Annotated in this window: 50 protein-coding genes and 1 pseudogene; 27 read left to right on the forward strand and 24 right to left on the reverse strand. The window is 67.2% G+C overall.

Going from position 1 to position 47,949, the window contains the following annotated elements; all coding sequences use genetic code 11:
- Window positions 1-147: 147 nt before the first annotated feature.
- Window positions 148-1,380 carry an MFS transporter gene (locus QTI68_RS38945; RefSeq protein ID WP_286529667.1) on the reverse strand — a complete coding sequence of 411 codons (1,233 nt, stop codon included), beginning with the start codon at window positions 1,378-1,380 and terminating at the stop codon, window positions 148-150.
- 114 nt (window positions 1,381-1,494) lie between these two features.
- Between QTI68_RS38945 and QTI68_RS38950 the strand changes: the two genes are divergently transcribed.
- Complete coding sequence (locus QTI68_RS38950; protein ID WP_286529668.1) at window positions 1,495-2,280, forward strand: AraC family transcriptional regulator; 786 nt, start codon at window positions 1,495-1,497, stop codon at window positions 2,278-2,280.
- Window positions 2,281-2,293: 13 nt separating this feature from the next.
- Here QTI68_RS38950 and QTI68_RS38955 read toward each other — a convergent pair whose 3' ends face one another.
- The 4 genes from QTI68_RS38955 to QTI68_RS38970 form a co-directional block, all read right to left on the reverse strand.
- Window positions 2,294-3,169 (reverse strand): carbohydrate ABC transporter permease, encoded by an 876-nt coding sequence (locus QTI68_RS38955; RefSeq protein ID WP_503011808.1) that lies wholly within the window; start codon window positions 3,167-3,169, stop codon window positions 2,294-2,296.
- Window positions 3,166-4,062 carry a carbohydrate ABC transporter permease gene (locus tag QTI68_RS38960; RefSeq protein WP_286529669.1) on the reverse strand — a complete coding sequence of 299 codons (897 nt, stop codon included), beginning with the start codon at window positions 4,060-4,062 and terminating at the stop codon, window positions 3,166-3,168. Before QTI68_RS38960 ends, QTI68_RS38955 begins: the two co-directional genes overlap by 4 nt.
- A gap of 16 nt (window positions 4,063-4,078) precedes the next feature.
- Window positions 4,079-5,407 (reverse strand): ABC transporter substrate-binding protein, encoded by a 1,329-nt coding sequence (locus QTI68_RS38965; protein ID WP_286529670.1) that lies wholly within the window; start codon window positions 5,405-5,407, stop codon window positions 4,079-4,081.
- 82 nt (window positions 5,408-5,489) lie between these two features.
- Window positions 5,490-6,563, reverse strand: a complete 1,074-nt coding sequence (locus tag QTI68_RS38970) for an ABC transporter ATP-binding protein (RefSeq protein WP_286529671.1) — start codon at window positions 6,561-6,563, stop codon at window positions 5,490-5,492.
- 172 nt (window positions 6,564-6,735) lie between these two features.
- Here QTI68_RS38970 and QTI68_RS38975 point away from each other — a divergent pair, with 172 nt between their 5' ends.
- The 3 genes from QTI68_RS38975 to QTI68_RS38985 are packed head-to-tail and all read left to right on the forward strand — an operon-like array spanning window position 6,736 to window position 10,393.
- Complete coding sequence (locus QTI68_RS38975; RefSeq protein WP_286529672.1) at window positions 6,736-7,542, forward strand: FadR/GntR family transcriptional regulator; 807 nt, start codon at window positions 6,736-6,738, stop codon at window positions 7,540-7,542.
- Window positions 7,543-7,553: 11 nt separating this feature from the next.
- Window positions 7,554-8,570 (forward strand): D-erythronate dehydrogenase, encoded by a 1,017-nt coding sequence (gene denD / locus QTI68_RS38980; protein ID WP_286529673.1) that lies wholly within the window; start codon window positions 7,554-7,556, stop codon window positions 8,568-8,570.
- A complete protein-coding gene (locus QTI68_RS38985) occupies window positions 8,570-10,393 on the forward strand; it encodes an IlvD/Edd family dehydratase (protein WP_286529674.1) in 1,824 nt (607 codons plus the stop codon). The genes denD and QTI68_RS38985 overlap by 1 nt, the downstream gene beginning before the upstream one ends.
- Before the next feature lie 118 nt (window positions 10,394-10,511).
- On the opposite strand, the gene QTI68_RS38990 is transcribed toward QTI68_RS38985, so the two are convergent.
- From QTI68_RS38990 to xdhC, 7 genes are all read right to left on the reverse strand, one after another.
- Complete coding sequence (locus tag QTI68_RS38990; protein WP_286529675.1) at window positions 10,512-11,045, reverse strand: DUF4136 domain-containing protein; 534 nt, start codon at window positions 11,043-11,045, stop codon at window positions 10,512-10,514.
- A gap of 40 nt (window positions 11,046-11,085) precedes the next feature.
- Window positions 11,086-12,288: a beta-ketoacyl-[acyl-carrier-protein] synthase family protein gene (locus QTI68_RS38995; protein ID WP_286529676.1), complete on the reverse strand. Its 1,203-nt coding sequence runs from the start codon at window positions 12,286-12,288 to the stop codon at window positions 11,086-11,088.
- The gene (locus QTI68_RS39000; protein WP_286529677.1) at window positions 12,285-12,524 is read right to left on the reverse strand and encodes an acyl carrier protein; all 240 of its coding nucleotides are present in this window, start codon (window positions 12,522-12,524) and stop codon (window positions 12,285-12,287) included. Before QTI68_RS39000 ends, QTI68_RS38995 begins: the two co-directional genes overlap by 4 nt.
- A gap of 74 nt (window positions 12,525-12,598) precedes the next feature.
- Window positions 12,599-13,360, reverse strand: a complete 762-nt coding sequence (locus QTI68_RS39005; RefSeq protein ID WP_286529678.1) for a phosphatase PAP2 family protein — start codon at window positions 13,358-13,360, stop codon at window positions 12,599-12,601.
- 83 nt (window positions 13,361-13,443) lie between these two features.
- On the reverse strand, window positions 13,444-14,778 hold the full coding sequence (locus QTI68_RS39010; RefSeq protein WP_286529679.1) for a glycerate kinase type-2 family protein: 1,335 nt from the start codon (window positions 14,776-14,778) through the stop codon (window positions 13,444-13,446).
- Window positions 14,779-14,805: 27 nt separating this feature from the next.
- Window positions 14,806-16,011, reverse strand: a complete 1,206-nt coding sequence (locus tag QTI68_RS39015) for a urate hydroxylase PuuD (protein ID WP_286529680.1) — start codon at window positions 16,009-16,011, stop codon at window positions 14,806-14,808.
- Window positions 16,012-16,222: 211 nt separating this feature from the next.
- On the reverse strand, window positions 16,223-17,035 hold the full coding sequence (xdhC, locus tag QTI68_RS39020) for a xanthine dehydrogenase accessory protein XdhC (protein WP_286529681.1): 813 nt from the start codon (window positions 17,033-17,035) through the stop codon (window positions 16,223-16,225).
- Between the two features lie 53 nt (window positions 17,036-17,088).
- Between xdhC and QTI68_RS39025 the strand changes: the two genes are divergently transcribed.
- The gene (locus tag QTI68_RS39025) at window positions 17,089-17,589 is read left to right on the forward strand and encodes a hypothetical protein (protein ID WP_286529682.1); all 501 of its coding nucleotides are present in this window, start codon (window positions 17,089-17,091) and stop codon (window positions 17,587-17,589) included.
- A 1-nt stretch (window position 17,590) separates the two neighbouring features.
- Here the strand turns inward: QTI68_RS39025 and uraH are convergent, their stop codons facing one another.
- Entirely contained in the window at window positions 17,591-17,953 is a 363-nt protein-coding gene (gene uraH / locus QTI68_RS39030; protein WP_286529683.1) for a hydroxyisourate hydrolase, read from the reverse strand.
- Window positions 17,954-18,036: 83 nt separating this feature from the next.
- Here uraH and QTI68_RS39035 point away from each other — a divergent pair, with 83 nt between their 5' ends.
- From QTI68_RS39035 to QTI68_RS39060, 6 genes are all read left to right on the forward strand, one after another.
- Window positions 18,037-18,702, forward strand: coding sequence for a GntR family transcriptional regulator (locus tag QTI68_RS39035; protein ID WP_286529684.1), 666 nt, complete (start codon window positions 18,037-18,039; stop codon window positions 18,700-18,702).
- 4 nt (window positions 18,703-18,706) lie between these two features.
- Window positions 18,707-19,657, forward strand: coding sequence for an allantoinase PuuE (gene puuE / locus QTI68_RS39040; RefSeq protein WP_286529685.1), 951 nt, complete (start codon window positions 18,707-18,709; stop codon window positions 19,655-19,657).
- A 1-nt stretch (window position 19,658) separates the two neighbouring features.
- A complete protein-coding gene (gene uraD, locus QTI68_RS39045) occupies window positions 19,659-21,437 on the forward strand; it encodes a 2-oxo-4-hydroxy-4-carboxy-5-ureidoimidazoline decarboxylase (RefSeq protein ID WP_286529686.1) in 1,779 nt (592 codons plus the stop codon).
- A gap of 1 nt (window position 21,438) precedes the next feature.
- Window positions 21,439-22,665: a M20 family metallopeptidase gene (locus QTI68_RS39050; RefSeq protein WP_286529687.1), complete on the forward strand. Its 1,227-nt coding sequence runs from the start codon at window positions 21,439-21,441 to the stop codon at window positions 22,663-22,665.
- Between the two features lie 354 nt (window positions 22,666-23,019).
- Window positions 23,020-23,421, forward strand: coding sequence for a GreA/GreB family elongation factor (locus tag QTI68_RS39055; protein ID WP_286529688.1), 402 nt, complete (start codon window positions 23,020-23,022; stop codon window positions 23,419-23,421).
- Between the two features lie 89 nt (window positions 23,422-23,510).
- Window positions 23,511-24,416: a universal stress protein gene (locus tag QTI68_RS39060; RefSeq protein ID WP_286529689.1), complete on the forward strand. Its 906-nt coding sequence runs from the start codon at window positions 23,511-23,513 to the stop codon at window positions 24,414-24,416.
- Window positions 24,417-24,449: 33 nt separating this feature from the next.
- Here the strand turns inward: QTI68_RS39060 and QTI68_RS39065 are convergent, their stop codons facing one another.
- The 4 genes from QTI68_RS39065 to QTI68_RS39080 form a co-directional block, all read right to left on the reverse strand.
- A complete protein-coding gene (locus QTI68_RS39065) occupies window positions 24,450-26,570 on the reverse strand; it encodes an ATP-binding protein (RefSeq protein ID WP_353506476.1) in 2,121 nt (706 codons plus the stop codon).
- Between the two features lie 9 nt (window positions 26,571-26,579).
- Complete coding sequence (locus tag QTI68_RS39070; RefSeq protein ID WP_286529690.1) at window positions 26,580-27,212, reverse strand: response regulator transcription factor; 633 nt, start codon at window positions 27,210-27,212, stop codon at window positions 26,580-26,582.
- 336 nt (window positions 27,213-27,548) lie between these two features.
- Window positions 27,549-27,743: a hypothetical protein gene (locus QTI68_RS39075; RefSeq protein WP_286529691.1), complete on the reverse strand. Its 195-nt coding sequence runs from the start codon at window positions 27,741-27,743 to the stop codon at window positions 27,549-27,551.
- Window positions 27,744-27,777: 34 nt separating this feature from the next.
- Complete coding sequence (locus tag QTI68_RS39080) at window positions 27,778-28,026, reverse strand: hypothetical protein (protein WP_286529692.1); 249 nt, start codon at window positions 28,024-28,026, stop codon at window positions 27,778-27,780.
- Window positions 28,027-28,376: 350 nt separating this feature from the next.
- Between QTI68_RS39080 and QTI68_RS39085 the strand changes: the two genes are divergently transcribed.
- The 4 genes from QTI68_RS39085 (at window position 28,377) to QTI68_RS39100 (ending at window position 33,037) form a co-directional block, all read left to right on the forward strand.
- On the forward strand, window positions 28,377-29,813 hold the full coding sequence (locus QTI68_RS39085) for an NCS1 family nucleobase:cation symporter-1 (RefSeq protein WP_286529715.1): 1,437 nt from the start codon (window positions 28,377-28,379) through the stop codon (window positions 29,811-29,813).
- A gap of 30 nt (window positions 29,814-29,843) precedes the next feature.
- Window positions 29,844-30,608: an aspartate/glutamate racemase family protein gene (locus tag QTI68_RS39090; protein WP_286529693.1), complete on the forward strand. Its 765-nt coding sequence runs from the start codon at window positions 29,844-29,846 to the stop codon at window positions 30,606-30,608.
- 24 nt (window positions 30,609-30,632) lie between these two features.
- A complete protein-coding gene (locus tag QTI68_RS39095) occupies window positions 30,633-31,385 on the forward strand; it encodes a GntR family transcriptional regulator (protein WP_286529694.1) in 753 nt (250 codons plus the stop codon).
- Window positions 31,386-31,552: 167 nt separating this feature from the next.
- Window positions 31,553-33,037, forward strand: coding sequence for a nucleobase:cation symporter-2 family protein (locus tag QTI68_RS39100; protein ID WP_286529695.1), 1,485 nt, complete (start codon window positions 31,553-31,555; stop codon window positions 33,035-33,037).
- A 7-nt stretch (window positions 33,038-33,044) separates the two neighbouring features.
- Here QTI68_RS39100 and QTI68_RS39105 read toward each other — a convergent pair whose 3' ends face one another.
- On the reverse strand, window positions 33,045-33,893 hold the full coding sequence (locus QTI68_RS39105; protein WP_286529696.1) for an aldo/keto reductase: 849 nt from the start codon (window positions 33,891-33,893) through the stop codon (window positions 33,045-33,047).
- A 100-nt stretch (window positions 33,894-33,993) separates the two neighbouring features.
- Here QTI68_RS39105 and QTI68_RS39110 point away from each other — a divergent pair, with 100 nt between their 5' ends.
- The 5 genes from QTI68_RS39110 (at window position 33,994) to amaB (ending at window position 37,707) form a co-directional block, all read left to right on the forward strand.
- Window positions 33,994-34,581: a helix-turn-helix domain-containing protein gene (locus tag QTI68_RS39110; RefSeq protein ID WP_286529697.1), complete on the forward strand. Its 588-nt coding sequence runs from the start codon at window positions 33,994-33,996 to the stop codon at window positions 34,579-34,581.
- Window position 34,582: 1 nt separating this feature from the next.
- On the forward strand, window positions 34,583-35,197 hold the full coding sequence (locus tag QTI68_RS39115) for a GNAT family N-acetyltransferase (RefSeq protein WP_286529698.1): 615 nt from the start codon (window positions 34,583-34,585) through the stop codon (window positions 35,195-35,197).
- Window positions 35,172-35,840: a glutathione S-transferase family protein gene (locus tag QTI68_RS39120; protein ID WP_286529699.1), complete on the forward strand. Its 669-nt coding sequence runs from the start codon at window positions 35,172-35,174 to the stop codon at window positions 35,838-35,840. The genes QTI68_RS39115 and QTI68_RS39120 overlap by 26 nt, the downstream gene beginning before the upstream one ends.
- Window positions 35,837-36,058, forward strand: a complete 222-nt coding sequence (locus QTI68_RS39125; protein WP_286529700.1) for a DUF7661 family protein — start codon at window positions 35,837-35,839, stop codon at window positions 36,056-36,058. Before QTI68_RS39120 ends, QTI68_RS39125 begins: the two co-directional genes overlap by 4 nt.
- A 104-nt stretch (window positions 36,059-36,162) precedes the next feature.
- On the forward strand, window positions 36,163-37,707 hold the full coding sequence (gene amaB, locus QTI68_RS39130) for an L-piperidine-6-carboxylate dehydrogenase (protein WP_286529701.1): 1,545 nt from the start codon (window positions 36,163-36,165) through the stop codon (window positions 37,705-37,707).
- A gap of 24 nt (window positions 37,708-37,731) precedes the next feature.
- Here amaB and QTI68_RS39135 read toward each other — a convergent pair whose 3' ends face one another.
- Window positions 37,732-38,478, reverse strand: a complete 747-nt coding sequence (locus QTI68_RS39135; protein WP_286529716.1) for an SDR family NAD(P)-dependent oxidoreductase — start codon at window positions 38,476-38,478, stop codon at window positions 37,732-37,734.
- A gap of 115 nt (window positions 38,479-38,593) precedes the next feature.
- Here QTI68_RS39135 and QTI68_RS39140 point away from each other — a divergent pair, with 115 nt between their 5' ends.
- A complete protein-coding gene (locus QTI68_RS39140; RefSeq protein ID WP_286529702.1) occupies window positions 38,594-39,499 on the forward strand; it encodes a LysR family transcriptional regulator in 906 nt (301 codons plus the stop codon).
- 155 nt (window positions 39,500-39,654) lie between these two features.
- Window positions 39,655-41,106, forward strand: coding sequence for a DUF1254 domain-containing protein (locus QTI68_RS39145; protein ID WP_286529703.1), 1,452 nt, complete (start codon window positions 39,655-39,657; stop codon window positions 41,104-41,106).
- 111 nt (window positions 41,107-41,217) lie between these two features.
- Here QTI68_RS39145 and QTI68_RS39150 read toward each other — a convergent pair whose 3' ends face one another.
- Window positions 41,218-41,499: a hypothetical protein gene (locus QTI68_RS39150; RefSeq protein WP_286529704.1), complete on the reverse strand. Its 282-nt coding sequence runs from the start codon at window positions 41,497-41,499 to the stop codon at window positions 41,218-41,220.
- A gap of 161 nt (window positions 41,500-41,660) precedes the next feature.
- Entirely contained in the window at window positions 41,661-41,951 is a 291-nt protein-coding gene (locus QTI68_RS39155; RefSeq protein WP_286529719.1) for a hypothetical protein, read from the reverse strand.
- Between QTI68_RS39155 and QTI68_RS39160 the strand changes: the two genes are divergently transcribed.
- From QTI68_RS39160 to QTI68_RS39175, 4 genes are all read left to right on the forward strand, one after another.
- On the forward strand, window positions 41,944-42,711 hold the full coding sequence (locus QTI68_RS39160; RefSeq protein WP_286529705.1) for an AraC family transcriptional regulator: 768 nt from the start codon (window positions 41,944-41,946) through the stop codon (window positions 42,709-42,711). The two genes, QTI68_RS39155 and QTI68_RS39160, sit on opposite strands and share 8 nt — an antisense overlap.
- A gap of 180 nt (window positions 42,712-42,891) precedes the next feature.
- Window positions 42,892-43,842: a Bug family tripartite tricarboxylate transporter substrate binding protein gene (locus QTI68_RS39165; RefSeq protein WP_286529706.1), complete on the forward strand. Its 951-nt coding sequence runs from the start codon at window positions 42,892-42,894 to the stop codon at window positions 43,840-43,842.
- Between the two features lie 22 nt (window positions 43,843-43,864).
- Window positions 43,865-44,758, forward strand: a complete 894-nt coding sequence (locus tag QTI68_RS39170; protein WP_286529707.1) for a PhzF family phenazine biosynthesis protein — start codon at window positions 43,865-43,867, stop codon at window positions 44,756-44,758.
- A complete protein-coding gene (locus QTI68_RS39175; protein ID WP_286529708.1) occupies window positions 44,755-45,237 on the forward strand; it encodes a RidA family protein in 483 nt (160 codons plus the stop codon). The genes QTI68_RS39170 and QTI68_RS39175 overlap by 4 nt, the downstream gene beginning before the upstream one ends.
- A gap of 22 nt (window positions 45,238-45,259) precedes the next feature.
- Here the strand turns inward: QTI68_RS39175 and QTI68_RS39180 are convergent, their stop codons facing one another.
- Both QTI68_RS39180 and QTI68_RS39185 read right to left on the reverse strand, forming a co-directional pair.
- A complete protein-coding gene (locus QTI68_RS39180; RefSeq protein WP_286529709.1) occupies window positions 45,260-46,405 on the reverse strand; it encodes a PKD domain-containing protein in 1,146 nt (381 codons plus the stop codon).
- Between the two features lie 142 nt (window positions 46,406-46,547).
- Window positions 46,548-47,078 carry a methyltransferase family protein gene (locus QTI68_RS39185; RefSeq protein WP_286529710.1) on the reverse strand — a complete coding sequence of 177 codons (531 nt, stop codon included), beginning with the start codon at window positions 47,076-47,078 and terminating at the stop codon, window positions 46,548-46,550.
- Between the two features lie 33 nt (window positions 47,079-47,111).
- Between QTI68_RS39185 and trhA the strand changes: the two genes are divergently transcribed.
- On the forward strand, window positions 47,112-47,765 hold the full coding sequence (gene trhA, locus QTI68_RS39190; RefSeq protein WP_503011809.1) for a PAQR family membrane homeostasis protein TrhA: 654 nt from the start codon (window positions 47,112-47,114) through the stop codon (window positions 47,763-47,765).
- A 55-nt stretch (window positions 47,766-47,820) separates the two neighbouring features.
- On the opposite strand, the pseudogene QTI68_RS39195 reads toward trhA, so the two are convergent.
- Window positions 47,821-47,949: pseudogene (locus QTI68_RS39195) on the reverse strand (phosphate ABC transporter substrate-binding protein PstS); the annotation flags it as partial.

The following is a 47,949-nucleotide window of genomic DNA, read 5'->3' on the forward strand; positions in this document are numbered from 1 at the left end:
TGTTTGAGCGAAGCGAGTTTGCGCGGACCCCGCGTACCGCGAGCAGCGCAGGGCAGCCGCGAAGCGGCCGGTGACGTCGGCCGGTCCAGGGCATACCGCCCGCCATCGCCGCCCCGGCAGCACCGGTATCCAGATCCCGAGCCAGACTCAAACAGCCCCCTTCCCACCCCGTTCGATATTCGGCAGCAGCACCGCCACAACCCCCAGCAGCGGCAGATAGGCAATCACCCGGTACACATAGTCGATGCTCGTGTGGTCCGCCAGCAGCCCGAGCAGCGCCGCGCCCAACCCGCCCATGCCGAAGGCGAAACCGAAGAACAGGCCCGACACCATGCCGACCTTGCCCGGGATCAGTTCCTGCGCATAGACCAGGATCGCCGAGAACGCCGACGAGAGGATCAGCCCGATCAGGATCGTCAGCGTCGTGGTCCAGAACAGGTCGGCATGCGGCAGCAGCAGCGCGAACGGCGCCACGCCGAGGATCGAGGCCCAGATCACCGGCTTGCGCCCGAAGCGGTCGCCGATCGGGCCACCGGCCAGCGTGCCCAGCGCCGAGGCGAAGAGAAAGACGAACAGGTGGTACTGCGAACTCTGCACCGAGAGCCCGAAGCGCTCGATCAGGTAGAAGGTGTAGAAGCTGCTGAGCCCGGCGATGTAGAAGTACTTCGAGAAGATCAGCAGCAACAGCACGCCGATCGCGCCCAGCACCTTGCCGCGCGGCAGCGGCGGGGCCACCGGCCGGCGTGCGGCGCGCGCGCTGGCGGCCGCGTGATGCGCACCGTACCAGCGGCTCACCTGCGTCAGCAGCACGATGCCCAGCAGCGCCGCCAGTCCGAACCAGGCCACGCTGCGCTGGCCGAAGGGAACGATCACCGCCGCCGCCACCAGCGGCCCGAGCGCGCTGCCGGTGTTGCCGCCGACCTGGAACAGCGACTGCGCCAGGCCATGCCGTCCGCCCGAGGCCATGCGCGCCACGCGCGAGGACTCCGGATGGAAGATCGACGAACCGGTGCCCACCAGCGCCGCCGCCAGCAGCAGCACCGCGAAGCTCGGCGCGAAGGCCAGCAGCACCAGTCCGGCCAGCGTGAAGCCCATGCCGACCGGCAGCGAATAGGGCATCGGCTTGCGGTCCGTGTAGAGCCCGACCAGCGGCTGGAACAGCGACGCGGTCAACTGGTAGGTCAGCGTGATCAGGCCGATCTGGCCGAAGCTCAGTTGGAAGTCGCCCTTGAGCACCGGGTACATCGCCAGGATCAGCGACTGCATCATGTCGTTGATCAGGTGCGAGGCGCTGATCGCGCCGAGCACGCCGAAGGCGACCCCGTTCGATGGCGATGGGCCGGAGGCGGCGGAAACGCGGGTGACGGCGGTCGAAGTCATGGGAAGAACGTGCGCGCAGGGCGCGGGGACAGGAACAGGGAACGGATCGTAGCGATACGATGAAGGCCTGTCGCACGCCGTTCGGTCGGCGATCTTCGCGAAAAAGACATCGCCATGCCTGCCCTTCCCCAGTCGCCGAATCCCGAATTCCTGTCCCAGGTCGACCGCAACCCGGCGCCCGTCAGTTGCAAGGCCGCCGACTACCCGGCCGGCCATCTGATCGCGCCGCATGCCCATGCCAAGAGCCAGTTGATCTACGCGGTGCACGGCGTCATGGTGGTGAGTGCCGGCGAGGGCCGCTGGATCGTGCCGCCGACCCGCGGCATCTGGATGCCGGCCGGCTGGCTGCACGCCATCCGCTGCATCGGCGAAGTGCGCATGCGCAGCATCTATGTTCGCCCGGAAGCGGCGCCGCACCTGCCCGACCAATCCCGCGCGGTCGGCATCTCTGCGCTGCTGCGCGAACTGATCCAGGCCGCCGTCGAAGTCCCGCCGGACTACGTCCCGAACTCGCGCGACGGCCGCCTGATGCGCCTGCTGCTCGACGAACTGCACGCGCTGCCGGTGCTGCCGCTGCACCTGCCGCAGCCGGTCGATCCACGTTTGAAGCAAATCTGCTCGCACCTGCTGGCCGCGCCGCACGATGGCGCGACTCTCGGCGACTGGGCCCGCCGCCTGGCGGTAGACGCCAAGACCCTGCAGCGCCTGTTCGCGCGCGAGACCGGCATGACCTTCGGCAAATGGCGCCAGCAGGCGCGGCTGCTGCACGGGCTCGAACGCCTCGCCACCGGCGACAAGGTGCTCGACGTCGCGCTGGCGCTGGGCTACGACAGCCCGAGCGCGTTCGCGACCATGTTCAGGCGCCAGTTCGGACTGCCGCCGAGCGAGTTTTTTCGCTGAGCCGCGAGGGCCCTCACTCCTTGACCGACCCGGTCAACCCCGACACGTAGTACTCGACGAAGAACGAGTAGATGAAGGCCACCGGCAGCGAGCCCAGCAGCGCGCCGGCCATCAAAGGCCCCCACTGGTAGACGTCGCCCTGCACCAGTTCCGTGACGACACCCACCGGCAGCGTCTTGATCTCCGACGACGAGACGAAAGTCAGCGCGTAGATGAACTCGTTCCACGACAGCGTGAAGGCGAAGATGCCGGCCGAGATCAGCCCCGGCACCGCCAGCGGCAGCACGATCTTGACCAGGATCTGCCAACGATTGGCACCGTCGATCAGCGCGCACTCCTCGAGCTCGGCCGGGATCGACCGGAAGTAGCCCATCAGGAGCCAGGTGCAGAACGGGATCAGGAAAGTCGGGTAGGTCAGGACCAGCGCCCAGCGGGTGTCGAACAGCCCGAGATTGAAGACCACGTTGGCCAGCGGAATGAACAGGATCGACGGCGGAACCAGGTAGGCCAGGAAGATCGCCAGCCCGGTCTGGCGCGCGCCCTTGAAGCGCAGCCGCTCGATCGCGTAGGCCGCCAGCACCGACACCACGAGAGAGCCGAAGGTCGACACCACCGACACCAGCACCGTGTTCCACAGCCATTGCGGATAGGCGGTCTCGAACAGCAGCTTGTGGAAGTGCGCGAGCGTCGGCGTGATGACCCAGAACGGATTGCCCTCGCGCGACAGCAATTCGACCTCGGGCTTCACCGCCGTGATCGCCATCCAGTAGAACGGAAACAGCAGCACGATCAGGAACACCACCAGCGGCAGGTACACCGTGACCGCCTTGCGCGGCACGGTATCGAGATAGCTCATCCCGACGACATCGATCTGGCCGGATTTGCTCATTTTTGCCAGGCCCTGCGTTGCAGTCCGAAGTAGCTGAACATGATGCAGCCCAGGAGGAAGGGCACCATCGCGATCGCAATCGCCGCGCCCTCGCCCAGCGCGCCGCCCGAGATCGCGCGCTGGAACGACAGCGTCGCCATCAGGTGCGTGGCGTTCAAGGGGCCGCCGCGCGTGATCACGTAGATCAGCTGGAAATCGGTGAAGGTGAACAGCACCGAGAAGGTCATCACCACCGCGATGATCGGCGTCAGCAGCGGCAGCGTGACGTGGCGGAACTGCTGCCACGGTGTTGCGCCGTCGATCGCCGAGGCTTCGTAGTACGAGGGCGAGATCGTCTGCAGCCCGGCCAGCAGCGTGATCGCCACGAAGGGCACGCCGCGCCACACATTGGCCGCAATCACCGCGAAGCGTGCATTCCACGGATCGCCGAGAAAGTCGATGTAGTGATCGATCAGACCGAGCTTCATGAGCCCCCAGCTGATGATCGAGAACTGCGAGTCGTAGATCCACCAGAAGGCGATCGCCGACAGCGCGGTCGGCACGATGTAGGGCAGCAGGATCACGGCCCGGAAAAAGGTCTTGAAGCGGATGTTCTTGTTCAGCAGCACCGCCAGCCAAAGACCGAGCAGGAACTTGAACACGCTCGCCACCACCGTGTAGAAGAGCGTGTTGAAGAGCGCCAGCCGAGTGACCGCGTCGCCCCACAGGAAGATGTAGTTCTCGAGCCCGATCCACTCGCCCGGCCGGCCCACCTTGGCGTCGGTGAAGCCGAGCCAGGTGCCCAGCCCGAGCGGATAGGTCAGGAACAGCAGCAGCAGCACCGCCGCCGGCAACATGAACATGAAGCCGAGGGCGTTGCGGCTGTTCTGGAACCTGGCCAGTCGCGTGGTCATGGGCAGCGGTTCTTCCTCAGACCTTGTAGTAGCGCTCGGCGCGCTTTTGCGCGCGCTCGGCCGCTTCCTTCGGCGTCTTCGACCCGCTGGCCGCCTCGGCCACCATGTTCGGGATGATGAAGTCCGCCGCCGCGCCGGCCGATGCGTAGCCCAGCTTGCCCTCGAAGCCGGCCGGCCGCAGGTTCTTGACCGAGTCGCGGTAGGGCGTGTTCTTCGGGTCGGAGGTCCAGATCGGATTGGCCTCGTAGGCCTTCAGCGGCTGCGCCACGTAGCCGCCGGCGCCCTGCAGCCAGTCGTCGAACTGCGGCCGCTCCATCATGAAGCGCAGGAACTCCTTCGAGGCCTGCGGGTACTTGGTGTACTTCATGATCATCTGGTTGAAGAACAGGTGCGACTCGGTCGGCACGCCCACCGGCCCGACCGGGAACACCGCATGGTTGATGTCCGACGCCATCTCCTTGACCTTCGGATCGGGCGAGTTCTTGGCCGCGTAGTAAATCGAGATGCCGTTGTTCGTGACGCTGATCTGGCCGTCGAGAAAGGCCTTGTTGTTGTTCGGATCGAGCCACGACAGGGTGCCCGGGATGAAGTTGGCGTAGAGCTCCTTGGCGTACTCCAGCGCCTTCAGCGTCTCGGGGCTGTCGAGGACCACCTTGTTGTTCTTGTCGACCAGCTTGCCGCCGAAAGACCAGATCAGCCAGTTGGTCCAGGTGCTGTCGCCGGTCGCGTTGCCCAGCGCCATGCCGCCCGGCGTGCCCTTCTCCTTCAGCGCCTTGTAGAGCTTGAGGAAGTCTTCGTTGTTGGTCGGGAACTTGTCGAAGCCGGCCGCCTTGACCATGCTCTCGCGGTAGACGATGAGCGAGCCCGAGGCCCCGAGCGGCAGCCCGATCCACTTCTTGCCGTCGGGCCGCATGAAGAGCTCGCCCGCGGGGTACCAGCCGCCGTATTTCTTGCCCAGGTATTCCGCCAGGTCGGTGACGTCGAGCAGCTTGTCCGGGTAGAGGTTGGCGTCGTCGTTGGTCGACAGGATGATGTCCGGCCCGGCGCCGGTGTTGGCCGCCACCGCCGCCTTGGGCCGCACGTCTTCCCAGCCCTCGTTGTCGACCCGCACCTCGATGCCGGTGGCCTCGCTGAAGCGCTTGACGTTCGCCATGTAGGCGTCGATGTCTCCCTGCACGAACCGGCTCCAGCGCAGCACCCGCAGCTTGGCGCCCTTCTCGGGCTTGAAGGCCAGGGTCTGCGCATTCGCGAGCGGCGAGAAGATCGCGGTGCCGACGCCGAGCGAGGCTGCGGCCGCGAGGCCGGCCGAACTCTTCAGAATCTTGCGGCGATTGAAATCACTCATTCATGTCTCCTGTTGTTGAACGGCCGAAAAAATCTCACTAGCAAAAACTGCTTCGCAGTTTCTGGGTCTGTCCCGCGAGGTCTCACGCGACCAGGCGTTGGCCATTGGCGGCATCGAAGAGGTGGGCCCGCTGAAGATCGGGCTGCAGGTGGATGATGGTGCCGGGCGCGAAATCGTGGCGCTCACGGAACACCGCCGACAGTTCCACGCCTTCATGGCGGCAGGCCACGAAGGTGTCCATGCCGGTCGGCTCCATCACCGCGACGCGCGCCGGGATGCCGCCGCCGTCGGCCAGGGTCAGGTGCTCGGGCCGGGTGCCGTAGATCACGGGCTGGCCGTCGACGCCGCCGGCGGCCAGCGGCGCGTCGAGCTGGGTGCCGTCGGCCAGCTCGACCCGGGCCGCACCGCCGCCGCGGCGCAGGGTGCCGGGCAGGAAGTTCATCGACGGCGAGCCGATGAAGCCGGCCACGAACTGGTTCGCCGGATGGTCGTAGAGCTCGAGCGGGCTGCCGGTCTGCTCGATCCGGCCGTCGCGCATCACGACGATCTTGTCGCCCATGGTCATGGCCTCGATCTGGTCGTGCGTGACGTAGATCGAGGTGGTCTTCAGGCGCTGGTGCAATTCCTTGATCTCGCTGCGCATCGCCACCCGCAGCTTGGCGTCGAGGTTGGACAGCGGCTCGTCGAACAGGAACACCTGCGGATCGCGCACGATGGCCCGTCCCATCGCGACCCGCTGCCGCTGCCCGCCCGAGAGCTGGCGCGGATAGCGCTCGAGCAGCGGCGCCAGCGCCAGGATCTCGGCCGCGCGCTTGACCTTGGCCTCGATGGTCGGCTTGTCCATCTTGGCGAGCGCCAGCGCGAAAGCCATGTTCTCGCGCACCGTCATGTGCGGATATAGCGCGTAGTTCTGGAACACCATCGCGATGTCGCGCTCCTTGGGCGGCAGGTCGTTGACCCGCTTGTCCCCGATGCGGATCTCGCCGCCGTTGATCTCCTCGAGCCCGGCGATCATGCGCAGCAAGGTCGACTTGCCGCAGCCGGACGGGCCGACCAGCACGGTGAACGAGCCGTCCTGGATGTCGATGTCCACGCCATGCAGGATGGCGACATCACCGAAGTTCTTCTTGACTGACTGGATCGTGACACTGGCCATGCACTGAAGTCCTGAAAGGTCGCGAGTCGACATCGGGCCATGGAGGACTCCACGCCGCAAGCGCGCAGTATTGGCATCGCGGACCGGCCGCGCATCAGGGCAAACCGTTAGGCATTAACCCGTGCAATATTTGTATGATGACCTGATAACCGCCTTTTCCTCATCCTCCGCCGTGCGGCTTTCCGCCTCTCCCCAACCCCAGCCGCTGGTCGTCGACCGGCTGTCGGACCGGTTGGCGGCGCTGCTGGGCGCGCAGATCGACAGCGGCGCGCTGAAGGCCGGCGACCGGCTGCCGACCGAGCAGCAGCTGGCCACCGCCCACGGCGTCTCTCGCACCGTGGTGCGCGAGGCGGTCCACCAGCTCAAGTCCAGGGCGCTGGTGCAGTCGCGCCAGGGCTCCGGCGTGTTCGTCGCGCCGCCGCCGGAGAACCAGGCACTGGCCTTCGACCCGGCCGTGCTGACCTCGGTGCAGGCCGTGGTGCACGTGGTCGAAGTGCGCCGCGTCCTCGAAGGCGAGATCGCCGCGCTGGCCGCCGAGCGCGCCACGCGCAGCCAGATCGCGGCACTGCGCCGCGCCCTCGCGGCCATCGACACCGCGGTGGCCGAGGGCCGCGACGGCGTGGCCGAAGACCTGGCCTTCCACCGCGTGATCGGCGAATCGACCGGCAATCCGCAGTTCCGGCTGCTGCTCGGCTTCCTCGAACAGTACCTGCGCGAAGGCATGCGCATCACGCGCGGCAACGAGGCCCGGCGGGCCGATTTCATGAACGCGGTCCAGAGCGAGCACCGCGCCATCTTCGAAGCCATCGCGGCCCACGATCCGGTGGCCGCCCGGCTGCATGCCAACGAACACCTGATCCGCGGCGAGCAGCGGCTGGTCGAAGGCGGCATCATCGATGGCCGGCGTCGCCAGGCCGCCGCCCGGGTCGCACGCGCCGCGCGCCCGGCGCCCGCACCCGATCGACAAGCAAAGCACTGAAGGAGACCGAAATGAAACTGATGATCACCGGCGGCGGGGGCTTCGTGGGGGCCCGGCTCGCCCGCGCCCTGCTCGCCCGCGGTACCCTGGACGGCCAGCGCATCGAGCGCATGGTCCTGACCGACATCGCGCCCCCGCCTGCCGACCTGCTTGCCGACGCCCGGGTCGAGGCCCGCACCGGCCCGCTGCTGACCCACACCGAGGCGCTGCGCGAGGAGCCCTTCGACGGCATCTTCCACCTGGCCTCGGCCGTGTCGGGCGAATGCGAGCTCGACTTCGACCTCGGCCTGCGCTCCAACCTCGACAGCACCCGGGCCCTGCTCGATGCGCTGCGGGCCCACGTCAACGGCGGCGGCAAGGTCGCGCGGCTGGTGTTCTCGAGTTCGGTGGCGGTGTTCGGGCCCGACCCGGCGGTGCCCCTGCCCAAGCTCGTGGCCGACGACACGCTGCCGGCGCCGCAGACCTCCTACGGCACCCAGAAGCTGATCTGCGAGCACCTCGTGGCCGACTACACCCGCAAGGGCTACGTCGACGGCCGCGCGGCGCGCCTCATGACCGTCACCGTGCGGCCCGGCCGGCCCAATGGCGCCGCCTCCTCCTTCTTCAGCGGCATCATCCGCGAGCCGCTGGCGGGGGTCGAATCGATCTGCCCGGTCTCACCCGAGGTGTCGCATCCCATGTCCTCGCCGACCCGCACCGTCGACGGCCTGATCGCGGTCTACGAAGCCACGCGCGAGGCCTTCTGCGGCCGCACGGCGCTCAACCTGCCGGCACTCAACGTGCGCGTGGCCGACATGCTCGACGCCCTCGAGGCGGTGGCCGGCCCGAAGGTGCGCGCGCTGGTGCGCTTCGAGCGCGACGAGCGCATCGCCGGCATCGTGGCCAACTGGCCGGGCGGCGCCAGCGCCGCACGGGCCGCGCGCCTGGGCCTGCTGCCGCACGAGAACTTTGCCGATATCGTCCGGCAGTACATCGACGACTGCGCGGCGCTGCCGAACGCAGACCAGACCTTGAAGGGAATGTCCTGATGAAAAGCCCCACGAAGAAAAAGAACCCGGCCACGAAGCCGAAGCCCCTCGCGCTGCGCTCGCAGGCCTGGTTCGACAACCCGGCCAACGCCGACATGACGGCGCTCTATCTCGAGCGCACCATGAACTTCGGGCTCGGCTTCGACGAGCTGCAGTCGGGCCGGCCGATCATCGGCATCGCCCAGACCGGCTCCGACATCGCGCCCTGCAACCGGCACCACCTCGTGCTGGCCGAACGCACCCGCGAAGGCATCCGCGACGCCGGCGGCATCGCCTTCGAGTTCCCGATCCACCCGATCCAGGAGACCTGCAAGCGGCCGACCGCGGCGCTCGACCGCAACCTGCAGTACCTGTCGCTGGTCGAGGTGCTCTACGGCTATCCGATCGACGGCGTGGTGCTCACCACCGGCTGCGACAAGACCACCCCCGCCCAGCTGATGGCGGCGGCCACGGTCGACATCCCGGCGATCGCGCTCAACTCGGGGCCGATGCTCAACGGCTGGTACAAGGGCGACCGCACCGGTTCGGGCACCATCGTCTGGCGCGCGCGCGAGATGATGGCGGCCGGCGAGATCGGCTACCAGGAATTCCTCAAGCTGGTGGCATCGTCGGCACCGTCGACCGGCCATTGCAACACCATGGGTACGGCGTCGACGATGAACTCGCTGGCCGAGGCGCTCGGCATGACGCTGCCGGGCAGCGCCGCGATTCCCGCGCCCTACCGCGACCGCCAGGAGATGGCCTACATGACCGGCAAGCGCATCGTCGAGATGGTGCGCGAGAACCTGAAGCCCTCCGACATCCTGACCCGCGAGGCCTTCGAGAACGCGATCGTGGTCAATTCCGCGCTCGGCGGCTCGACCAACGCGCCGGTGCACCTGATCGCGATCGCGCGCCACATCGGCGTCGAACTCACGCCCGACGACTGGGAGAAGATCGGCTACAAGATCCCGCTGATCGTCAACCTGCAGCCCGCCGGCGAGTACCTCGGCGAGGACTACTACCGCGCCGGCGGCGTGCCCGCGGTGGTCGCCGAGCTGATCGCCAAGGGCAAGATCAAGCCGGCCCTCACGGCCAACGGCAAGACGCTGATCGAGAACTGCGAGGGCAAGTTCACCAGCGACCGCGAGGTGATCTGGCCCTATGCCAAGCCGATGAAGAAGAACGCCGGCTTCCTGAACCTCAAGGGCAACCTGTTCGACTCGGCGATCATGAAGACCAGCGTGATCACGCCCGAGTTCCACGACCGCTACCTCGAGGACCCGAAGGACCCGATGGCCTTCGAGGGCACGGCCGTGGTCTTCGACGGCCCCGAGGACTACCACCACCGCATCGACGATCCGAAAATGAAGATCGGCCCGCACAGCGTGCTGTTCATGCGCGGCGTCGGCCCGGTCGGCTATCCCGGCGCGGCCGAGGTGGTCAACATGCGGGCGCCGTCCTACCTGATCAAGAAAGGCATCACCGCCCTGCCCTGCATCGGCGACGGCCGGCAGTCCGGCACATCCGGCTCGCCGTCGATCCTCAACGCCTCGCCCGAGGCCGCGACCGGCGGCGGACTGGCGCTGGTGCGCACCGGCGACCGCGTGCGCATCGACCTCAAGAAGCGCACCGCCAACATGCTGGTGTCCGACGAGGAACTCGACAAGCGGCGCGCCGAGCTGGCCGCCGCCGGCGGCTACCCCTTCCCGCCGAGCCAGACGCCCTGGCAGGAGATCCAGCGCGGCATCGTCGACGAGCTGTCGCAGGGCATGGTGCTGAAGCCGGCCGTGAAGTACCAGAAGATTCACGCCACCTTCGGCATCCCCAGAGACAACCACTAGCCATCCGGCGGTCGGGACTCAGGTCGAGAGCACCCGCGGAACCGGCTTTGCCGGGCCGCTGGGTGCGCCCCCTCGAGGGGAGGCGGCTACACGCAGTGAGCCGCATTCGGGGGTGGGCTTATTTCGGGGGGAATCCCGCGAACATCTTGTCTAGCGCGGCCTGCAGCAGCGCATTCATCTTCGCCGGGTCGTCGTGCAAGGTGCCGCTCGCGGTGGCGCGCCACGCCGAGCGCTTGCTCTGCGCATTGACCATCTCGACCACCAGCGTGCCGACTTCATAGGTGTCGGTGGGCGCTGCCGTGTTGGGCGCCGATGGCCCGAAGCCGCCCCAGCCCACGTAGCCCACGCGGGAGTAGTAGGCGCTCTGGCTTTCCTTCTCGGTCGACGACACGTGCGCCGACACATGGATGTCGCCATTCGGCGCCAGCTTCCAGCCCTTGGCCTGCAGCCTCGAATCGATGCCGTCGACGATGCGCTGCTGCATCAGCGGCGTTCCGCCGTCGGGCCGGGCCACCCAGCTGTAGGTGCGCACGCGCGAGAAATCGGCGCCCGGATCGACGTCGATCCTGACCGTCGGCCCGCCGACGCTGGCGCAGGCCGAGATCAGCAGCGGAAGGGCCAGTGCGGCCAGGGCAGCGAAGCGTCTGTTCATGTCGTCGAATCCCAAGCGATGTGAAAAAGCAGTTTAGCCCTCAGCCACGGCAGAACAGGAGCACCGAATTCGTGCCGCCGAAGGCGAATGAATTGCTGATGGCGGCGTGCAGGTCGGGCGCCGCCGTGTCGTCGGGCGCCACCAGGTTCAGGGCGCAGGCCGGATCGACCGCGGCGCCGTGCATGTTCGGCGGCAGCGCGCGCCGATGCAGCGCCAGTACCGTGGCCACGGCCTCCAGCGCGCCGGCGGCACCGAGCAGGTGCCCATGCAGCGCCTTGGTCGAACTCACGCGCAGGCGGTCGAGGTCGTCGCCCCAGACGTCGGCCAGGGCTTCACGCTCGACCACGTCGCCGATGCGGGTGGCGGTGCCATGGGCATTGCAGTAGCCGACGTCGCGGGGCTGCAGGCCGGCCAGGCGCAGTGCCTGGCGCAGCGCGCGCGCCTGGCCGGGGGCGTCCGGCTTGGTCAGGTGCGTGGCGTCGCAGCTGAGGCCCCAGCCCGCCAGCCGGGCATAACTCCGTGCGCCACGCCGCCGCGCCCGCTCGGCCGATTCGAGCACCAGGAAGGCGGCGCCCTCGCCGAGCGCGAAGCCGCTGCGGTCGCTGGCGAAGGGCCGCACCGCGCGCGCCTCTTCGCCGGGCTTGACGCTGGCCAGGGTCTGCATCGCCTGCCAGGCGAGCACGACGCCGGGCACGATCAGCGCCTCGCTGCCGCCGGCGATCGCGACGTCGACATCGCCGCGCTGCACCGCCTTGGCCGCCTCGGCGATCGCCACCGAGGACGAGGCGCAGGCCACCGAGTAGGTCAGCACCGGGCCCTGCGCGCCCTGGCGCATCGCCACGTGCGAGGCCGGCGCGTTGGGCATGAAGGCCGGGATGGTCAAGGGCGGCACGCGCCCGCCACCACGGTAGGCGGCCTCGAGCGCCGCAGCACCGCCCATGCCGCAGCCGGCGAACACGCCGATGCGCTCGGGATCGAGCGCGCCGACGGCGCCGGCATCCCGCATGGCCAGGTCGGCCGCGGCCACGGCGAGCTGGCTCACACGGTCGACGCCGGCGAGCTGCAGCTTGGTGAACCAGCGCGATTCGTCGAAGGCGGCCCGGGCCGCGACCGCAGGCTTGGGCAGTTCGGGAAAGACCGGTTGGAGCGCCGAATCGCCGCGCAGCAGGGCATCGAACAGGTTGCCGGGATCGTCGCCGTGGGGAGCCACGACCCCCAGGCCGGTGACGGCGACTGCGTTCACGCGGTCTGCTTCGCCCTGACCTCGTCGACCACTGCGGCCAGCCGGGCCAGCGTGTCGATGTTCGGGTCGTCGTCGGGCATCGTGATGCCGAAATGGTCCTCGATCGCGAACACGAACTCGACCAGCGCCAGCGAATCGAAACCCTTCTCGCGCATCGAGGCCTCCGGGTCCAGCGCGGACGCCTCGATGCCGTACTTCTCGTGGATCAGGTCCTGCAATTCCTTCAGCGAACTCATCGTGCGGTGTCCGTCGTCATTTCTGGCCGTCTCCCTGGCAGACGGCGATTGTTGTGGATGTCGGCCCACGAGTCTCAGCTCCTCCTGGCTCGGCCGCCGAACCGGCCCGCGGGCAGTGTCGCCTCATGATATCCGCTCCAAATGGCCGGAATCGCGGCTGGGCGCGGCCGCCAGCGCAGCGACGGCAGCACGAACACGATGCCGAGCACCGCCCCCGCGACCACGTCGAGCACCACATGCTGCTTGATCGCCACGGTCGACCAGGCGATGGCGGCGAACCACAGTCCGTTGGCCAACCGCAGGAGCATCGGCGCACTCGCCTGGCGCAGGATGTGCTCGATCCAGATGGCGGTGTAGATCGCGATGGCCACGTGCATCGACGGGCAGGCATTGCCGGCCGCGTCGACCCCCTGCAGGATCGCGAAGCCGGGGAAGTCGGTCGGCGGCAGCGTGATCGGCGGGATCTGCGTCGGCCAGAAGAAGAAGGCCGCGAGGCCGGTCAGGCACAGGGCTCCAACCCAGAGCCCATACACCACCAGTTCCCTGAACGTGAGCTGCAGGCCGGGCGCGACGCCCACGTAGAGCCAGAGCGAGAAATAGGCGACCAGCGCCTGCGGCTGGAACGGGATCAGCCGGTCGAGCGCGGTCAGCGGCATTACCGCGACCGGACTCGCGGGCTGGCGCAGCAGATGGAAGTAGCCGATGAAGAACAGCCAGGTGAAGGCCGTGGTGCCGATCACCTTCAGGGCGAAGTGGCGGCGGATCCGCAACCAGATCTCGACTTTCCAGCTCTCGAAGGGGCGGGGCGCCGGGCGCAGGTCGTGGGGTGGATTCATGAGGCTCGGCGTTGTCGCCGATTCTCTCATCAGCGACCGCGCCGAACGTGTCAGCCGCGGGCTACAGGGCGTGTGAACACGCCCTAAAGGATCAGCAGGGCCCGGAAATCGTTGACGTTGGTATGGGTCGGCCCGGTCACCAGCAGGTCCCCGATGGCGTCGAAGTAGCCGTAGGCGTCGTTGCGGTCGAGATGGTCGGCCAGCTTGACGCCCGCCGCCTCGGCCCGGCGCAGCGTGTCGGGCGTGACGATGGCGCCGGCGTTGTCCTCGACGCCGTCGATGCCGTCGGTGTCGGCGGCCAGCGCCCAGATGCCCTCGCGGCCGGCCAGCGCGCCCGCCAGACCCATGCAGAATTCGCCCGCCCGGCCTCCGCGGCCCTTGGCCTTCCCGGGTTGCCGCGGCCGGATCGTGACCGTGGTCTCGCCGCCCGACAGGATCACGCAGGGCTTGGCGAAGGGCGCGCCACGCAGCGACACCGACCGCGCCAGCGCGCCGTGCACCTTGCCGACCTCGCGCGATTCGCCTTCGATCTCGTCGCTCAGGACATGGGCCTCGATGCCGGCCGCGCGCGCTGCCGCCGCGGCCGCCTCGAGCGATTGCTGCGGGGCCGCGATCACGTGGATCAGGTGGCCGTCGAACACGGCATCGCCCGGCTTCGGGGTCTCGAGCGCACCGCTTTCGAGCCGGGCCCGCACCGCCGCAGGCACCTCGATCCGGTAGCGGTCGAGGATCGCCAGCGCATCGGCGCAGCGGCTCGCATCGGGCACGGTGGGGCCGCTGGCGATCACGGCCGGGTCGTCGCCCGGGACGTCGCTGATGGTCAGGGTCACGACCTTCGCCGGTGCGCAGGCGGCGGCGAGCCGGCCGCCCTTGATGCGCGAGAGGTGCTTGCGCACGCAGTTCATCTCGCCGATGTGGGCGCCCGACTCGAGCAGCTGGGTGTTGATGCGTTGCTTGTCGGCCAGCGTGAGCCCTTCGGCCGGCAGGGTCAGCAGTGAGGAGCCGCCGCCCGAGATCAGGCACAGCACCAGGTCGTCGGCCGTCAGCCCCTGGGTCAGCGCGAGGATGCGCTGGGCGGCGTCGAGCCCCGCCTGGTCGGGCACCGGGTGCGCGGCCTCGACCAGTTCGATGCGCGAGGCCAGCCCCGCGGGACGCGGCGGAATGTGGCCATAGCGCGTGACCACCAGGCCGGAAAGCGGAGCGTCCGCCGGCCAGAGCGCCTCGAGCGCCTGGGCCATCGAGCCGCCGGCCTTGCCGGCGCCGAGCACCAGCGTGCGGCCCTTGGGCGGTGCGGGCAGGTAGGCGCCCATGCTGGCCAGCGGCAGCGCCCGCTCGACCGCCACGCGGTAGAGATGCTCGAGGAATTCACGCGGGGCCGAATGCGCGTCGGGGATCGGCCGGGGGGTCGTCGGGGTCATGGTCTTGCTTGTCTCCTGCGCAAGATGCTACTTCGTGCTCGCACCGCCTTCGAACCACTTGCCTATCAGGGCCCGCTCGGCGTCGGTGATGCCGGTCGCGTTGTTCATCGGCATGATCTTGGTGACCACCACCTGCTGGTACACCGCCTGCGCATGCGCCGCGACCTGGTCGGCCGTGTCGAGGCGCACGTTCTTCATCTGCACCTGCGCGCCGTGGCACATGTAGCAGCGTTGCTCGAGCACTTTCTGCACATCGCCGAAGCTGACCTTCTGCACCGCCGCGCCGGGCGCCGTCGCCGCCGCCGGCTCGGGCTTCATCCAGATGATGGTCAGGCCCAGCACCGCGATGCCGAAGAGCGCGTAGGGGATCGGGTTGCCCGCGTTGCCGAGCTTGAAGCGGTGGCGCACCACGAAGAACTGCCGGATCGCCGCGCCGCCGAGCATGATCAGCAACAGCACGATCCAGTTGTATTTGTGCGTATAGGTGAAGCTGTAGTGATTGCTCAGCATCGCGAACAGCACCGGCAGCGTGAAGTAGGTGTTGTGCACGCTGCGCTGCTTGCCGCGCTGGCCGTGCACCGGATCCACCGGCTTGCCTTCGCGCAGCGCCTGCACGTTCTTGCGCTGGCCCGGGATGATCCAGAAGAACACGTTGCCGCTCATGGTGGTGGCCATCATCGCGCCGACCAGCAGGAAGGCCGCCCGGCCGGCGAACCACTGGCAGGCCAGCCAGGCCGCGAAGGCGATGAAGACCGCGACCAGCACGCCGACGATGGTGTCGCCGTTCTTGCGCCGGCCGAACAGCTGGCAGATGCTGTCGTAGACCATCCAGAAGACCACGAAGAAGGCCAGCGCGACGCCGATCGCGGCGCCGGGCTGCCAGTCCATCTTGGACTTGTCGATCAGGTAGGTACTGGCGTTCCACAGATAGGACATCGTGAACAGCGCAAAGCCCGTGAGCCAGGTCGAATAGCTCTCCCAGTACGACCAGTGCAGATGGTCGGGCAGGCGCTTGGGCGCCAGCGCGTACTTCTGCATGTTGTAGAAGCCGCCGCCGTGCACCGCCCACTGCTCGCCGCCGACGCCCTTGTCGAGCGATTCCTGGTCTTCGGGCTTCTCGAGGCTGTTGTCCAGCATCACGAAGTAGAAGGACGCGCCGATCCAGGCGACAGCCGTGATGACATGGACCCAGCGCAGGAGCAGGTTGGCCCAGTCGAGGTAGTAGCTTTCCATTTGCTCTCAACCTTGTCGGCGCATGGGGGCACCGAGGTGTTCCGACCTGCTCACCACTGCGGGCGCTGTAAGCAGAGAAAGTGCCGCGAACGCAGACCCGGGGTGGAATCTCGCTCCGCTGCGGCTTGTTGTGGACTGAAGTGTATACACTTTTAGGGGCTGGCTCGTGGATTTTGCATCGCTTGGCGTGCTGGAAAACCCTGAGCGCCCCTCATGCAGCCGGAAGCGACTGCAACAATTGTGCCGCCACCGCCACCGCGATCACCTCGGGCTCCTTCCCGGTGATGCCGGGCACGCCGATCGGGCAGGTCACGCGGTCCATCTCGCCGGCCGTGAAGCCGCGCGCCTCGAGCCGGTGCCTGAAGGTCGCCCACTTGGTCTTGCTGCCGATCAGGCCGATGTAGGGCAGGTCGTCGCGCTCGCGCAGCCGCTTGAGGCAGGCGATCACGATGTCCAGGTCTTCGGCGTGGCTGAAGCTCATGATCAGCACGCGCGATCCCGGCGCCAGCTGCGCCACCGCCTGCTGCACCGGATCGGAATGCTCGGTCTCGATCTGCGCCGGCAGTTCGGCCGGGAACACGCCGTCCCGGCTGTCGATCCAGCGCACCGCGAACGGCAGCGTCGCCAGCAGCCGCGCCAGCGCCGCGCCCACGTGGCCGCCGCCGAACAGCGCCACCGGCGCCAGCTGCGCCAGCAGTTCGGGCTGAAGCGAAGCCGCGTCGGCGGCATCGATCAGCTGGTAGGACAGGAACACCACGCCGCCGCAGCACTGGCCCAGGCTCGGGCCCAGCGGATAGCGCCGCACACCCTCGATCGGCGGGCCGCCGGCCAGCCAGGCGCGGGCCTCGTCGGTGGCCTGGAATTCGAGCTGCCCGCCGCCGATGGTGGCCGTCAGCCCGTCGGGCCAGACCGCCATCCAGGTGCCTGCCTCGCGGGGGGCGGAGCCCTGGGTCGAGGTGACGCGCACCAGCACGCCGCGCTGGCGCTGCAGGCGAAGCAGCAATTCGTCGACGGCGCCGGTCATGTGGGATACCTCCGGTTGCGCGGCGCTCGGTCGGGCACGGTATAAACCCGCCGATGCATTTTCAGACCATTTCGCGCCGTCTCGCCCTGGCGGCCGCCCTCCTCGCCAGCCTCTGGCTGGCCGGCTGCAGCACCGCGCCGACCGGCGCCGTGCCGGGCCAGCTCAGCAGCGCCCGCCCCGAGCCCGGCGACAACAGCCGCGGCAAGCCGCGCGCGTCGAACGCCGCCACCGCGCGCGACTACCGCAAGGACGCCGCCCGCCACGTCTACGAGAAAAACAAGGACCGGATCTACGGCGGCAAGCTGCCGCCCTTGCTCTACGCGGTGGGCACGCTGCAGGTCAACCTCGATGCCGACGGCAGGGTGCTCTCGATGCACTGGATGCGGGCACCGACGCACGCGCCCGAGGTGATCGCCGAGATCGAGCGCACGGTGCTCATGGACGCGCCCTACCCGGCAGCGACGCGGCTCGGCAAGGTGACCTGGACCGACACCTGGCTGTGGGACGAAGGCGGTCATTTCCAACTCGATACCCTGAGCGAAGGCCAGCAGTAGCTCACGAGCCCCGGTAGGTGGAGTAGCTCCACGGGCTCACCAAAAGCGGCACGTGATAGTGCTGGTCGGTGCGCGCCACGCCGAAATCGAGCGCCACGCGATTGAGAAAATTCGGCTCGGGCAAGGTCACGCCGCGGGCCTTGAAATAGCCCGCGACATCGAACACCAGCCGGTAGGTGCCGACCTTCAGAGTGCTGTTGTCATACAACGGGCCGTCGCTGCGGCCGTCGGCGTTCAGCGTGAACCGCCGCACCAGCGTGGCGCGGGCGTCCTCGCCGGTGCCGTCGGTCGTGAACAGCGCCACCTCCATGCCGGCGGCGGGGCTGCCGTGCATGGTGTCCAGTACGTGAGTGCTCAGGCCCATCGATCTGCTCCTTCAATGCATTGGGGAAATTACGGTCGACAAAAGTGTATACAGTTCTGGGCTTTGGGTCTATCATCAAAAACATGGACTCGACCACCACCCGCGCGATCGTCGACGCACTCACCAAGGCCATTGTGGAGCACCGGCTGCAGCCCGGCAGCAAGCTGGCCGAACAGAAGCTGGCCGACCACTTCGGCGTCTCGCGTACGCTGGTGCGGCAGGCGCTGTTCCAGCTGTCGCAGAACAAGCTGATCCGCCTCGAACCCGCGCGCGGGGCCTTCGTGGCGGCGCCCGCGGTCGACGAGGCCAGGCAGGTGTTCGCGGTGCGCCGCATGCTCGAGGCCGAGATGACGCGCGCCTTCGTGCGCAGCGTCACGCCGGCCAAGATCAAAGCGCTCAAGGAACACGTGGCGCTCGAGAAGGCGGCGGTCTCGGGCGAGGACATCTCGGGCCGCACCGAGCTGCTCGGCGACTTCCACGTGCGCATGGCCGAGCTGATGGGCAACACGGTACTGGCGCAGATCCTCGGCGAGCTGATCTCGCGCTGCGCGCTGATCACGCTGATGTACCAGAGCGCCACCGCGGCCGAGCATTCGAACGACGAGCACGCCGACATCGTCAAGGCCCTGGCCGCCAAGGACGAGGACCGCGCCGTGCGCCTCATGACCGAGCACCTCGAGCACGTCGAGGCCAACCTCACCTTCGACCGCAAGGTTCCGACACACGACATCACACTCGCACTGGCATGACACCATGAGCGTCTACGACACCACCCTGCCCTATCCCCGCGACCTGGTCGGCTACGGCCGCAATCCGCCGCACGCCCAATGGCCCGGCCGGGCCCGCATCGCGGTCCAGTTCGTCCTCAACTACGAGGAAGGCGGCGAGAACTGCGTGCTGCACGGCGACGCCGGCAGCGAGCAGTTCCTCTCCGAGATGTTCAATCCCGCGAGCTATCCCGAGCGCCACATCAGCATGGAAGGGATCTACGAATACGGCTCGCGCGCCGGCGTCTGGCGCATCCTGCGCGAGTTCGAGAAGCGCGGCCTGCCGCTGACCGTGTTCGGCGTCGGCATGGCGCTCGCGCGCTACCCCGAGCTGGCCTCGGCCTTCAAGGAACTGGGCCACGAGATCGCCTGCCACGGCTGGCGCTGGATCCACTACCAGAACCTCGACGAAGCCACCGAGCGCGAACACATGCGCCTCGGCATGGAAGCCATCGAGAAGCTCACCGGCGAACGCGCGCTCGGCTGGTACACCGGCCGCGACAGCCCGCGCACGCGCCGCCTGGTGGCCGACTACGGCGGCTTCGAATACGACAGCGACTACTACGGCGACGACCTGCCCTTCTGGATGAAAGTGCAGAAGACCGACGGCGCGGTGGTGCCGCAGCTCATCGTGCCCTACACGCTCGACTGCAACGACATGCGCTTCGCGCTGCCGCAGGGCTACTCGCACGCCGACCCCTTCTTCCAGTACATGAAGGACAGCTTCGACGCGCTCTACGCCGAAGGCGACGAGGCGCCGAAGATGATGAGCGTCGGCATGCACTGCCGGCTGCTCGGCCGACCCGGACGCATCACCGCGCTGCAGCGCTTCCTCGATCACATCGCCACCCACGACCGGGTCTGGGTCTGTACCCGGCTCGACATCGCGCGGCACTGGAAGGCGACGCATCCCTACGCCGCCTCGCAAGGAGACTGACATGGCGCTCACCATCGACCAACTCAACACGGCATCGGCCGACGAAGCCGTCGCGCTGCTCGACGGCGTCTACGAGCATTCGCCATGGATCGCGGCGCGATCGCTGGTGTCGCGGCCGTTCCGGTCGCTGCCGCACCTCAAGCACGCGTTGGTGCAGGCCGTGACCCATGCCTCGCGCGCAGAGCAGCTCGGCCTGATCCGCGCCCACCCCGAACTCGCCGGCAAGGCGATGGTCAGCAAGAGCCTCACGGCGGAATCGACCAACGAGCAGAACAAGGCCGGCCTGACCGACTGCACGCCGGAAGAGTTCGCGAAGATCCAGCAGCTCAACGCCGACTACAACGCCAAGTTCGGCTTTCCGTTCATCCTCGCGGTGCGCGGCCCGCGCGGCACCGGTCTCGCCAAGCGCGAGATCATCGACACCTTCGAGCGCCGGCTGCACCACCACCCGGACTTCGAGCTCGGCGAGGCGCTGCGCAACATCCACCGCATCGCCGAGATCCGGCTGGACGACAAGTTCGATGCCGCGCCCTCGCTCGGCAACGATGTCTGGGATTGGCACGAGAAGCTCTCGGTCCACACCGACCCGGGCTATGCCGAGAAAGGCCAGCTCACCGTCACCTACCTCACCGACGCGCACCGCGCCTGCGCCGCGCAGATCGCGGCCGACATGCGCGAGGCCGGCTTCGACAGCGTGCAGATCGATGCCGTCGGCAACGTGGTCGGCCGCTACGAGGGCGCCACGCCCGGCGCCCGCGCACTGCTCACGGGCTCGCACTACGACACGGTACGCAATGGCGGCAAGTACGACGGCCGGCTCGGCATCTTCGTGCCGATGGCCTGCGTGCGCGAGCTCAAGCGGCAGAACCGCCGCCTGCCTTTCGCCTTCGAGGTGGTGGGCTTCGCCGAAGAGGAAGGCCAGCGCTACAAGGCCACCTTCCTGGGCTCCGGCGCGCTGATCGGCCACTTCGACGACCGCTGGCTCGACCAGAAGGACGCCGACGGCATCACGATGCGCGAGGCCCGCCGCCATGCGGGCCTGAAGGACGAAGACATCCCCGCGCTGCAGCGCGATCCTTCGAAATACCTGGCCTTCGTCGAGGTCCACATCGAGCAGGGGCCGGTCCTGACCGAGCTCGATCTTCCGCTCGGGATCGTGACCTCGATCAACGGCAGCGTGCGCTATGTCGGCGAAGTCATCGGCATGGCCAGCCACGCCGGCACCACGCCGATGGACCGCCGCCGCGATGCCGCGGCCGCCGTGGCCGAGCTGATCCTGTTCGCCGAGCAGCGCGCCGCCAAGGACGGCGACTCGGTCGCCACGGTCGGCATGCTCGAAGTGCCGAACGGCTCGATCAACGTGGTGCCCGGGCGCTGCAAGTTCAGCCTCGACCTGCGGGCGCCGAACAACGAACAGCGCGATGCGCTGGCCAACGACGTGGTGGCGGCGCTGAAGGACATCTGCGAGCGCCGCAGCGTGCGCCACACGCTCGAGGAAACCATGCGTGCCGCGGCCGCGCCCAGCGCACCCGAATGGCAGCGGCGCTGGGAGCGGGCGGTCGACACGCTCGGCGTGCCGCTTTTCCGCATGCCCAGCGGCGCCGGCCACGACGCGATGAAGCTGCACGAGGTGATGCCGCAGGCCATGCTCTTCGTGCGCGGCATCAACTCCGGCATCAGCCACAACCCGCTCGAATCGAGCACCAACGACGACATGCAGCTGGCTGTACGAGCTTTCCAGCTGCTGCTCGACAACCTCGCCGCCGAACCGGCCCTCTGACATGACCGACTACACCAAACTCGACGCCTGGATCGATGCCCATTTCGACGAGGAAGTGCGCTTCCTGCAAGACCTGGTGCGCGTGCCCACCGACACCCCGCCCGGCAACAACGCGCCGCATGCCGAGCGCACCGCCGAGCTGATCCAGGCCTTCGGCTTCGAGGCCGAGAAGCATGCCGTGCCCGCCCAGGAAGTGAAGGACTACGGCCTCGAATCGATCACCAACCTGATCGTGCGGCGCAAGTACGGCAACGGGGGCCGGACGGTGGCCCTCAACGCCCACGGCGACGTCGTGCCGCCCGGCGAAGGCTGGACCCACGACCCCTACGGCGGCGAGATCGACGGCGGCAGCCTCTACGGCCGCGCCGCGGCGGTGAGCAAGAGCGACTTCGCGAGCTTCACTTTCGCGGTGCGTGCGCTCGAAGCGGTCGCCAAGCCAGCCAAGGGCAGCGTCGAGCTGCACTTCACCTACGACGAGGAATTCGGCGGCATCCTGGGCCCGGGCTGGCTGCTCGCACAAGGCCTCACCAAGCCGGACCTGATGATCGCGGCCGGCTTCAGCTACGAAGTGGTCACGGCCCACAACGGCTGCCTGCAGATGGAAGTCACGGTGCGCGGCAAGATGGCGCATGCGGCCATCCCGACCACCGGCGTCGATGCGCTGCAGGGCGCGGTCCACATCCTCAACGCGCTCTATGCGCAGAACACGCTCTACCAGCAGGTGACCTCGAAGGTCGAGGGCATCACGCACCCTTATCTCAACGTCGGCCGCATCGAGGGCGGCACCAACACCAACGTCGTGCCCGGCAAGGTGGTCTTCAAGCTCGACCGCCGCATGATCCCCGAGGAGAACCCGGTCGAGGTTGAGGCCACGATCCGCAAGGTCATCGCCGATGCCGCCGCGCAGATGCCCGGCATCACGGTCGACATCAAGCGCATGCTGCTCGCCAACTCGATGAAGCCGCTGGCCGGCAACAAGCCGCTGGTCGACGCGATCCAAAAACACGGCCAGGAACTCTTCGGCGAGCCGATCAAGGCGATGGGCACCCCGCTCTACACCGACGTGCGGCTGTACGGCGAAGCCGGCATCCCGGGCGTGATCTACGGCGCCGGTCCGCGCACCGTGCTCGAGTCGCATGCCAAGCGCAACGACGAGCGCGTGGTGCTCGAAGACCTGCGGCGCGCCACCAAGGTCGTCGCGCGCACGCTGAGCGATCTCCTCTCCTGAGACCTTGCGGGACAGACCAAGAAAACTGCGTCAGCAGTTTTTTGCTCTGTCCTCAACTGATCAGATGTCCCCTATCTGGCAAGGACCGTGAGGCCATTGGTTGAGCCTTGCGTGCCTGCCCGATACACTCGGCCCATGCACGCCCCCGCCCGCTTCCAGAACCACGCTGCGCTCGCGCGGCCGTCGTTTTCTGCGCGCGCGGCGGGTCTGCAGCAGACGCCCGCACATTCCTAAGCCCGGCGGCCGCTTCCCTCCCCCATTTAGCGCAACCATCGACCGCCGGGCACCCCCCTCGCGCGTCGCGGTGCCTGCCCGTCACTTCGGGCGGCCCGCATTCGACTGGAGTGCGTCCCCATGCATGCAACCATCCTCGGCGAGCGCACGCTCACCGAACATGACTTCTCGCGCCTGAGCAAGCTGCTCGACGGGCATTTGCCGCCCGCGCTCGCCAACGTCCTCGGCGCGGCCGAGGTGACGCGCTCGCGCGAAGTTCCCGCGGACGTCGTCACGATGTATTCGCAGGTCGAACTGGTCGACATCCACACGCGGCGCAGGCAGACGCTGACCGTCTGCTTTCCCGGCGACGCGGAGCCCAGTGCCGGCTTCATCTCGGTGCTGTCGCCCGTCGGCAGCGCCCTGCTCGGCCTGAAGGTCGGCGCGGTCGCGCGCTGGCAGATGCCCGGCGGCGAAGAAGGCGCGGCCGAGATCGTCGCCATCGCATTCCAGCCCGAAGCCAGCGGCGACTACGCGCGCTAGCCAGCGCGTCGCCCTTTCCAGCCCACGCAGCGCGCGGTCGCCCCTCGACCGCGGCGCCAGCGCGCGCCAAGCGCGAAGAGGAGACCTCCATGACCATCCGATCCATCCTGGCCGTGACCGACTTCTCGCAGCCAGCCGGCCTCGCCATCGAACGCGCGGCCCGGCTCGCGGCCGAGCACAGCGCCGTCCTCAAGCTCATGGTGCTGCCGGCGAGCGGCAATGCGCCGCCCGAGAACGGCGCCAGCCGGCTCGCAACTGCCGCCAGGAAACTGGGCCATCGTTTCGCCATCACGGTGCGGCCCGTCGCCCAGACCGCGAACACGCTGGCACACGTCGCCGAGGAAGCCAGCTGCGCGGACCTGCTGGTGCTCGGTCACTGGCGCGAGCGCACGATGGCCTCGCTGCTGCAGGGGCAGCCCGCGGAGCGGCTGGCGCGCCTGTGCCGCTGCCCGGTGCTCGTGACCAAGACCACGCCGCACCGCGGCTACGAGCGAATTCTGGTCGCCGTCGACTTCACGCCCGCATCGAAGCGGCTGGTGCAGCTGGCCTGGACGCTGGACAGCAACGCCGAGGTCGAACTGTTCCATGCCATCAGCACCTTGAACGAGGCCAAGCTCCGCGCAGCCGAGGCGTCCCGGCGCGCGATCCAGGCCTACAGGCACGAATGCATGCGCCACGCCCGCGACCGCATCTTCTGGCTGACCGATTCGTTCGACAGCCGCCGCAATCGCGTCCTGAGCGCCATCGGCTACGGAGATCCCGCCCGTCAGGCGGTGGTCCAGCAGGACCACGTGGGCGCCGATCTGCTGGTGGTCGGAAAGCGGCGCAACTCGCCGATCGCGGACTTCGTGTTCGGCAGCGTGGCGCAACGGGTGCTGTGTTGGGCCACCAGCGACGTGCTGGTCGTGCCGGACGATTTCCAGGCCTCGACCCGCGCAGCGGCCCGGCAAAGGATCGAGGCCGAACGCAGTCTCAAGGGCGCCTTGAACGGCTGATCCACACCCGGGGCCTGGCGCTGCGCGACCGGTTCAGTCCGAGGCTGCCGGCTGCGCCAGGCCCCTCAGCTGCGCTTCGACCGCCCGGTCGAGTTCGTCGACGGCCGCCTCGAGCTGGGCCAGGGCGGCGCCGGGGGTCAGGGCCTCCTCGCCCTGGCAGGCCCGCTGGAGCATCTCGCACGCCCGCACCACGCGCTCGGCCCGGACCATCCGGGCCGGGCCCAGGATCTTGTGCGCCATCGACGACGCCTCGGACAACGCACCCGACCCGAGGTGCGCGGCGAGCTCCCGGACGTCGCTGCGATTGGTCCGCCACAGCGCCTCGAGAAAGCGCGACTCGACCCGTGCGTCGTCGTCGGACAGCCGGCGCAGCGCGAGCGGGTCGAAGGCGGCCTCGAACGGCTGGTGCGGCGGCGGTTCGACCGGCGTCGCAGGCACCTGCTCGGCCGCATCCGCGGGCAGATGGCGATGAAGCACCGCCGACAAGGCATCGAGGCTGAAGGGCTTCATGAGGCACTCGTCCATTCCAGCCTCGAGGGCGTGGCGCCGGTCCGCCTCCTGGACGTGCGCCGTGCAGCCGAGCACCGGGCAGCGCGGCAGGCCGCGCTCGCGTTCCAGCTCCCTGATGGCCACCGCCAGGGCATAACCGTCCATGACCGGCATCGAGCAGTCGGTGATGACCAGGTCGAAGCCGCCGTCGCGCCACAGCGCCAGGGCCGTCTCGCCGTCCTCCGCCAGTTCGCACTCGAGGCCCAGGTGCTCGAGCTGGCGCTGCAGCAGCAGCCGATTGGCCGGATGGTCGTCGACCGCCAGGATCCTGCGGCCGCGCCGCCGCAGAAAGGCGCCGGGCTCCGGCGCTGCGGCCGCGGCCGGCGCGGCGTCCGGAGGCGCAGCGGCCCGCAGTGCGAGCTCGACCCGGACACAGGTGCCCTGGCCACGCTGGCTGCGGACGTCGATGGTCCCGCCCAGCAGCCGGCACAGGCGCTGGACGATCGGCAGACCCAGCCCGGTGCCGCCGATGGCGCGCGGGCCGGCCGCCTCGGCCTGGAAGAACGGCCGGAACAGGTTCTCCACGTCCTCCGGGGCAATCCCGATGCCCGTGTCCTCGACCTCGAGGGCGATCGTCTCGACGTCGGCCTCGCGGCCCGCACGGCGCAGCCGGACGGTGACGCTGCCGGCATCGGTGTACTTGATGGCGTTGCTCACCAGGTTGTTGGCAATCTGCCTGAAACGCACCGCGTCGACGCTGTGCCATTCGCCGACCGCGGGGTCGATGTCGAGCACCATCGCCAGACCGTGCTGGCGGGCCAGGCCGCCGAACATCCGGGCCACTTCGTCGACGATCGCCGGCAGCCGGGCCGGCGCCAGGGCGATCTCGAGGCCGCCGGCTTCGATCTTGGACATGTCGAGGATGTCGTCGATGAGCCCGAGCAGGGCTACTGCCGAAGTCCGGGCCAGGTCCACCGATTCGCGATCCTTGGCCGACAGGCGGCCTTCGCGCGTCAGCAGCTCGAGCATGCCCAGCACGGCGTTCATGGGCGTGCGGATCTCGTGACTCATGGTCGCGAGGAAGTTGGACTTGGCGCGGCTGGCCTCCTCGGCCTTGGCCCGCGCCACCTGGCTGAGGTCGATCAGATGGTGGCGCTCGGTGACGTCGATCGCGCCAGCCACCAGGGCGCGCGTCCGGCCCCCTTGCGAGAGTGCGACCGGGACCGCCCAGTGGGCCATCCGGCGCGGCTCGCCATCGAGAACCACGTCGACATCCTCGTTCAGCGACTGGCCAGTCTCGAGCAGGTCGAGGTAGCGGGCGTGAAGCAGGGCCGACGTTTCCGGCTCGAGGTACTGGAGGCCGCTTTCTCCGAGGGTCTTGCCCTCCATGGCGGCACGGGTGGTACCGCACATTTTCTCGAAGGCAGCATTGCAGAAGACCAGCCTGGCCTCGTTGTCGCGCACGCAGATGGCCTGCGGGATGGCGTCGAGCATGGCGCGCTGGAAGGCGAGCTGATCGCACAATTCGGCTTTGACGGCGAGTCGCCGACGCATCTCTTTTCGCAGTTTTCGGTTCCAGATCACGCTGATGACGAAGCACAGCGCAAATCCGGCGGCCACTTCATAGCCCCAGGGTGCGATCCCCGACAATTCCCCCCACATCATTCGCCCCTTTCAAGAGACGAGGTGATGGGCGCGGGTGAAATCGACCAGTTCGACCAGCGTGGAAATTCCGAGCTTCTCGAATATCCGCGTCTTGTAGCTGCTGATCGTCTTGTTGCTGATCAGCAGGGTTTCGGCGATTTCCTTGTTGCTCATGCCGCGGGCCAGGTATTGCAGCACCGTCAGTTCGCGGTCGGACAGCGACTTCATCAGGGCATCGGGCGGTGCGCCGGAGTGGGCGTGCCCGTGCGAAGACAGCGCCGACGACGGGAACATGCTGTAGCCCGCGAGCACCGTCCTGGCAGCCTGCGCGACGGCGGACATGTCTTCGCTCTTGCTCATGAAGCCATTGGCGCCCGCCTGCACCGTGCGGGCGGCAAAGATGGATTCCGGCTGGGCCGACAGCACCAGCAGCTTGGTCGAAGGCAGAGATTTTCGGACCCTCTCGATCAGGTCGAGTCCGCTGAGCCGCGGCAGGTCCAGGTCGAGGATGACCAGGTCGGGACGGTGGTCGCGGATCGCAGCCAGGGCGGTGGGGCCATCGCCCGCCTCGCCCACGACCTGGAATTCGCCTCCGGATTCAAGGGCGGACCGGACCGCCAGACGAATGGCGGGATGATCGTCGACGACGATGACTGTATGCATATTGATTCCCCTGCGTTGATTTCGGTGGCCGGCGGCCGCTCGCGAGGGAGACTTTTATCTTCCAGTGTCACTCCACTCACAATTCAACGCGATTTTAGGGCGTTTCAGAATTGATGACGGAATAATCAGGCACTCAAGATTCAATAATGCATCAGATCGCGCAAAACATCACATAATATTACCAGATCATATATTTTCAATATTCAGATTTTTCTTATTGCCTATTTCGAATTTTCGAAGCAAATAGAAAATGAACTCGGATCAATTTAATATTAATCCATTAATTAGAATTGTTTCTAATATTTTCACAAGCCACGCCCGACGAGCTTCCGGGAATCAGGCGCGCTGGGCACTCTGCAGCTTGTATCCGTTCTGGTAGATACCGATCACCAGCCCGCTGACCGCGTCGGACGGCCGAGCGGTGACGAACCGGTTGTCGGCGGCCTGATAGACCAGGATGGTGCAGCCGGCGCTCCGGCTCAAGGTGCGCGCCACGCCGGTCGCCTGGCTCGCCGTCTTGTAGCTGTTCATGTCCTGTCTCCTTGTGCGTTGGGTCGGCAAATGATCACGAGCGCGCGGCGGCCAGCAGCCCGTCGATGGCGAGCACCACGCCCTCCCGGGCGTCTTTCGACGGCACGCCTTCGAGCAGCAGCTGGCGCACCAGGCCCAGCGTGTTGATGAGCTCGGTCTCCATTTCCGTGAGCAGAGGGATCACGTCGAAGTCCGGGTACTTGCCTTTGGCGCCCATCGGTCGTCCGGGGCCCGACAGATCGACGTCGTAGCCCTCGCTGATTGCCTGTTTCTGAGTCTTCATCGGGACCTCGCAAAGAGATGGTTGATCTTTGGCAGCACCTGCGTCGGCACTGAATCGATGTAATACATTGTGCCTAGTTACTTCTTAAGTAACAAGATGATTCATTGAATCTTGAGTACTTTTTTCGTCCTTCTTCCGGCCCCCTGAGGGTCCTTCGCAGCGCCATCAGGGTAATCACGGAGTCTTCCGCCTCACTTCGAACTTGATTGCACCCATTTTTTGTATACAAATATAGGGTGCAATCCGCAGGCCGAACATTCCGTTCGGACCTTTCGACCATCCGCCACGAGGAGACACCCGTGAACGCAACCGCCAGCCAAGCCAGCATCGAGCTGCCGATCCCAGGCGCCATGCACCCGAGCGAATCGAACGCACGGATCAAGCCGGGCTATGACCCGCGCCTGACCAACGAAGACCTGGCGCCGCTGAAGCGGCAGACCTGGGGCCAATACAACATCTTTGCCTTCTGGATGTCCGACGTCCACAGCGTCGGCGGCTACATCACGGCCGGCAGCCTGTTCGCGCTCGGCCTGTCGAGCTGGCAGGTGCTGGTGTCGCTGCTGGTGGGCATCTGCATCGTGCAGTTCTTCTGCAACCTGGTGGCCAAGCCCAGCCAGGTGACCGGCACGCCCTATCCGGTGATCTGCCGCGCCTCGTTCGGGGTGCTGGGCGCCAACATCCCGGCCGTGATCCGCGGCCTGATCGCGGTCGCCTGGTACGGCATCCAGACCTACCTGGCATCGGGCGCCTTCATGCTGCTGGCGCTGCACTTCTATCCCGGCCTCGCGCCCTACGCGGATGTGGCGCAGCACGGCTTCGTCGGCCTCTCGACCCTCGGCTGGGTCGCCTTCATGGTCATGTGGGTGCTGCAGGCCTTCGTGTTCTGGCACGGCATGGAAGCGATCCGGCGCTTCATCGACTGGGCCGGTCCGGCCGTGTACGTGGTGATGGCGGCGCTGTGCGGCTGGCTGGTCTGGAAGGCCGGCTGGAGCAACATCGACATGCGCCTGGGTGGCGTGAAGTTCTCGGGCTGGGACGCCCTGCCAGTGATGCTCAGCGCGACCGCGCTGGTGGTCAGCTACTTCAGCGGACCGATGCTCAACTTCGGCGACTTCTCGCGCTACGGCAAGAGCTTCGACGCCGTCAAGAAGGGCAACTTCTGGGGCCTGCCGGTCAACTTCCTCTTCTTTTCGCTGCTGGCCGTGATCACCTCCGCCGCGACCTTGCCGGTGTTCGGCGAACTCATCACCGATCCGGTCCACACCGTGGCGAAGATCGACAGCACCACCGCGGTGGTGATCGGCGCGCTGACCTTCATGATCGCCACCGTCGGCATCAACATCGTCGCCAACTTCGTCTCGCCGGCCTTCGACTTCTCGAACGTCGCACCGCAGAAGATCAGCTGGCGAACCGGCGGCATGATCGCCGCGGTGGGCTCGGTCTTCATCACGCCGTGGAACCTCTACAACAACCCGGAAGTCATCCACTACACGCTGGACATCCTGGGTTCGTTCATCGGGCCGCTGTTCGGCATCCTGATCGCCGACTACTACCTGGTGCAGAAGCAGCGCGTCGACGTCGATGCGCTCTACACCCTGAGCCCGGCAGGCGCCTACTGGTACGACAAGGGCTACAACCGGCGCGCCATCTGGGCGCTGATCCCGGCCGCGCTGGTGCCGGTGCTGTGCGTGCTGGTGCCGACCCTGCGCGGCGCCGCCAACTACGCCTGGTTCATCGGCACCGGGCTCGGCTTCGTTTTCTACATGCTGCAGAACCGCAAGCGCTGAAGAGCGCTCATTTCCCTTCCCCGACCCATCATGCGAATCAAGATCATCAATCCCAACACCACCTGGAGCATGACCGAGAAGATCGGAGCCTGCGCGCGCTCGGTCGCACGGCCCGGCACCGAGATCATGGCGGTCAGCCCCGCCATGGGGCCGGCCTCGATCGAGAGCCACTACGACGAGGCGCTGGCGGTGCCCGGCCTGCTGCAGGAGATCGCCGCCGGCGAGCGCGACGGCATCGACGGCTACGTGATCGCCTGCTTCGGCGACCCCGGCCTCAAGGCCGCCAGGGAATTGGCGCGCGGCCCGGTGGTCGGCATCGCCGAGGCGGCCATGCATCTGGCGAGCCTGGTGGGCAGCAGCTTCAGCGTCGTGACCACCCTGGGCCGCACGATGGGACAGGCCTGGCACCTCGCCGAGACCTACGGCATGAAGCGCTTCTGCGCCAACGTGCGGGCCTGCGAGATCGCGGTGCTCGAACTCGAGGCGCCCGGATCGCGCGCGCGCGAGCGCATCGTCGACGAATGCCGCCGCGCGCTCGACGAGGACGGCTCCGACACGATCGTGCTCGGCTGCGCCGGCATGGCCGACCTCTGCGAGCACATCGGACAGGTGCTCGGCGTGCCGGTGGTCGACGGCGTGGCGGCCGGCACGCAGCTGATCGAATCGCTGGTGAGCCTGCGCCTGGCCACCAGCAAGCGCGGCGAACTGGCACGCCCGCTGCCCAAGCCGATCAGCGGCCTGCTCGGCGACTTCGCGTTGCCGGCGATGCCGCCGCCGCTGAAGCGGGCGGCCTGATTCGGCCTCATTCACAATGGGGCCATGCCACGCGCCCCCAAAGCTTCCGCCCACGCCCTGCCGTCGCCCGCGAGCGCCGGGACCGAGGCCGCGGTCGACAAGACCGCCACCATCGAAGGCATCGCGCAGGACATCGCCACCGCGATCGTCGAGAAGCGGCTGCCGCCCGGCACCTGGCTGCGCGAGGAAGCTCTGGGGCGGTTGTACTCGGTCAGCCGCACCAAGATCCGGGCGGCGCTGCTGACGCTGTCGAAGGAAAAGCTGATCGAAATGATCCCGGACAAGGGTGCATTCGTCAGCAAGCCCAGCGTGCAGGAGGCGCGTGAAGTCTTCGGGGTCCGGCGCCTGCTCGAAAGCGAGGTGGTGCGGCTGTTCGTCGCCAAGGCGCGTCCCGCCGACTATCAGGCGCTCGAGCAGCACATCCAGTTCGAGCGCACCACCTTGCGCGCCACCACGACCACCGGCACGGTGCGGGAAAAGCTGCTCGGCGACTTCCACGTCGCGCTGGCGGAGGCCACCGGCAACCAGACCCTGGCAGAACTGATCCGCGAGCTGGTGGCGCGCAGCTCCCTGATCGCCATGCTGTACCACTCGTCGAACGATCCGCATTGCTCGTCCGACGAGCACGCTGAATTCCTGCGCGTCTGCCGCAGCGGCGATGCCGAGGCCGCCGTGGCGTGCATGACCGACCACCTGCTGCGCATCGAGGCCAACCTTCAGCTTTCGGCCGGCGTGCCGGATCGGCAGCTCGACCTCGTCAAGGCCCTGCTGGCCTGACAAGCGCGGGCCCGCGACTTGCTTGGGCGCTCGGAGCGCGGGTTTTCCGCCATACAGCCCGTCGCCTGATCTGTATACAGTTTCGCGTACAGAACGGTGGACGATTCAAGGCGCCGCGCCGTTCGCTCGTCCCCTTTTCCTCCACGTTGCCCAGGAGAAACACGCAAATGACGGCTGCCTCGCCTTCCATCCACCCGGTCGACCAGCGCCTCCCGGCCGGCAAGCTCGCCGCCCTCGGCCTGCAGCACGTGCTCGTGATGTATGCCGGCGCCGTGGCGGTGCCGCTGATCGTCGGCCGCGCGCTCAAGCTCACGCCGCAGGAGGTCGCGCTGCTGATCTCGGCCGACCTCTTCTGCTGCGGTGTCGCGACGCTGATCCAGGCGCTCGGCGCCACCCAGTGGTTCGGCATCAAGCTGCCGGTGATGATGGGCGTGACCTTCGCGTCGGTCGCACCGATGGTCGCGATCGCCAACGCCAACCCGGGCCAGGCCGGCGCGCAACTGCTGTTCGGCGCGATCATCGGCGCCGGCGTCATCTCGATACTGATCGCGCCGATGGTCTCGCGCATGCTGCGCTTCTTCCCGCCGGTGGTCACCGGCACCATCATCGCGGTGATCGGCATCAGCCTGATGCGCGTGGGCATCAACTGGATCTTCGGCAACCCGGTGGGCCCGACCGCGCCGGCGCTGGTCGACCCGGTGTACGCCAAGTGGCTGGCCGACGTCACTTCGCCCGGCTCGGCCGTGCCGCCGGTACCCAAGGGGCTGTCGATCGTGCCTTCGGTGCCGAACCCCAAGTACGCCGACCTCGGCGGGCTGGCCATCGCGGCGCTGGTGCTGGTGTCGATCCTGCTGATCGTGAAGTACGCCCGTGGCTTCATCGCCAACATCTCGGTGCTGCTGGGCATCGTGATCGGCGCGGTGGTCGCCACCGCCTTCGGCTTCATGACCTTCGAGAAGGTCGGCAGCGCTGCCTGGTTCGACATCGTGCTGCCGTTCCACTTCGGCATGCCGCAGTTCGACCCGGTGCTGATCCTCACGATGTCGCTGATCATGATCGTGGTGATGATCGAGTCGACCGGCATGTTCCTCGCGCTCGGCGAGATGACCGACCGCAAGATCAGCCAGCAGGACCTGGCGCGCGGCCTGCGCACCGACGGCCTGGGCACCCTGATCGGCGGCATCTTCAACACCTTCCCGTACACCAGCTTCTCGCAGAACGTCGGGCTGGTGGCCGTGACCGGCATCAAGAGCCGCTATGTCTGCGTGGCCGGCGGTGCGATCCTGATCGTCTTGGGCCTGCTGCCGAAGATGGCGGCGCTGGTCGAGTCGCTGCCGACCGTGGTGCTCGGTGGCGCCGGCCTGGTGATGTTCGGCATGGTCGCGGCGACCGGCATCCGCATTCTTTCGGGCGTGGACTTCAAGACCAACCGGCACAACGCGATGATCGTCGCGGTGTCGATCGGGGTCGGCATGATCCCGCTGCTGGCACCCAATTTCAAGCAGTGGATGCCGCATGCGATCCATTCGCTGGTGGAGTCGGGCATCCTGCTGGCCTCCGTCTGCGCCGTGTTGCTGAACCTGTTCCTGAATGGCGCCAAGCACGATGAGGCGGCGATCGTGGCCGCCGCCAAGCAGGCCGAGGCGCACTGACCCCGGCTCAGATCATCGCCAGCGGCCGCTTGCGCCGCGGCGCGGGATGCAGGCGATCGATCTCGGCCAGCACCTCCGGACCCAGCGTCAGCTCGGCGGCCGCGAGGTTCTCGCGCAGATGGCTCTCGCGCGCCGCCTTGGGGATCGCGGCCACGCCGGGCTGCGCCAGCACCCACGCCAGTGCCAGTTGCGCCGCGCTGATGCCGAGCCGCTCGGCGATCGTCTGCAGGCCGGCGTCGGCGGCCAGCGCCCCCTGGTCGATCGGGCTGTAGGCCATCAGCGGAATGGCGCGTTCGCGCTGCCAGGGCAACAGGCTGAATTCGGGGCCGCGCTCGGCAACCGAGTAATAGACCTGGTTGGCGGCGCAGTCGCCGGCCAGAGCGGCGAGCTCCTCCATGTCGTCGGTGTCGAAGTTGCTGACGCCCCAGTGGCGTGTCTTGCCTTCGGCGACCAGCGCCTGCAGCGCTTCACAGGTGTCGCCGAGCGGATGCTCGCCGCGCCAGTGCAGCAGGTAGAGATCGACCTGGTCGAGCCCCAGGCGGGCCAGGCTGCGGGCGCAGGCCTTGGCCGTCCCTCGCCGGCTGGCGTTGTGCGGATAGACCTTGCTGACGATGAACAGCTCTTCGCGCCGCACGTCGCCCGCGCGCAAGGCTTCGGCGATGGCTTGGCCGACCACCTCCTCGGCGCCGCCTTCGCCGTACATCTCGGCGGTGTCGATGAGCCGGTAACCCATCGCGATGGCGGCGCGCAGCGCAGCGACTTCGGCGCCGCGGCGACCAGCGGATTCGCCGATCTTCCAGGTGCCGAGTCCCAATGCGGGGATCGTTCCGCCGCCAGGCAGTTCCAGGGTTCGCATGGGTATTCCTTCTCGACAACGGCGTCGGCCGCGTCAGCCAACGATCCTAACCAAGCCGCGGCTGGACGTCGCATCCAATATATCGGATACTTATTCCAGCATGACGGATGAAGCAAGCGACCTGAACGACCGCATCGCCCAGCGGGTGCGCGAGCTGCGCGCCGCGCGCGGCCTGTCGCTCGACGCGCTGGCGTCGCACTGCGGCGTCAGCCGTTCGATGATCTCGCTGATCGAGCGCGGCGAGAGCAGCCCGACCGCTGTCGTACTGGAGAAGCTCGCCACCGGGCTCGGCGTCGCGCTGGCTTCGCTGTTCGAGCCGCCGCGCGCCGGCGACGACCCGGTGGCTCGGCTGGCCGACCAGCCCTTGTGGCGCGATCCGCATTCGGGCTATGTGCGGCGCAACGTCTCGCCGGCGGGAGGAGCCTCGCCGATCCAGATCGTCGAGGTGGCCTTTCCGCCGAAGGCGCGCGTGGCCTACGAGACCGGCGCCCGCGAGCCGCGCATCCACCAGCAGGTATGGGTGCTCGACAACACCATCGAAGTCACGGTCGGCGAGGCCTGCCATCGGCTCGACGCCGGCGACTGCCTGGCCCACGCGCTGGACCGTCCCGTGAGCTACCACAACCCCACGCGACGCCTCACGCGCTATGCGGTCGTGATCGCCACCCTGCCCTCGCCCTGGAGATGACATGCAGACCCGAACACCTTCCGCCCAGCGTATCCGGCGGCTCCAGACAGTCTCCGAAGCACAACTGCGTGCCCTGTCCGACCTGCTGATCGATTGCGTGGAAGGCGGCGCCTCGGTGAGCTTCATGGACCCCTTGCCGCCCGCCCGCGCCACGGCGTTCTGGCGCGAGGTGGCCGAAGGGGTCGCGCGGGGCGAGCGCGCCCTGCTGATTGCCGAGGATGACGCCGGCATCGTGGGCACCGTCCAACTGGTGCTGGCCCAGCCCGACAACCAGCCGCACCGGGCCGACCTGTCGAAGATGCTCGTGCTCCGGCGCGCGCGCTGCCGGGGCTGGGGCGAGGCCCTGATGCAGGCGGCCGAGCAGATGGCGCGCGACTGCGGCAAATCGCTGCTGGTGCTCGACACCGCCAGCGAAGGCGCCGAACGGCTCTATGCCCGGCTGGGCTGGCAGCGGGTCGGCGTGATCCCCGGCTATGCGCTGCTGCCGCAGGGCGGACTCTGCGCCACGACCTTCTTCTACCGCGAGCTGGAGCCGCTCCAGGGCGCCTGCTCGGCGACACTGGTGTCCTGCCACCCCTCGGAGCATGCCGATGACCCCCACCATCACCGCCTTTGAACAATCTCCCGATCGCGGCCGAGGGCTGGCACGCGACATGCGCGTTCGCTGGGCGCTCGAAGAAGCGGGCCAGCCTTATGCCGTGCGTCTGGTTTCGTTCAAGGACATGAAGGAACCGGCGCATCGCGCGCTGCATCCCTTCGGGCAGATTCCGACCTATGAAGAAGGCGATCTCGCCCTGTTCGAGTCTGGCGCCATCGTGTTCCATGTCGCCGAGCGGCATCCGGGCCTGCTGCCGGACGATGCCAACGCGCGGGCGCGCGCGATCACCTGGATGTTCGCCGCGCTCAACACGGTGGAACCGCCGATCCTCGATCGCGGCATCACCATGCTGCTGGAGCACGACAAGGCCTGGTTCCAAGAGCGCCTGCCCCTTCTCGAAGAGCGCGTCCGGGTCCGCCTGGGCGAGCTGTCGCGCCGGCTCGGCGCCGCCGATTGGCTCGACGATGCGTTCAGCGCCGGCGACCTGCTGATGGTGACGGTGTTGCGCAGATTGAGCGGGTCGACCCTGCTGGACGAATACCCGAACCTCGCGGCCTATGTCGCCCGCGGTGAAGCGCGGCCGGCTTACCAGCGCGCGTTCGCCGACCAATTGGCGGTGTTCAGGGGCAGCCAGCCACCGCGCGAAACGAACACGACATGAGATACCGCTTCAACGTCTTCGGACGAATCATTTCCATCGAACGCGTCGGCGGCGATTGGATCGCCCACCTGACGGGAAACGACGGCAAGCGTCGTCCCGCGGAACTCGCGATTCCTTCCGACATGCCGCACGCCGAGCTGGCACAGTATCTCTACGACGTCTACCACGAGGAAGCGACGCCAACCAATGGCGACGTTTTCGAGATCGTGTCCGGCTAGGGCACCCCCGAGCGCCCGGCGGGCCTTCTTCCGATTTTTTGCTATGCAAAAGTTGCGGATTCACCGACATTGCATCCACCAACCCATTGCCCCGAGACCCCCTCATGCCAGCCGCATCTGCCTCCACCGCCGCGCCCATCGCCGCCCAGGTCGATCAACTGCTGCAACGCCTTGGCGTGCCGAAGTCGGCGTACGCCGATGGCGAGCTCGCCGTGCGCTCGCCGATCAGCGGCGAGACGATCGCCCTTGCGCGACAGACCTCGAGCGAAGAAGCCAAGGCCGCGATCGGCCGCGCCCATGCCGCGCAGCTGACGTGGCGCCTGGTGCCCGGACCGCGTCGCGGCGAACTGGTGCGCCTGCTGGGCGAAGAGCTGCGCGCGGCCAAGGCCGACCTCGGCCTGCTCGTGACCCTCGAGGTCGGCAAGGTGCCGTCGGAAGGCGCGGGCGAAGTGCAGGAGATGATCGATATCTGCGACTTCGCGGTCGGCCTGTCGCGCCAGCTCTACGGGCTGACGATCGCGACCGAGCGCCCCGAGCACCGGATGATGGAAACCTGGCATCCGCTGGGCGTAGTCGGCGTGATCTCCGCCTTCAACTTCCCTGTGGCGGTTTGGTCGTGGAATGCGGCGCTGGCGCTGGTGTGCGGCGATTCGGTGGTCTGGAAGCCCTCCGAAAAGACGCCGCTGACCGCGCTCGCCACGCACGCCATCGCGCAGCGCGCGCTCGCCCGCTTCGGCGATGCGCCCGAGGGCCTGCTCGAGCTGCTGGTCGGGCAGCGCGATATCGGCGAAGTGCTGGTCGACGACCCGCGTGTGCCGGTGCTGTCGGCCACCGGCTCGACGGCGATGGGACGCCAGGTCGGTCCTCGGCTGGCCGCCCGCTTCGCGCGCGCCATCCTCGAACTCGGCGGCAACAACGCGGCCATCGTCACGCCCTCGGCGGACCTCGACCTCGCCTTGCGCGGCATCGCCTTCGCCGCCATGGGCACGGCAGGCCAGCGCTGCACCACGCTGCGCCGGCTGTTCGTGCATGACAGCATCTACGACACGCTGGTGCCCAGGCTCGCGAAGGTCTATGGCCAGGTGAAGGTCGGCGACCCGCGCGCCTCCGGAACGCTGGTCGGGCCGTTGATCGATGGCGCCGCATTCGACGGCATGCAAAAGGCGCTGGCGGAAAGCCGCGCGGCCGGCGCGACCGTCCATGGCGGCGAACGCGTGGCCGGCATCGGGGGCGATGGCGCGTACTACGCCCGCCCGGCGCTGGTCGAGCTGCCGGCGCACGCCGGCCCGGCCTTGCGCGAGACCTTCGCGCCGATCCTCTACGTCGTGCGCTACAGCAGCTTCGACCAGGCCATCGAGTGGCACAACGCGGTGGGCGCCGGCCTGTCGTCCTCGATCTTCACGCTCGATATGCGCGAAGCCGAGCGCTTCATGTCGTGCGCCGGATCCGACTGCGGCATCGCCAACGTCAACATCGGCCCGAGCGGCGCGGAGATCGGCGGCGCCTTCGGAGGCGAGAAGGACACCGGCGGCGGCCGCGAAGCCGGCTCCGACGCCTGGAAGGCCTACATGCGCCGCGCGACCAACACCATCAACTACTCGACCGCGCTGCCGCTGGCGCAGGGCGTGACTTTCGACATCGGGGACTGAGCGTGAGCGCCACCGCCACCCAGTTCAGAGTTTGGAGCCGCCGTCGACGTGCAAGGTGTCGCCGGTGATCCAGCGCGCCGCGTCGGAGGCCAGGAAGGCCACGACATCACCGATGTCGTCGGGCTGCGCGACGCGCTTCAGCGCCTGCATGCCCAACGTGAAATCGCGACCGGCGTCGGTGCGCGCGAACTTCGACATGTCGGTGTCGACAACGCCCGGCGCGACCGCGTTGACCCGGATGCCGCGCTCGCCCAGTGCCGACGCGAAGTGCCTGACCAGCGTATCGATGGCGCCCTTGGTCGCGGCGTAGGCCGACAAGGTGCCAACGGACGCATGCGCGGCCAACGATGACAGCAGCACCACACTGCTGCCCTTTCCGAGTGTGGGCAGCAGCTGCTGGACAAGAAAGTACGGCGCACGCACGTTGACGGCGAACATGCGATCGAAATCCTCCACGGTCGTGTCTTCGATCGCCGCACCGACCGAGATGCCGGCGTTCGCGACCAGGATATCGAGGCGCCCGCCGATCACTTCAGTCACCTGACGTGCGAGCTTGTGCGCGCCGTCGGCCGCGCTCAGGTCGGCGGCGACTGCGTCGGCCCTGCCGCCGGCCTTGCGGATTTCAGCGACGACCGCGTTCGCTTCTTCCGTGCCGCGACCATAGTGGACGAGGATCTGGGCGCCGGCCTTGGCGAGCGCCAGCGCGGCCGCCTTGCCCATGCCGCGAGAGGCACCGGTGACCAGAGCAGTCTTGCCTGTGAGGTATGTCATGTCGATTCCTGGTTGTTGCAGCATCGCTGCGGGTGAGAGGAATCTATGACCGCCTTGCGGGTTCCACAAAGACTTTGTAAGCTGGCTTCCATACCTCAAAAGCATGGGATCGCCCTTGGAACTTCGCCATCTCCGCTACTTCGTCGCGGTTGCGGAAGCAGGCAGCATGACTGTCGCCGCCACCCAGAAGCTGCACACGGCGCAGCCCTCGTTGAGCCGGCAGTTGCGCGACCTGGAATACGAGGTCGGGACGCCATTGATGACGCGCGGGGCCCGCGGCATCGAGCTCACCGCGGCCGGCCGCGCCTTCCTCGATCACGCACGACTGGCGTTGTCTCAGGTCGAAGCAGCGGGCGTCGCGGCGCGGCGCGCCGCGCAGCTTCCAAAGGCCACGTTCGCGCTGGGCTTCCTCACCGGCCAGGAGATGGACTGGCTGCCCGAGGCGATGCATGTGCTGCGCGACGAGTTGCCAAAGCTCGAGGTCACCGTGTCGAGCCAGTTCTCGCCCGACCTGGCGAAGGGTTTGCTGAATGGAAAGCTCGATGCCGCGTTCATGCGGCACGAGCAGGGCGCCGACGATCTCGTGTTCCGCGTCGTGGTCGATGAGCCGCTGGTCGTCGTGCTGCCGAGCGATCACCCACTGGCCTCGCGCAGGGCGATCGACCCGGCCGCGCTCGCCGGCGAGCCGTTCATCCACGTCTCCGCGACCGCGCCGGCCTTGCGGATGGTCATCGACGACTATGTCGATCGCACGGGGCTGGACGTCACGCTTCAGCACGAGGCTGACAATCTGGCGATGGCGATCTCGCTGGTCGCGTCGACGCGCGGGTTCGCCTTGTTGCCGATCTATGCCGAGAATTTCCTGCCTGGATCGGTTGTCGCGCGACCGATCAAGGGGGGTGAAGCACCCAGGATCCCCCTGGTGGTGGCGCACCACAAGGCCAACACATCCACGACCTTGAAGCTCTTTCTGTCGAGGGTCGATGAATTGATCGCCCGCGTCTCGAAGAAGCACCGATGAAGCGGGTCGAGCGGCGGGCCAAACCAGCCCACCCCCCACCTTTGGTCCAATGGTGGCGGCCGCCAGAGCCCAGTAGCCTCCCGCTCGCGCCCTTCCCCGTTGCGCCCAAACCGTTCGAGGAGTCTGTTTCCGTGACACTGCATTCGACACCACTCATGAAATGCGCCACGCTCGCGCTCGCCATGGCCGCACTCGCCGGCTGCGCCAGCCAAAGCGATCCGATCGCGCAGGCCGCCAAGGCGGACCAGGCCGCAGGCATCCCGGCGCCGAGCCTCGCAGAGACCAAGGCGATTGCAGAGGAGGCCTTCATCTACGGCCTGCCCATCGTGATGAACTACGCGGTGATGAACGAATACGCTGTCGACAAGGGCGGCCCGCAATTCAAGGCGCCGTTCAACCAGATCAAGAACGAGGCGCGCGTCTACACCTACCAGGACACGGCGGTCATCACGCCGAACAGCGACACGCCTTACTCGCTGGCATGGATGGACCTGCGCACCGAGCCGATGGTGCTGACGGTCCCCGCGGTGGACCGCAAGCGCTACTACGCGGTGATGCTCAACGACGGCAACACCTACAACTTCGGCTATATCGGCAGCCGCGCGACCGGCAACGGCGCGGGCAGCTACATGGTCGTCGGGCCGGACTGGAGGGGCGAGACACCGCCCGGCGTGCGCAAGGTGTTCACCTCGACCACGCCGTTCGCACTGGCCATCTACCGGACCCAGCTCTTCAGTCCCAAGGACATGCCGAACGTGGTGAAGGTGCAGTCTGGCTACAAGGTGCAGCCGCTGTCCGCTTTCCTGGGCCGCACCGCGCCGCCCGCAGCGGCTGCCGTCAAGTTCGTGCCGGCGACCACGGCAGGCATCAAGGAGAACTTCTACGAGTACCTGGACGCTGCGCTTCAGTTCGTTCCACCTTCCGCCGAAGACCGTGACGTGCGGGCCCGCATCGCCCGCATCGGCATCGGCGCCGGCAAGACCTTCGAATTCAAGGATCTCTCGCTCGAGCACAAGGGGGCCGTGCTGCTGGGCATGAAGGCCGGCGACGAGAAAATCGACAAATGGCTGGCGACCGGCACCAAGGACGTCAACGGCTGGAACATCGGCTCCTTCTTCGGCGATCGCAACTTCTACAAGCAGGACTGGCTGATGCGCGCCGGCGCGGCCAAGGGCGGCATCTACGGCAACGATGCGATCGAAGCGGCCTATCCGCTGACGCGTGTCGACGAGAAGGCCCAGCCGCTCGACGGCAGCAAGCACAACTACACGCTCACCTTCCCCGCCGGCCAGACGCCGCCGGTGAATGCGTTCTGGTCGGTGACGATGTACGACGGAAAGACCCAGCTCCTGATCAAGAACCCGATCAATCGATACCTCATCAACTCGCCGATGGTCTCGGGCATGAAGAAGAACCGCGACGGCTCGCTGACGCTCTACATCCAGAAGGATTCACCGGGCAAGGCGCTCGAAGCGAACTGGCTTCCTGCGCCGGATGGCCCGATCTACCTGGCGATGCGGCTCTATTGGCCGAAGGACACACCGCCGTCGATCCTGCCGGCTGGTGAAGGAACGTGGAAGCCACCCGGCATCGTGGCATCCAGGTAACACCGCATTGCCGGATCGTCTTGGCTTGTCTCGAAGGGGACGCCCCGTCGCCGGCATTAGGAGCCCATTCTTGTCATCAAGACAAGATCAGGCCAGGTACGAGCATCCGCCTCATTCAAATCCTGCCATTCTCAGCCGACGGTAAAACTCACGGCAATCCTCAATCCGAAAGATTCCGTTCGGTTCGTCTTGCATGCGCCAGTTGGTCGAGCGCACCCGCATGAGGTCCGGACGCCCCTCGACGCGGTAGAACGTGACGGCGACCAAATAGGGGCCAGGAAACGTCAGCCTGAAGAACTCCTGCTCGATCGTCCGCGCCTCATGGACTTCGAGAATTGGCTTGGGTCGCCAGTGGGCGACCAAGGAACTGGCCATTGAATGGGCGTCGTTCATTCCGGAGGAGCGGGGTGTGCGAAAGCGAATATTGCCACGCGGTGTTCTTCGGGGTCCTGGAAGCACCGGCAATCCTCCAGTCGGCTTCGGCGCACACTGGCTCTGCCGACCGAACAACCTCAAGGGCTGACGAGGCCGCAAGGGGGAGAATGCAGCCAGTGTCAAGTAATAGCCTGGAAATACTCGAAATGATGGATTGGGTCCCTATAGTCTTCATTGCGTTCAAGGTCCTCGTGTTCGGCACGGGCATGTTCTTCGCCATCAAGTGGCACTATGAGCAAGGAAAGAATGGCAGGATGCTCGGTTTGGACTTGACCTTCCCATGATGACAAAGAATAGTCGGCCGATATCCAGTGATGCGGCAGCCATTCCCCGATGCGGCTGTTGGGCAGCGTCGGCACGCAATCGCTTGCCTTTCTACGTGCGGCAGGAGCACCAATGGCCATGTCCATTCCCCTTTCCTCCAAGCTAGCGGCAACCGCCGACCATGGCTTTGCCTTGCGGCAGAGCCGACAGCCGCACTACCGCTTCGACTGGCACACGCACGATTGCGCCATGTTGCTGTGGCCGCAAGTCGGTGCGCTCGACAGCCGCTGGGTTGTCGAACCCGGTGCTGCACCCCGGGCGTTTCGGCTGGTCCGCCATACCGCCTTGCTGTTGCCCGCGTCGGCAGCGCACAGCACGCGGTCACGGGCCTTGCGTCAACGCCACGGGGAACTCTATTTTCGACCCGAGTTGCTGGGCTCTGGAAGCCGCTTTGGCGCCATCCAGCTCGACGGCGCTGCATTCGCCATGCTTGAGGCTCTGAGTGCCCCCACTTTGGCTTTTGGTAGCGGCGAGCCATTGATACACGCGCTCATCGCCCAATTGTCCGCGCGACGGTCCTCTCAATGCCAGGCGGCATCGGCCCTGGTCCCTGCAGCCCCGCTCTCGCAGCGCATGCTGACTTGCTACGCCAGCGCCCTGGATGGGGAGCTGCCACTGCCTACGGTGGAGGTGGTAGCCGAAGAGCTCGGAGTCTCTGTTCGCCAGTTGCAACGCGCCTGCGCCGCCGAACTGGGCAACAGCCCGGTGGCCGTACGCCGCCGATTGCTTGCCTTGAAAGCGCGTGAACTGCTTGCGCAGGGCGCACCCCCTTCGTTGGTCAGCCAACAGCTCTGCTTCACCCACAGCGGCCACTTGAACCGGCTCCTGCGCGAAGTTCAGCCCTGAGGTGTTTTGCTGCCGGCCGGCGCTGCTCCGCTGGCGTCGCAAATCGGTTGGCGCCTTGTCGCCTTCCGGTTCGCGCGGCGACAGGCTCGCTCCTAGCATGAAGGCGTCGTCATGCTCTCTGGAGTTCTCGTGCATCTTCCTCGTCTCTTACCTACACGCAGTCATGTACTCGCCCAGGCAATGCTGGCGACCGGCGCGCTGCTCGCCGTGCTTGCCCCTGCAGTCGCCTCGGCCCAAGCCTGGCCCACCCGCCCCATCACCATCGTGGTGCCTTTTCCGGCCGGAGGCGGCACTGACTTGGCCATCCGGAGCATTCAGCCCCAACTGCAAAAGGAACTGGGACAACCGGTCGTGATTGACAACCGCAGCGGCGCCGGCGGCACCATCGGCTCGACTTACGTGGCCAAGGCCGCGCCTGACGGGTACACCGCTGTGCTGGCCACCACCAGTACCCATGCCGTCAGCGTCAGCGTCTATCCGCGCCTGCCTTACGACCCTCTGCGCGACTTCGCCTATGCGGGCTTCATCGGCACCTCCCCGTATGTGCTGGCAGCCAACCCCGCAGTCCATGGCGCCGACGTGAAGTCGCTTGTCGCCACGCTCAAGCAGAACCCGCAGCAGTACAGCTTTGGGTCCGTCGGTGCGGGTACCGTGTCGCACCTGCTGGGTGAGCAATTCAAGTCTTATGCGGGCGTGCCGCTGGTGCATGTGCCTTACCGGGGGGCGGCGCCGGCCTACGCCGACCTCATGGGAGGGCAGGTTCAACTGATGTTCGACAACCCGGCCGGCCTGGTTCCGTATATCCGGAGCGGGAAGCTGGTGGCTGTGGCGACCACCGCACCCAACGCGTTGTTGGCCGGCGTGCCCACCTTCCAGCAGCAGGGCATCCCGAACTTCACCCAGTCCCTTTGGTACGGCGTAGCTTTTCCACGTGGCACGCCAAGCAATGTGGTGGAGCGCTTCAACCATGCGCTGAACCAGGTCCTCGCCGACCGCGCCGTGGCCGCCGACTACGCCGCAAAGGGCATCAATGCGCGACCCGGCACCCCGGCCGAACTGCAGGCCGCGGTCGCGGCCGACATTCCTTACTGGGGGCGCATCGTGAAGGCCGTAGGGGCAAGAATTGACTGAGAACGCCCCTGCCTCGTCCCCCATGACACCGCCCGTCGCAGGCGAATTGCGAACAGTCGATGTATTCGTCAAAGGCGCAGCGGGCGGAAATCCCGTGCCCTTCGTGTCAGATGCGTCGGCCCTTCCGTGGCAGGACATGCAGTCCATCGCGAAGACCACCGGGCACGAGTCGGCGTTCGTGCTGCCGGCCTCGGCATCCGATGCCGACTGGCGCTTTCGTTTCTTCGTGCCGCATCACGAGATGGAAATGTGTGGCCATGCCACGGTGGGCACACTGTGGGCATTGCGCCAATGGGGCCAGTGGCGCACGCGCGCTGCACGCATCGAAACATTGAGCGGCCTGGTCGATGCTGAGTGGGATGCGGTGGCCTCCCGCGTATGGATTTCACAGCCAAATGTGCAGGCGAAGGCGCTGACGCCCGACGCCTGCCGACGTGTCGGGGCGGTGCTGGGCCTGCCCGCTGGCTTGGCTCCGGTGATGACCAACGCCAGCACCAGCCGGGTCAAGACCCTGGTGCAGCTGCCCGATGTGGCTTCGCTGAATGCGCTGCAGCCTGACTTCGCAGCGATGGAGGCACTGTGCGCATCCGTCGGCTCAACCGGCTTGTATCCCTACGCCGTGGCAGACAAGGCAGCGACCGGCGAGCCGGTCGTTGCCGCGCGGCAATTCCCGAAGTCCTCGGGTTACCCAGAGGACGCGGCTACAGGGATTGCGGCAGCAGCGTTGTGGGGACATCTTGCAGCCACCGGCGCCATCGCGACAGGGTCACAAGTAGCGCCCATCGTCTGTACAGTCCGGCAAGGCGATGCGATGGGCAGACCTTCAGCCATCGAGGTGCGCGCCCGGTTTGGTGACGATGGCGTGATAGTCGGCTGCTGGCTGAGCGGGCAAGTCGTCTGGGGTGAGCTGCCATGAGCACGACAACGCCAGAACAGCGCCTTGCCGCTGCCGGGCATCGCCTTCCCGCACCGCCGCAGCCTCGAGGCAGCTATGCGCCTTTTCATCTGCAGACGATGCCAGGCGGAGGCCGGCTCCTCACCGTCAGCGGCCAGACCTGCCGCATCGACGGTGTGGCGATTTCCGGAGCGTGCACGCCTGGTGCGTCGTTGGAGCCGGCCTGCGCAGCCGCAAAGGTCGCCATGCTGAACCTGCTTGCAGCCGTGGCGGCTGCTTGTGACGGCGCGCTGCCGGTGCGCCTGGATGTATGCCGCGTTCGCGGCTTCGTCCGCAGCACCGCTGATTTCACCTCGCACACCGCTGTGCTCGACGCGGCCTCAGCCGTGCTATCCATTGCATGGCCCGACGCGATCAATCCTGCACGAACCGCAGTTGGCGTGGCAAGCCTGCCGGACGGAGCATTCGTCGAAATTGAGCTGGATGCCGTGTTGCCATAAGAAGGCTTCCGGGACGGAACGATCAGGGCGTGGTCACGTGGACTTGCGCCATGAGCCCGTAGTTGTTCGCCGGGTCGTTTTGTGCATGCGCAACCAACCCGTTCCAGAGCAAGAGACCGGGGTCCGAGTCGCTACCGACGGATGGGCCGGCCGCAGTTGAATCGTAGACGCCGACATTGAGACTGTCGTAGGCACCTGGCTGCCCGATCGGCGCGGGACCCTGGGTGTTCGTGTTGTATACGACCTCGTAGATGAAGGTGTCTGGCAGCGTCACGTTGAGCGAACCAAGATCGAATGCGATCTTGAAAGCAAACCCGTTCTTGCAGACGCCGTTCAAATCCCTCCATTTGCCCGCATCCGTGCCCATGCATGCCGCATCGGCGGACGGGCGATACGGAACGCTGAATGCCTGGGTGAGCGTCGCAAGCAATGTCGTGCGCTTGTCGTCGTAGACGTTCATCGTGATGGGGTGGTTGAACGCAGCGTTCGGGCTCGAAGTGCAATTCTTGGAGACCCAGTCACCGCTTTGGCAGGCCCAACTGCTCATCGCGACGGTGATGCTCTTGAGCATTCGGGGGGTGCCGGGCTGCAGGGTGATGCGATCGCCGAGGCTCTTGAGGGCGTAGGCCTCGAAGCCGTAGCTCGGCATGTTCGACGGAAATGGCGAAGGCATCGAATCGAAGGCGATGGCGTCTGTCGTCACTGTCACTGTGGAGGGCTGGCTGCTCACTTTGCCGTCATTGACGGTCAGGCTCGCGACGTAGGTGCCTGCCATATCAGGAATGAAGGTTGGCTTTGCCGAATCAGCGCCGACGAGAGCAGATGCGCTGCCTGTCGGCTTGCTGACCAGTGTCCATGCATAAGAAAGCGTGTCACCGTCGGCGTCTGTACTCGCGCTGCCGTCGAGTTTGACCGTCGTTCCGGCCGTCGCGGTTTGCTTGACGCCTGCATGGCTCACAGGTGCCGTGTTGCCTATCAGCGAACCAGCCGGCGGAGGCACAGGCGCTGCGGCTTGGAAGGCCGGCGCTGCTGCAGGCGCCTGGGCAACCGGGAGTGAAAAGCCTGAGCCGCCGCCGCCGCCGCCGCACGCGGCAAGGGCCAAGGCTGCAGCAGTTGCTGCGATTGCATTGATCACCGGTTTCGAGCAGGAGGTCGATGGGGGATTCATTCGAGCGGTCAAGAGGCGTTACAAGATGGTTCAGTGTAATAACCAAGTTGACATTTCACGCCCTCGCGCGCCCCATTGCAGTGCTTTGGTTTGCCAACTTCTCCTCGGATTGGCCGCGGGGCGCGTGCGTTCTTCTTCCCGCCTACCCGCGCCATGGGGTGATGCGCGGCAACCATCGCCTCACGTTCGCCCGGTAGCGCTTGTACTCGTCGCCGAACTGCTCGCCCAGCACGGGCTCTTCGTAGGCGACAACGAACAAGAAGAATCCGGCCCACACGATCGCGCCGTATTCCAGCACCCAGGCGCTCCCGAACAGGAGGCCTTGGCCGGCGATCAACGCCGTGACTGCGACGTACATCGGATTGCGGACGTAGCGATAGAACCCGGTGACGACAAGGCGCTTGGGAGGCATCACGGGCGCCGGTGTGCCGAGGCCCTGCAGCGCGAAGCGAGCGAACGAATCAAGCAAGATGGGCAACCCGGCCACGATCAGGGCGGCGCCGAGCACGCGCGCGATCGGGAACAGCGAAGGGGCGAAGTGCCAGTGCGTGAGGTACCAAGGGATGTACACGGCGAGCGTGCCCGGAGCGATGACCAGGAAGATCGCAGAACCGATGATCGCGGCGGCGCGCTGCACGACAGGATCATACGCAACGCCGCCGAGAAGCGTCATCTGTCGGTCATCGCAAGCGGGTCTGATCCTGGCGTGCTCACCCCCAACACGATCGCGCGGTCCGGTCTTTGCATCGTCAGAGGCGAGCGATTCAACGGGTTCAGTCACCTGCTGGGCTTGCTGCTGTCGCTTGCCGCTGGCGCGCTCCTGGTCAATGGGGCGGTAATGAAGGGCGACGCGGCAGCAAGCGTGGGCGCCACGGTCTTTTCGCTGGCGTCGGTGCTGCTCTATGCGGCGTCGACGCTCTACCACTTCACCCAGGGAGCCGCCAAGACGATCTGGCGTCGCGCCGATCACTGCGCCATCTATCTCATGATCGCCGGGACCTACACCCCCTTCGGTCTCCTGACGTGGAACGGTCCGCGCGCCGCGGTCGCAGTAGGTGCAATCTGGGGCCTCGCCGCAGTGGGGATCGTGCGCGAACTGCGCGCCGGGCCCGCCGCGCCGCCCTCGCTGCCGTTCTACCTCGGGCTGGGCTGGCTGACGGTCCTGGCCACCTTCCCCCTGGCAGCCGCCTTGGATCGTCCAGTTCTGGCGGGACTCCTCGCCGGCGCGGGCTGCTATTCCTTCGGCACCATCTTCTACCGCAACCGCAGGAATTGGCGTCACGCGCACGGCACCTGGCATCTCTTCGTGCTCGCAGGCTCCGCCTGTCACTATGGCGCGATCGTCTGGGCTGTGCAGTGAAGACTCGCTGGTGATCGACCCATCGACGACCTGGTGAGGCCGTCTTGAGGTTCCTTCACTTGTAAGGTACCGCCTTGCCCGACGCGTCCTTGATGTCACCCCAGGCGGTGGCGATGGCGCCCTTCACCTTGTCGGGCATCGGCACGTAGTCCAGGTCGCCGGCGGTCTTGTCGCCGTTCTTGTA

It is taken from the genome of Variovorax sp. J31P207, from assembly GCF_030316965.1.
GTDB classification, from domain to species: Bacteria; Pseudomonadota; Gammaproteobacteria; order Burkholderiales; family Burkholderiaceae_C; genus Variovorax; species Variovorax ginsengisoli_B.

What these genes read in the sequence shown, in the direction of transcription:
- QTI68_RS38960 (WP_286529669.1), bottom strand. Translation starts at nt 4,062, where the DNA reads ATGACCACGCGACTGGCCAGGTTCCAGAACAGCCGCAACGCCCTCGGC.
- QTI68_RS39035 (WP_286529684.1), top strand. Translation starts at nt 18,037, where the DNA reads ATGGACTCGACCACCACCCGCGCGATCGTCGACGCACTCACCAAGGCC.
- QTI68_RS39120 (WP_286529699.1), top strand. Translation starts at nt 35,172, where the DNA reads ATGACCCCCACCATCACCGCCTTTGAACAATCTCCCGATCGCGGCCGA.
- amaB (WP_286529701.1), top strand. Translation starts at nt 36,163, where the DNA reads ATGCCAGCCGCATCTGCCTCCACCGCCGCGCCCATCGCCGCCCAGGTC.
- QTI68_RS39050 (WP_286529687.1), top strand. Translation starts at nt 21,439, where the DNA reads ATGACCGACTACACCAAACTCGACGCCTGGATCGATGCCCATTTCGAC.
- xdhC (WP_286529681.1), bottom strand. Translation starts at nt 17,035, where the DNA reads ATGACCGGCGCCGTCGACGAATTGCTGCTTCGCCTGCAGCGCCAGCGC.
- uraD (WP_286529686.1), top strand. Translation starts at nt 19,659, where the DNA reads ATGGCGCTCACCATCGACCAACTCAACACGGCATCGGCCGACGAAGCC.
- QTI68_RS39005 (WP_286529678.1), bottom strand. Translation starts at nt 13,360, where the DNA reads ATGAATCCACCCCACGACCTGCGCCCGGCGCCCCGCCCCTTCGAGAGC.
- QTI68_RS38950 (WP_286529668.1), top strand. Translation starts at nt 1,495, where the DNA reads ATGCCTGCCCTTCCCCAGTCGCCGAATCCCGAATTCCTGTCCCAGGTC.
- QTI68_RS39085 (WP_286529715.1), top strand. Translation starts at nt 28,377, where the DNA reads ATGCACCCGAGCGAATCGAACGCACGGATCAAGCCGGGCTATGACCCG.
- QTI68_RS39025 (WP_286529682.1), top strand. Translation starts at nt 17,089, where the DNA reads ATGCATTTTCAGACCATTTCGCGCCGTCTCGCCCTGGCGGCCGCCCTC.
- QTI68_RS38965 (WP_286529670.1), bottom strand. Translation starts at nt 5,407, where the DNA reads ATGAGTGATTTCAATCGCCGCAAGATTCTGAAGAGTTCGGCCGGCCTC.
- QTI68_RS39135 (WP_286529716.1), bottom strand. Translation starts at nt 38,478, where the DNA reads ATGACATACCTCACAGGCAAGACTGCTCTGGTCACCGGTGCCTCTCGC.
- QTI68_RS39115 (WP_286529698.1), top strand. Translation starts at nt 34,583, where the DNA reads ATGCAGACCCGAACACCTTCCGCCCAGCGTATCCGGCGGCTCCAGACA.
- QTI68_RS39170 (WP_286529707.1), top strand. Translation starts at nt 43,865, where the DNA reads ATGACACCGCCCGTCGCAGGCGAATTGCGAACAGTCGATGTATTCGTC.
- QTI68_RS39175 (WP_286529708.1), top strand. Translation starts at nt 44,755, where the DNA reads ATGAGCACGACAACGCCAGAACAGCGCCTTGCCGCTGCCGGGCATCGC.
- uraH (WP_286529683.1), bottom strand. Translation starts at nt 17,953, where the DNA reads ATGGGCCTGAGCACTCACGTACTGGACACCATGCACGGCAGCCCCGCC.
- QTI68_RS39160 (WP_286529705.1), top strand. Translation starts at nt 41,944, where the DNA reads ATGTCCATTCCCCTTTCCTCCAAGCTAGCGGCAACCGCCGACCATGGC.
- QTI68_RS39145 (WP_286529703.1), top strand. Translation starts at nt 39,655, where the DNA reads ATGAAATGCGCCACGCTCGCGCTCGCCATGGCCGCACTCGCCGGCTGC.
- QTI68_RS39090 (WP_286529693.1), top strand. Translation starts at nt 29,844, where the DNA reads ATGCGAATCAAGATCATCAATCCCAACACCACCTGGAGCATGACCGAG.
- QTI68_RS39125 (WP_286529700.1), top strand. Translation starts at nt 35,837, where the DNA reads ATGAGATACCGCTTCAACGTCTTCGGACGAATCATTTCCATCGAACGC.
- QTI68_RS39095 (WP_286529694.1), top strand. Translation starts at nt 30,633, where the DNA reads ATGCCACGCGCCCCCAAAGCTTCCGCCCACGCCCTGCCGTCGCCCGCG.
- QTI68_RS39185 (WP_286529710.1), bottom strand. Translation starts at nt 47,078, where the DNA reads ATGACGCTTCTCGGCGGCGTTGCGTATGATCCTGTCGTGCAGCGCGCC.
- QTI68_RS39015 (WP_286529680.1), bottom strand. Translation starts at nt 16,011, where the DNA reads ATGGAAAGCTACTACCTCGACTGGGCCAACCTGCTCCTGCGCTGGGTC.
- QTI68_RS39105 (WP_286529696.1), bottom strand. Translation starts at nt 33,893, where the DNA reads ATGCGAACCCTGGAACTGCCTGGCGGCGGAACGATCCCCGCATTGGGA.
- denD (WP_286529673.1), top strand. Translation starts at nt 7,554, where the DNA reads ATGAAACTGATGATCACCGGCGGCGGGGGCTTCGTGGGGGCCCGGCTC.
- QTI68_RS39165 (WP_286529706.1), top strand. Translation starts at nt 42,892, where the DNA reads ATGCTGGCGACCGGCGCGCTGCTCGCCGTGCTTGCCCCTGCAGTCGCC.
- QTI68_RS39155 (WP_286529719.1), bottom strand. Translation starts at nt 41,951, where the DNA reads ATGGACATGGCCATTGGTGCTCCTGCCGCACGTAGAAAGGCAAGCGAT.
- QTI68_RS39055 (WP_286529688.1), top strand. Translation starts at nt 23,020, where the DNA reads ATGCATGCAACCATCCTCGGCGAGCGCACGCTCACCGAACATGACTTC.
- QTI68_RS39070 (WP_286529690.1), bottom strand. Translation starts at nt 27,212, where the DNA reads ATGCATACAGTCATCGTCGTCGACGATCATCCCGCCATTCGTCTGGCG.
- QTI68_RS39000 (WP_286529677.1), bottom strand. Translation starts at nt 12,524, where the DNA reads ATGAGTTCGCTGAAGGAATTGCAGGACCTGATCCACGAGAAGTACGGC.
- QTI68_RS39065 (WP_353506476.1), bottom strand. Translation starts at nt 26,570, where the DNA reads ATGATGTGGGGGGAATTGTCGGGGATCGCACCCTGGGGCTATGAAGTG.
- QTI68_RS38945 (WP_286529667.1), bottom strand. Translation starts at nt 1,380, where the DNA reads ATGACTTCGACCGCCGTCACCCGCGTTTCCGCCGCCTCCGGCCCATCG.
- QTI68_RS39110 (WP_286529697.1), top strand. Translation starts at nt 33,994, where the DNA reads ATGACGGATGAAGCAAGCGACCTGAACGACCGCATCGCCCAGCGGGTG.
- QTI68_RS39180 (WP_286529709.1), bottom strand. Translation starts at nt 46,405, where the DNA reads ATGAATCCCCCATCGACCTCCTGCTCGAAACCGGTGATCAATGCAATC.
- QTI68_RS38970 (WP_286529671.1), bottom strand. Translation starts at nt 6,563, where the DNA reads ATGGCCAGTGTCACGATCCAGTCAGTCAAGAAGAACTTCGGTGATGTC.
- QTI68_RS39010 (WP_286529679.1), bottom strand. Translation starts at nt 14,778, where the DNA reads ATGACCCCGACGACCCCCCGGCCGATCCCCGACGCGCATTCGGCCCCG.
- QTI68_RS38990 (WP_286529675.1), bottom strand. Translation starts at nt 11,045, where the DNA reads ATGAACAGACGCTTCGCTGCCCTGGCCGCACTGGCCCTTCCGCTGCTG.
- QTI68_RS39150 (WP_286529704.1), bottom strand. Translation starts at nt 41,499, where the DNA reads ATGAACGACGCCCATTCAATGGCCAGTTCCTTGGTCGCCCACTGGCGA.
- QTI68_RS39080 (WP_286529692.1), bottom strand. Translation starts at nt 28,026, where the DNA reads ATGAAGACTCAGAAACAGGCAATCAGCGAGGGCTACGACGTCGATCTG.
- QTI68_RS39100 (WP_286529695.1), top strand. Translation starts at nt 31,553, where the DNA reads ATGACGGCTGCCTCGCCTTCCATCCACCCGGTCGACCAGCGCCTCCCG.
- QTI68_RS39060 (WP_286529689.1), top strand. Translation starts at nt 23,511, where the DNA reads ATGACCATCCGATCCATCCTGGCCGTGACCGACTTCTCGCAGCCAGCC.
- QTI68_RS39075 (WP_286529691.1), bottom strand. Translation starts at nt 27,743, where the DNA reads ATGAACAGCTACAAGACGGCGAGCCAGGCGACCGGCGTGGCGCGCACC.
- puuE (WP_286529685.1), top strand. Translation starts at nt 18,707, where the DNA reads ATGAGCGTCTACGACACCACCCTGCCCTATCCCCGCGACCTGGTCGGC.
- QTI68_RS38985 (WP_286529674.1), top strand. Translation starts at nt 8,570, where the DNA reads ATGAAAAGCCCCACGAAGAAAAAGAACCCGGCCACGAAGCCGAAGCCC.
- QTI68_RS38955 (WP_503011808.1), bottom strand. Translation starts at nt 3,169, where the DNA reads ATGAGCAAATCCGGCCAGATCGATGTCGTCGGGATGAGCTATCTCGAT.